The following is a 55,328-nucleotide window of genomic DNA, read 5'->3' on the forward strand; positions in this document are numbered from 1 at the left end:
GTCCCGGCCTCGGCGAGCCCGGCGAGCAGGCCGATCTCCCACGCGATGCCGGTGATGCCCCCGCCGCCGAGGACGAGAGCGGTGCGCTGGTCGCTCATCCGCCCATCCTCACAGACCGACAAGATCTCGACAGGGCGTGTGAGCTGGGCCACGCTGTGTGCCGACGCTTGCCGAGGAGAGGACACGCATGACCGCCACGCAGTCGGAGCCGACGACGGTTGCCAGCTGGCCGCCGGGACTCCCGCGTTCGCTGGACTACCCGGAGCTGCCCGTCGGGTCGATCCTGCGCGCCGCCGTCCGGCGGTGGGGCGACCGCACGGCGTTCCTCGACCACGACGTCGAGCTGACGTTCACGGAGATGGGGCGCCGGGCGCATGCCGTCGCCGGGTGGCTGGCCGACCACGGCATCGGGCGCGGCGACGTCGTCGCCGTCCACATCCCGAACTGCCGCCAGTACCCGCCGCTCTACTACGGGATCATGCTGGCCGGGGCGACGTTCTCCCCTACCAACCCGTTGCTGCCGGCGGCCGACCTCGCCGCCCAGCTCACCGACGCCGGCGCGAAGCTCCTCGTCACCTGGGACCAGGTGCTGCCCTTCGTCCGGAGCGCCCTGGCGCAGACGCCGGTGCAGACCGTCGTGGTCACCGGCGAGGCGCACATCTCCGACTTCGCCGCCCGGCTCGAGCTCGGGGACGGCGACGTCGACCTCGCCGACCTCCTCGCCGGCGATCCCACCGACCGGCACCTCGACGCCGGCATCGACGTCGCGAACGACCTCGCCCACCTGGCCTACACCGGGGGCACCACCGGGGTGAGCAAGGGCGTGGAGCTCCCGCACAGGAACGTCGTCACCAACGTGCTGCAGTCGGCCTGCTGGACGTCGGGGTCGCTGCCGGAGCTCGACGAGCACGGCGACGTGACCCTCCGCCAGGTGCTCGGACCGGAGGAGATGCCGACCCGGCTCGGTGAGGCTCGGCTGATCAACCTCACGCCGTGGTTCCACGCGATGGGGGCCATCGGCTACCTCAACGGCATGGTCATGGGCGGCACGAGGACCGTGATCCACATGCGCTTCGACCCCGTGAAGTACGTCGAGGACATGGTGAAGCACGAGGTCACCGCCATCGGCGGCGCGCCGCCGATCTTCGTGGCGCTGCTCCAGGTTCCGGCGATCCTCGAGGCCGACCTGTCCCACATCCGCGGGGTGAGCAGCGGCGCGGCGCCGCTGCCCGTGACGCTGATCGAGAAGATGAGCGCGCTGATGCCCAACGCCACCATCGGCGAGGGCTACGGCCTGACCGAGGTGACCATGCAGGCCACCGGCGCACCGTCGTTCCGGTCAGGCGTGCGCAAGCCCGGCACCGTCGGCGTCCCGGTCTTCGACACCGAGATCAGCATCCGGCCCCTGGGCGGCGGCGACCCGCTGCCGCCCGGTGAACGCGGCGAGGTCTGCATCCGCGGCCCGCAGGTGATGCGCGGGTACGCCCACCGCCCGGAGGCCACGGCCGAGTCCATCGACGCCGACGGCTGGTTCCACTCCGGCGACGTCGGGATCCTCGACGAGGACGGCTACCTCTCCATCGTCGACCGGACCAAGGACATGCTGCTCTACAAGGGCTACAACGTGTTCCCGCGCGAGCTCGAGGAGATCCTCTTCGGCGTGCCCGGGGTGGCCGGGGCCGCGGTCGTCGGCCGCCCCGACGAGGAGGCCGGCGAGCTGCCGGTCGCGTACGTCGTCCGCAAGGGGGACGACGTGGGCGCCGCACTCACCGCGGAGTCGGTGATGACCGCGGTCAACGGCAAGGTGACGCCCTACAAGCGGCTGCGCGACGTGGTCTTCATCGACGCCATCCCGGTCTCGGCCGCCGGCAAGGTGCTCAAGCGCGAGCTGGCCGCCAAGGAGCGGGAGAAGGTGGGCGGCTGATCGCCGGCGCCTGGGTCGCTGCCGCCGCACCCGGCCGGGTTCCCTGACCCGAACGGGTGCGGCGGCGCGCACCCGGCGGCACCGCTCACTACTGTCCGCGTGGTGGAGAACGAGCGGATCGGGACGGAGACCGAGCACACCGGTGTCCGGATCGCCCACGTCGAGCAGTCGCCGGTCCGGCAGGTCTGGCGCCGGGTTCTCATCGCCGCCGTCGTCCTGGCGGTCGTGGTGCTCGTCGTCTACATCGACCGGGACGGCTACGAGGACAGCAAGGGCGGCCCCATCTCGCTGCTCGACGCGACCTACTACGCCACCGTCACCCTGTCCACGACCGGCTACGGCGACATCACACCGGTCACTCCCGGGGCTCGGCTGGTCAACATCCTGCTGATCACGCCCCTGCGGATCATGTTCCTCATCGTCCTCATCGGGACGACCCTCGAAGCCCTCACCGCGCGCTCGCGGGAGGAGTTCCGCATCCGACGCTGGAGGTCCCGCGTGCGCCAGCACGTCATCGTGTGCGGCTACGGCACCAAGGGCCGCAGCGCCATCCGCTCACTCGTCGCCAGCGGCACGACGCCGGACAGGATCGTCGTCGTCGACCCGGAGCCGCGGGCCATCGACGAGGCGAACTCCGTCGGGCTGACCGGCATCGTCGGTGACGCCGGGCGCACCGAGGTGCTGCGCCGGGCCTCGGTGGAGCGGGCCCGCGCGGTCATCGTCGCCGCCAACCGGGACGACGCCGCCGTGCTCATCACCCTCACCGTGCGCCAGCTCAACCCGAGCGTGCCGATCACGACCAGCGTCCGGGAGGAGGAGAACGCCAACCTGCTCCGCCAGTCCGGCGCCGACACGGTCATCACCACCTCGGCGACCTCCGGCCGGCTGCTCGGTCTCTCCACCGACGCCCCCCGCGTGGTCGCGGTCGTCGAGGACCTCGTCACCGGCGGTCAGGGCCTCGACCTGCACCAGCGGACGGTCAACTCCAGCGAGGTCGGCCTCGGCCCCCGATCGCTGCGCGACATGGTCCTGTCGGTCACCCGTGGCGGCCGGACACTGCGCTTCGACGATCCGCTCATCGGCACCCTGCAGCCCGAGGACGTCCTCGTCGTCGTCCGCAGCCACCACTAGACCCACGCCGGGCCGACCGACCCGGGAACGAGGGCGCCGTACGAGGCTCGAAGGTCTTGACAGCAGCCGGGGTGCACCGGACGCTCCTCCGCAATCAGGGGAACTCCGGCATCACGCGGCCTCCCGCGGCTCCACCGGGCGCAGGACGCTGCCCCACCCTCGCAGTGACGAGGCGGTCCCTGACGATGACCACGTCCGACACCCCCTTGCCCGCCCCGGCCGAACCGCCCGGGCCCCTCCCACCCGGGACCGGCCCGCTGAGCCCCCCGGCTCCGGGGTCGGAGCCGCCCGGTCCCCCCGTCGCTCTGGTGGCCGCCCGCGCCCGAGCGCTGAGGTGGGGCGAGCACCGCCCGCACGCCGGCGACAAGCCCCGCCACATCTGGCGCGAGCAGGTGCTGATCCGTGCCAACGAGCTCACCGGGCTGGCCATCTGGATGGGGACCCGGGAGTCGGCCACCAGCGACCAGACGCTGCTCGCCACGAACTCCGACCGCGACGCGGCCCTCTGGAACGACCTCACGGTCGCCCGGGACGCGGCCCTCGGCAGGTCGAGGTGGCCCTCCGGGGCGAGGGCACGGATGGAGCGCGCCGCCGGGAGCCTGGACGCCGCCGAGGCCGTGCTGCTCAGCCGCAGCCCCGACGACTATCTGCGCGGTCAGCTGCCCGGACTGGTCGCGCACGTGCAGGCCCACCTCCCGCTGGAGCACCCGCTGCGCGCGTGCACGCTCTCGCTGCACGAGAAGTACGCCGCCCCGGCCGACGAGGCCGATGGAAACCGGGTGGCCGGGATGATCACCGGCGAGGACCGCACCGCCCTGGTCGAGGCCGTCCGCGCCGCCGGTTGGGCCGAACGGCGGGAGTACACCCGCCTGCGCAGTTTCTGCACCGCCGTCGCGGTCACCGCCGTCGCGCTGACCCTGCTCGCGCTCGCCATCGCGGCGGTGAGCGCCCTCCGGCCGACGTGGATGCCCCTGTGCTTCGCCCCCCAGGGGATGAACACGGTGGTCTGCCCCACGGCGACGGCGGCCGTGGAGGACGGCGAGCCGGCCAGCGGGACGACGGACGGCGAAGGCTCCGGACCGGCCGGCGGGACGGCTGCAGGCGCCGGCGAGACAGCGGATGGCGAGGGGACCACGGACACGGGCGCGGCGGCCCGGGTCGCGTCGACCATCCGGAGCACCGCACAGGGCACCGACACGGCAGTGGTCATGCTGGTCGGCCTGGCGGGGGCGGCGGTCACCGGCGCCGCTGCCCTGCGACGGTTGCGCGGCAGCTCGACACCGTTCGCCGTGCCGCTGACGCTGCTGCTGCTCAAGCTGCCCGCCGGAGCGCTGACCGCCTTCCTCGGACTCATCCTGCTGCACGGCGAATTCGTCCCGGGGCTCTCCGCGCTCGACACGTCCGGCCAGATCCTCGCCTGGGCGCTCCTGTTCGGGGCAGCCCAGCAGCTGGTCACCGGGCTGGTCGACAAGCAGGGGCAGGAGGTACTGGACTCCGTCGGGTCGACACCGATGAAGGCGGACAAGGAGTAGCGCTACTCCGCGCGCACCCAGGTGGTGGTCGCCTCGCCGCGGCCGCGCAGCTCGACCGCGGCGTCGCGCACCCAGTGCACGCGCTCCTCGGGCCCCGCGGCGAGCACCGTGGCCTCGCTCGCCACGACACGGCCGGACTGCTCCTTGGCCACCTCGGTGAGCCGGGCCGCCTCGTTCACCGGATCGCCGATCACGGTGTACTCCAGCCGGCTGGCCGCGCCGACCTGACCGGCCCAGACCCGCCCGCAGGCGACCCCCACCCCGACGTCCACCTCGCCGGCCTCCCGGACGGCGTCGCAGATGCTGCGGGCCGCCCGCAGCGCGGCACCTGCAGGGTCGGGGTGATCGGTGGGCGCCCCGAAGACGCAGAGCGCGGCGTCGCCCTCGAACTTGTTGACCAGGCCGCCGTCGGCCTCGATCGTCTCGACGACGACCTGGAAGAAGCGGTTGAGCAGTCCGACCATCTCGGCCGGTCCGGTCCGGCGGACCAGTGACGTGGAGCCGGCGATGTCGACGAACAGGGCGGCGACGGTGCGTTCCTCACCGCCCAGGGAGACGCCGGTGTCGAGAGCCCGCTGGGCGACCGTCGTCCCGACGTGGCGGCCGAACAGGTCGCGCAGCCGTTCCCGCTCGGCCAGGCCGGCGGCCATGGTGTTGACGCCCTCCTGGAGGAGCCCGATCTCACCGGCGTCGTCGACGACCACGCGGACGTCGTAGTCGCCGGTGCCGATCCGTCCGACGGCCTCGCGCAGGTCGCGCAGCGGCTGCCCCACCGCCCGGGCGATGAGCAGGGTCGCCAGCGCGCCGACGAGCAGGGCGACCACCACGAGGAAGACGACCGCTCCCTCCCCGGGGCCGCCGGGGTTGCTCGGGTCGAGGAACAGCAGGACGACGCCGAGCATCGGGACGCCGCTGGTGAGCAGCCAGGCGAGCAGCAGGCGCGGGCGGACACCGAGGACGAGCGTGCCCGCCGGCGGGTGGGCCGTCAGGGCGATCGCGGTGACCACGCGCGCGGCCCGGGCGACCAGCAGATAGGTGACGCCGGCGGTGGCCAGCCCGCCGAGGAGGATGGCGACCGCCACCCGCAGTCCGACCCGCGCGTCGGGGAAGGCCCCGGCTGCGACGAGCCCGACGACGACCGCGCCGGCGAGCCACACCGCGCCCGCGATCAGGGCCGTGTCCAGCGGCAGCCGCAGCACGTGGCCGGCCTCGTCGCTGCTCGGGGGGCGACCGGCCATGAGCCAGCGGTTCGTGGCGCGCTGACGACGCAGGCCGACGACGGTGGCCACCGGCAGCGCCACGACCAGGTAGGCGGCGACGGTGAGCAGCACCGGCGTGCGGCCGCTGTCCCCGCTCCCGTCCTCCACGCCGAGCAGCAGCACGGCCACGGTGGCGACGCCGACGAGGTTCGCGCCGAGGACCAGCACCACGATGGCCGGGACGGCGCTGCGACCGCTCGGCGCCCAGTACGTCCAGGGCTGGTCGCGGCGCACGGTCCGCGGGCCGCGACTGTCGCCGAGGGTCACGCGTTCATGATCGCGGAGCGGCGCGGAGAAGCGCCGGGCGGGTGGCAGAGATTCCCTGGTCGGGTGTCGGCTCAGCGTGGCCCTTCGAGGCGGTTCCGGAGCGCGGCGAGGTCCTTCCGGTTGGCCCGCCGCATCGCCGCGGCCATCACCGGGGCGGCGATCCCGGCGAAGCCAAGGGGCCGCCCGCGGTTGCGCAGGGTCATCCGGGTGGCGTCGTCGTCCACGGCCTGCCAGGTGTAGGTGGTCTCCATGGGGAACGGCCCCTGCGCCGTCCGCATGACCAGCCGCTCACCGGGGACGAGCTCGACCACCTCGTAGGTGTAGGCCAGCCGGCGGCCGAGGAAGCTCGCGACGAAGGCCATGCGCGAGCCGACGGCGACCGGCGGCGGCGTCTCCCACTCGACGGAGGCGATGTTGACGTACCACTCGGGCGCGTTCGAGGGGTCGCCGGCGTAGGCGGCCACCTCCGCCACCGGGCGCCCGATCACCGTCTCGGTCAGCACGTCGACCTCGCTCGCCACGGCCATCCCTTCCCGAGACCATCCTCCGCCCGAGTGATCAGTCGGTGCCGAATTCCATCGCGGCGCGGTCGAGCAGCTCGTCCTCGTCGGACACCGTGCCGCGCGAGGCGATCGTCTCGGCACCGCCCTCGGGCATCGCGCCGATCAGCCCGGTCGAGGCCGCCTGCGCGGCACCGATCGCCACCGCCTGCGCCCCACCGACCATGCCGAGTGCGGCGTACTGCTCGAGCTTGGCGCGGGAGTCGGCGATGTCGAGGTTGCGCATGGTCAGCTGACCGATCCGGTCCACCGGCCCGAAGGCGGAGTCCTCGGTGCGCTCCATGGAGAGCTTGTCCGGGTGGTAGCTGAAGGCCGGGCCGGAGGTGTCGAGGACGGAGTAGTCCTCGCCCCGGCGCAGCCGCACGGTGACCTCGCCGGTGACGGCCATGCCGACCCACCGCTGCAGGGACTCCCTCAGCATGAGCGCCTGCGGGTCGAGCCAGCGCCCCTCGTACATGAGCCGGCCGAGGCGTCGTCCCTCGCTGTGGTAGGTGGCGAGGGTGTCCTCGTTGTGGATGGCGTTGACCAGCCGCTCGTACACGATGTGCAGCAGGGCCATCCCCGGCGCCTCGTAGATGCCCCTGCTCTTGGCTTCGATGATCCGGTTCTCGATCTGGTCGGACATGCCCAGGCCGTGCCGGCCACCGATGGCGTTGGCCTCCAGCACCAGGTCGACGGCGGAGTGGAACTCCTTGCCGTTGATGCTGATCGGCCGCCCCTGCGCGAACCCGATCGTCACGTCCTCGGTCGGGATCTCGACGGCGGGATCCCAGAACCGCACGCCCATGATGGGGTCGACGGTCTCGATGCCCGTGTCGAGGTGCTCCAGGGTCTTCGCCTCGTGCGTGGCGCCCCAGATGTTGGCGTCGGTGGAGTAGGCCTTCTCGGTGCTGTCCCGGTAGGGCAGGTCGTGAGCGACCAGCCACTCCGACATCTCCTTGCGGCCCCCGAGCTCGGTGACGAAGTCGGCGTCCAGCCACGGCTTGTAGATACGCAGGGACGGGTTGGCCAGCAGGCCGTAGCGGTAGAACCGCTCGATGTCGTTGCCCTTGAAGGTGGAGCCGTCGCCCCAGATCTGGACGTCGTCCTCGAGCATCGCCCGCACGAGCAGGGTGCCCGTCACCGCCCGGCCGAGCGGGGTGGTGTTGAAGTAGCTGCGCCCACCGGACCGGATGTGGAACGCGCCGCAGGTCAGGGCCGCCAGCCCCTCCTCGACCAGGGCCGCCCGGCAGTCGACCAGGCGGGCGAGCTCCGCGCCGTAGGCGGTGGCCCGGCCGGGGACCGAGGCGATGTCCGGCTCGTCGTACTGGCCGATGTCGGCGGTGTACGTGCACGGCACCGCGCCCTTGTCGCGCATCCAGGCGACCGCCACCGAGGTGTCGAGGCCGCCGGAGAAGGCGATGCCGACGCGTTCGCCGACGGGCAGGGAGGTGAGAACCTTGGACACGAGAACGATTATGCATGCCTATGCATGATCATGCAAAGCCGGGGTGCTGCCCGCGGACCGCGGCGACAGCCCGGTGACCTGACGGCTGTGCCCCCGCATCTCCGTGAGCAGTTGCCCGTCCCCGTCTCGGGTGAGGGCCACGTCGTAGATGCCGCCCCGGCCCACGACGGCCCGTTCGACGGCGGTGGCGGTGACGGCGTCGCCGGCATGAGCGGAAGCCAGGTACTCGATGCTGCACGAGCGCCCGACGGCGGGGTGGCCGTGCGAGTTGCAGGCCATCGCGAACGCGATGTCGGCGACCGCGAACAGAGCCGCGCCATGCGCGCTGCCGTGCCCGTTGAGCATCTCGGGGCGGATGGTCATGTGCGCGGTCACGGCACCGGGCGCCACGGAGCTCACGGTGAGGCCGAGCGCACGGGCCGTGGTGTCACCGGACAGGAATCGGGCCACCGACTCCTCGGCGATCTGCTGCTCGGTCCGGTCGGACATCTGCGCTCCTAGGTCGGGTCATCCGCCGACGAGGCACCAGGAACGACGTCCGGCGCGTGGTCCGATCCGACCACGCGGGTGTCCCGCTCCGGTTGGTCGGTTCGGGCGATGCGGACCGACCGGGCAGATTCCTAGCGTCGGTTCCCGTCAGGAAACCACTCCGGCATCCGAGGAGGCGGCCATGTCCGTCGTGATGATGATCGACAACCCGAACGGCTCGCAGGAGATCTACGAGAAGGTGGCCTCAGGCGTGACGCTGCCGATCGGCGGGCGGGTCCACCTGGCCGGCCCCCGGCCGGGCGGCGGCTGGCGCGTGATCGAGGTGTGGGACACCGAGGAGGAGGCCCGCAGGTTCCTCCGGGAGCGGTTCGGTCCCGCCCTGCGTGCCGCCGGAGCGCCCGGCCCCCCGCCGGAGCCGGAGTTCTGGCCGCTCCACCGCCTTGCGACGACGGAGGTGCCGGCATGACCGCCATCCGGGCCGGGGCCACTGCGCCGGCGGGGACGGGAGACCACGCATCCGCCGTCCGCACCCCGCAGGGCGCCGACGGCTCCTCGCGCGGGCCGGTTCCGTGGGGTCGGGCCCGGCGGATCACCGCCGCGGGCACCGTGGCCACGGCCCCGGTGGTGCTGCTCGCCGGGATCGGCTACCACCCGTTCATCGCCGACCTCCGGGACAAGGAGGCGGTGGCGGCCGCGCTCACCGCCGACGTGACCCGCTGGTCGATCGCGCACCTCGTGGTGGCCGTCGGGGCACCGCTGGTCGCGCTGGCTTTCCTCGCGGTCGCCGCGGCGCTGCGACAGCGCGGCGAGTGGCGGTGGAGCGCCCGCTCCGTGCCGTTCGTGGTGGTGGGCAGCACCCTCTTCGCGCTGCTGCCCGCCATGGAGATCACCGTGCTGGCGGCCACGCTCGCCGGCGCGGACCCGGTCGCGGTACTCCTCGAGCTCGACGCGTGGTTCATGCCGTTGCTGCTCTCCGGAGCCGGGGTCTTCGCCATCGGCGTCGCGTTCGTCGCCCGCTCGGTGGTCTCGGCCGCCGTGCTCCGGCGAGGGACGACGGTGCTGGTCGGAACGGCGTTGCTGGTGGCCGCCGTGTCCCGGTTCCTCCCGTTCACCGCTGCCCTGCTCGTCGGGGCCGGAGCCCTCGCGGTGGTCCTCTGGCCGCTCGTCGGGCTGGTGGCGGCACGGCCGGTTCCGCGCGTCGGCACAGCCGCACGCTGACCCTCCGGGAGGCGCGCGGCCTCGGACCGCGGACCGGAAGGGGGGCGCCCGTCCCCCTGGACCGATCCGCGGTCCGACGTGTTGCATGGTGTCCGGGGAGCAGCAGATGCCGGATACGCAGCAGCTGAGGATCGGGCGGGACGCGATCACCACCCGGGCGTGGACGCAGGCCTACGAGGCCCTGTCCGCAGCCGACGGGGACGGCGAACTGGGCGCCGACGACCTCGACCGCCTGGCGATCGCGGCCTATCTGACCGGGCACGACGACGCCTACGAGCACGCCCTCGATCGCGCCGTCCGTCTCCTCCTGGACGGGGAGGACCTGCGTCGGGCGGCGCGCACCGCGTTCTGGCTGGCGCTGGGCCTGTTCCGGCTCGGCGAGCCGGCCCGCGCCGGAGGATGGCTGTCCCGTGCCCACCGGGCCCTGGCCGAGGACGGCGATCGGCCGTGCGCCGAGCAGGGCCTGCTGCTGGTCCCCGCCGGATTGCAGCGCCTGTTCTCCGGGGACGGGGAGGGGGCGGCCGAGGTCTTCCAGCAGGTGGTCGACGTCGGGGCACGGTTCCGGGACCCGGACGTCACCGCGTTCGGTGTGCTCGGCTCCGGCCAGGCGATGGTCGCCTGCGGCGACCGCGAGCGAGGCCTCGCGCTGCTCGACGAGGCGATGGTCGCCGTCACCGGGAGGGACGTCTCGCCGATCACCGTCGGCATCGTCTACTGCGCGGTGATCGAGAACTGCCACCTGGCGTTCGACCTGCACCGGGCCCGGGAGTGGACCGCCGAGCTCACCCGGTGGTGCGCCGCGCAGCCCGACCTCGTGCCGTACCGGGGGCAGTGCCTGGTCCACCGGGCCCAGGTGCTCGCGCTCGAGGGGCACTGGTCGCAGGCCACGGAAGAGATGCGGCGGGCGCGTGAACGACTGGCGGATCCGCCGGGGCAGCCCGCCGTGGGCATGGCCTGGTACGAGACCGGGGAGTTGCTGCGCCGGCAGGGCCGGCACGGAGAGGCCGAGGACTGCTACCGGCGGGCCAGCCAGCACGGTCATCCGCCGCAGCCGGGAATGCTCCTGCTGCGCCTGGCGCAGGGCCGGGAGGAGGACGCCCGCGCGGCGATCGACGCGGCGCTGTCGACGGCGACCTCCGGCGGTGCCCGCTGGCACCTGCTGGCGGCCGCGAGCGAGGTGTGCTGCGCGTGCGGGGACACCTCCGCGGCCCGCGCGGCCGCCGACGAGCTGGACGAGGTCGCCCGGCAGCAGACCGGGGAGTGGCTACGGGCCATCGCCGCGACGGCCGTCGGGAGCGTGCTCCTGGCCGAGGGCAGCGCGCGGGAAGCGGGCGCGGTGCTGCGCGGGGCCTTCGAGGCGTGGCGCGAGCTGCACGTCCCGTACGAGGCCGCACGCGTGCGGCTCCTGCTCGGTGAGGTCTCCGCCGCGCTGGGCGACACCGACGGCGCGCTCCTCGAGTGGGATGCCGCCCGGTACACCTTCGAGGAACTGGGGGCGCTCGATGAATTGGCCCGCGTCGAGGCCCGCCTCTCCCCGGAGCCACGGTCGCGCCCCAGCGGGCTGACCGAGCGGGAGGTGGAGGTGCTCCGGCTGGTGGCTCGGGGCTGCACCAACCGCGAGATCGCGGACGCGCTCGTGCTCAGCGAGCACACCGTCCGGCGGCACCTGCAGAACGTGTTCGGCCGCCTGGGGGTCTCCTCGCGGGCGGCCGCCGCCACGTTCGCGGTGCGGCACGACCTGATCTGAGCGAGTGCGGCGTGGCCCGTTCGGACCATGCGCCGACCGGACCGATTGGTCGTCCTGGTCGATGCCGCCGGGCGGTCGGGCTCCCTAGCGTCGACGGCATCCGCACCTCAGACGCGACCGAGGAGGCCGCCATGCGCCACAGCAGCGCGCCCGGCGCCACGCAGCCGGACACCACCGCAGTCCAGCCCACCACCACATTCCGCGAGGCGACCATCGATGACCTGCCGGTCGTCGAACGCCGAGACGACCTGGCCGGGATCCCGACCGTCGTGCTGGAGGGCGGGGAGGGCCCGCCGGTCGTCCTGCTGCACGGCCCCGGGGAGTTCGCCGCGCTCTGGGGCCGCGTCGTCCCACAGCTCACCGAGACCCACCGCGTGGTGGTCCCCGACCTGCCCGGGCACGGCGCCACCGGCCGGCCCACCGACGGACCGCTCGACGCCGAGCGCTGGCTCGCCTGGCTGCGCGATCTCGTCGCGCGGACCTGCACCCGGCCCCCGGCGCTCGTCGGTCACCTGGCCGGCGGGGCACTCGCGCTGCGCCACGCCATCGAGGGGGGTCCGGTCGAGCGCATCGTGCTGGTGGACTCCGCCGGTCTGGCGTTCAGCCGGCCGGCGCCGTCCTTCGCGACCCCGCTCGCCGGATTCCTCGCCCACCCGACCGAGCGCAGCCGGGACCGCTTCCTCGGCCGCTGCATGTACGACTTCGACGGCATGCGCACCGAGATGGGCTCCCGCTGGGACCCGTTCGCGGGCTACGTGCTCGACGGCATGCGAGCGCCCGGCACCCGGTCGGCGGTGCTGTCGTTCGTGATGGCCCTCGGCATGCGCCCGATCCGCCGCCGCGACCTGGCCCGCATCCCGGTTCCGGTGTCGATGATCTGGGGGCGGCACGATCTCCAGAACCGGCTGCGGATCGCCGAGTCCGCCGCCGCCCGGTTCGGCTGGCCGCTCGAGGTCATCGAGGACGTGCGGGACGACCCCTGCTGGGAGCGGCCGGAGGCAGCCGTCGCGGCGCTGCGCGGCGCACTGGCCCGCCCCCTGCGCCGTCACCTGCCTGCCTGAGGTGCTCGGCCTTTTTCGGGAGCCCTACGAGGAAGGCTGTCGCTCATTGGCGTAGGCCACGACGACGATCGAGGCGACGACGACGGCGAAGCCGAGGACGTGGATCCACCGGAACGGCTCGCCGAGCAGGACGTAGGAGAGCACGAGGGCGCTGACGGGCATGACGCCGGTGAAGGCCGAGGCGATGAGGCCGGAGGCCGTCTGCATCCCGGAGTACATGAACAGCGTGCCGAGCGCGAGGGTCCCCGCCCCCCACCACAGCAGTGCGACGAGCCCCGACGTCTCCACCTGGGAGGCGTCGAAGCCGCCGACCTGGAACAGCGCCAGGGGCACGAACAGGACGGCGGCGGCCGCGCTGGTCACGCCGGTGATCTGGACCGGGCTCAGCTGCTCACCGGCCGGCTTGCCCGCGAGCGTGTAGAGCGCCTGGCAGCAGACCGCGCCGAAGACCAGCAGCCCGCCGAACACGATCGACGTCCAGTTGCCGATACCGCCCTGGCCGTACTGACTGCCGTTGACCACCGCCACACCGGCGAAGGCGAGCACGAGCGCGGCCACCTTCAGCTTGGTCAGCGCCTCGTGGAAGAACAGCCACGCCCCCACGGCCGTCATCGCCGGAGTCGTCGCCATGATCACGCTGGCCGCAACCCCGGTCGTGAGGCTCAACCCGTACAGCAGGAACAGCGTGAAGCCAACCATCCCGAAGACGGTGATCAGGCCGAGCGAGGCGAGCTCCCGGCGGGAGAGACCACGGAAGGCCTGTCGTTGCCCGATCAGGAGCGGTGCGAGCAGCAGCGCGGCGATCAGCATCCGCCCCAGCGATCCGATGAACGTCGGGAAGCTGCGGCCGATGATCTGGCTGATCGGCGTGGCCGAGCCGAAGACAGCGAAGCCGAGCGCGAGCTGCGTGTGGGTGAGCGCCTCCCCCTTCATGGCGTCAGCCCATCACGGGCGTCGTCCAGCTGCGCGGGACAGTGGAGCCCTGGACGAGCGATCGACCGTCGGCTCGCACGCACGAGAGCCCCGGTCGGTGACCCGACCGGGGCTCTCGCACAGGGGTGGAGGTGGCGGGAATCGAACCCGCGTCCTTCGACGCATCACCAGGGCTTCTCCGAGCGCAGTCTGCGTTGTCTCTGCTCGACCCCGTCGATCATGCAGACAAGTCGACGTGACGGGCCCAGTCGCTGTTGGGTGTCCCGCACGCGCCCGCGGCCGGCACGTGCGGTGAGTCATCTAGCTGATGCCAGGATCCGGGCCGATGACGAACCCGGGCTGACAGAGCCTACGTCCCGCTGTCAGGCAGCGAGGGCGTAGGACTCAGCGCGATCAGAGTCGGCGCTTGTGTTTTTTGCAACGCATGGTTAACGAGCTCATCGTTGCCTTCCTCGGCTCGCTTCCCCTGGTCACCCGACCGAAGTCGAGACCATTCACCCCCTGTGTAGTTGTACGGAGAGCGTAACGGCTGCGAGCGACATCGTGTTCCCACCGCACCCGGACGGGTCGGTGTGCGCGAAAGCACAGCTGGAGGCGCCAGACCTGCGCACCGGCGCACACCGTTCGCCGCTGGCGCCGTCAGATCCAGTCGCGGCGCTTGAAGACGGCGTAGAGCGTGAGGCTCACACCGACCATCAGCAGGAGCGCGAACGGGTAGCCGAGGTGCCAGTCCAGCTCCGGCATCTCGTCGAAGTTCATCCCGTAGACGGTGCCGACCAGGGTGGGGGCGAACAGGATGGCCGCCCACGCCGAGATCTTCTTGACCTCCTCGCCCTGGGCGATCGAGGCCTCGGTCAGCTCGCGGATCTCCTCGTTCTGCCGCTGGGCGACCAGGGTCGCGTTGACGGTGAGGATGTCGCGCAGCTGCAGCCGGAACGCGTCGGCCCGCTCGTTGACCTGGGTGACGTGGTCGGCGACGTCGCGCAGGTAGCTGCGCAGTTCCTCGTCGACGCCGTACTTGTCGAATCCCGCGGTGATCGCGGCGAGGATGCCGGTCAGTGGCACGGCCGCCCGCTGGAACTCGAGCACCTCCTGCGAGAGCTCGTAGATGCGCCGGGACACCCCGGGGTCGCCGCGGAAGACCTCGGTCTCGATCTCGTCGATGTCGGTCGCCAGCCCGTCGACGACCGGGCGGTACCCGTCGACGACGGCGTCCAGCGTCGCGTACAGCACCGCCTCGCTGCCCTTGGCCAGCAGCGCGGGCTCGCTCTCCAGCCGGCGGCGGACCCGCGAGAGGTCCGGCGACTCGCTGTGCCGCACCGTGATCGCGAAGTCGGCTCCCAGGAACAGGTGCAGCTCGCCGAACTCGACCTCCTCGCTCGCGTCCAGGTACCGGGCGGCCTTGAGGACGACGAACAGCGTGCTCCCGTAGCGCTCGAACTTCGGCCGCTGGTGGGCCTTGATCGCGTCCTCGACCGCCAGCTCCGGGAGGTCGTAGAGCTCGGCCAGCTCACCGAGCTCCCCCGGTTCCGGCCGGTAGAGCCCCAGCCACGCGAGGCGGTCCTCGCCCGCGGCCAGCTCCTCGCGGCTCTCCTCGGCGGTCGCGGGCGTCGCCACCCGCCGTCCCTCCGAGTAGACGGCGTTGTCCACGATCCTGGAGCGCGGCTCCGGCGCGGACGTCTGGGGTGCCGGAACCCGCGACTCCACCCGCGGCGGACGGCGGGTCAGCGTGGTGAGGGCGCTCAGCGGCGCGAGACGGCGCTCGGTCATGACGGGGCTCCCGGAAGGCGGGGACGACGAGGGACACCGGGAGGTCCTCGCGCAGCGCCGTCCGACCGCGGAGCGGGCTTCAGGCGGGGAGGGCCTCGGGACCGGTACTGGGAGGTTCGCTGCACATGCGCGTCTCCTCCCTGTCGAGGCCGTCGTCGGTCAGAAGGCCGTCGTCCATGATCCCACGGGTGAGCGCGGACCGGTCACCGGCCGGGCCCGAAGGGGTGATCCCGCCACGATGGCCACGTCGGCGGGAAGGAAACTGTCAGCCGACGGATCCCAGCACCAGGTCGACCAGCACGGGCAGCAGCACCACGATGAGCAGGGCGCCGAGCACGTCGAAGGAGATCCCGGACCGGATCATCTTCGTGATCGGCACGACACCGGAGCCGTACACGATCGCGTTCTGCGGCGTCGACACCGGCAGCATGAAGCCGAACGAGGCCGCGAAGGTCGCCGCCAGTGCCGGGACGAACGGGTTGACCCCCGCGGCCACGGCCACCGGGATGATGATCGGCACGACGACCGCGGCCGACGCGGTGTTCGACGTCGTCTCGCTGATGATGATGGCCAGGATCACCGCGAAGATCGTGATCGCGAACGTGCTGGTCAGACCGAGCGAGTCCGCCGATGCCTGACCGATGGTCTCGGCCAGACCGGTGCTCGCCAGGAGCGAGCCGAAGATGATCCCGGTCCCGAACAGCAGGATCGTGCCCCAGTCGATCGTCGCCGCGTCGCTCCAGCGCAGGGTGAACTCCCGCGACTTCCAGTCCGTCGGCAGCAAGAACAGCAGGGAGGCGCCGAGGACGGCGACGATGCCCTCGTCGAGCCGGTCGCTGATCGTCGCGTAGAGCTCGGACTCGGTGCCGGCGGTCAGCGCGATGACACCCGGGAAGATCCACAGTGCGACGGTGATGCCGAACGCGATGAGGGTGTTGCGTTCGGCGCCGGAGAAGGGACCGATCTCGGCCCGCTCCTTCTGGACGTACTCGTGCACGCCCTCGATCCGCTTGATCTCCGGCTTGTTGATCAGCAGCAGGACGATGGTCAGCGCCACGAACATCAGGGCGCAGATCGGCAGCGCCATCAGCATCCAGTCGAGGAAGCCGATCCGTTCGCCGGTGGCCTCCTCGATCAGCCCGCGGCCGATCAGGTTGGGCGGGCTGCCGACCGGGGTGAGCAGGCCACCGACGCCGGCGCCGTAGGCCAGCATCAGCATCAGCGCGACGCCGACCCGCAGGCGAAGCGGGTCGAAGTCCGACGTCACCAGCTCCTTGTCCTGGAGCAGCTTGGCGATGACCGACAGGATGCCGATCGCCGTCGGCAGCAGCATGGCCACGGTCGCCGTGTTGGACACGAACGCCGACAGCACCGCGGTGATGAAGCCGAAGGCGATGATCACCCGCGCGGTCGAGGCACCCACCCACTTCAGCGACAGGATGAACATCGCGAAGCGCCGGGCCACCCCGTGCTTGAGCATGGCCGCGGCGAGGATGAACGCGCCGATGAAGGTGAAGACGGTCGTCGAGCCGAACGGCGTCAGCGCGTCGTCGGCGGGCACCACCCCGAGCACGACGATCGCCCCGACGCCGATGAGACCGCCGATCGGGATCGGCACGGGCTCGGTGATCCACAGGACGATGACGCCGAGCAGCACCGCGGCGAGCAGGTGCTGGTCGCGCGGCAGGTCGAGCGGCAGCAGCGCGAAGACGATCGTCACCACCGGCGCGAGGAACAACCCGACGGTGCGGCGGCCCTTCTCGAACTTCTCCTCGGCCGGGCTGAGCTGCTGCTCCCCCAGGCTGCGGTAGGTGGCGCTGCCCCGGAAGGCGGCGTCCACGTCGGTCCGAGCCTGAACCTTGCCCTGCTCCCGCTCGGTCGCGGTCATGGCGCCTCCCCCGTGCCCGGTGTGGTGCCGACGATAGGCAGGCAGCCCCCGGGCAGCGACCCGGGACGACGCGGGTGCGCGACGACCGTCAGCGGCCGAAGATGCCCTGCCCGAAGGCGCCGGCCTCGGCCACCGTGCGGGAGAGCCCCTTGCCCAGCTCGACGACCCGTGCCGTCTTCTCGGCGCCCAGGGAGAGCCAGGGGTCGGCGGCGAGCGCGTCGGTCTGCACCTCGATGCGCGCGCGCAGCTCCTGCCCGTCCGCGGTGAGACCGGTGTCGTCGAGGAGTCCGCGCTCGGCGAGTGCGGCGCAGGCGGCGGCCCACTCCTCGTCGCGCCAGCCGCGGGTGGCCTGGGCGGCGGCCTGGGTGAATCCCCGCCCGGTGGCGCAGTGGGTGACCAGCGCCTCCAGGCCGGTGAGCCCGGCGTGCAGCAGGACGGCGACGTGCCCGTCGCCGCGGTGCTCGCGCAGCAGGGTGGCGCCGTGCCACAACGCCGGCAGCGGCTCCTCGGGCCAGGGCAGGTCCGCGTGTCCGGCGTAGAGCGGGCGCCCCTCGGCGGTCAGGCCGTCGCAGGCCTCGCGCATCAGCCCGGCCAGCTCGGCGACCTCGCCGGATCCGGCCGCCTCCCCCAGCAGCCGGGTGAGCGACGCGCGCGCGGCCTCCAGCCGGGCGGCCAGCACCTGCTCCGGCGAGGCGAGCGTCCAGGCGCGCGGGATCATGTGCGCGACCAGCGACGGCGAGAAGTTGTAGAAGGTCGCCGTCACGACCCCCGCCCCGACGGCACCCATGGGCGCCGCGCGACCGGCGAAGTACGACATGCGCCCCGGCCGCAGCCCGGTCGCGCCGAGGTACTCGTCCTGCTCCGGGGCGAAGTACAGCTGCGAGTGCAGCGGATCGATCGCGCGGTGGGCGCGACCGACGAGGGCGGGGTCGAAGTGATCGGCGCTGACCATGCGCCGCACCCTACTGAGGGCGGTCGGCCCCGGCCGGAGGCACTGGCTGCTCCCATGCGGTCGACGTCCGCCGGCGGGTGAATCCGAGCCCCTCGTACAGCGCGAGCGCGCCGGAGACGTTCTCGCTGTCCACCTGGAGGGTCGCGTCGCGGACGCCCCGCTCCGCGGCCGCCCGCAGCACCGCGGCGATGGTGGCCTTGGCGAGGCCGCGTCCCCGCGCCGACGGCAGGACGCCGATCTGGCCGAGGTCGACCGCCTCGTAGCCGTTGGCCGCGGTGTCGGCCTCGAAGACGTAGGCCAGGCAGTAGGCGACGACGGCGCCGTCGGCCACCGCGAGTGCCGACAGCTCGGGGCGGAAGGCGCGCTGGCCGGTGAAGAGCGTCCGCCAGGTGGTCTCGTCGCGCTCGGCGGACCCGTGGTGCTCGGTGAAGGCCGCGTTGTGCGCGCGCCGGACCTCGTCGTTCCGGTCCCAGCTGAAGGGCCCCAGTTCCGCGCCCTCGACCGCCGGGACGGCCGGCAGGTCGGTGAGCGGGCGCTCCATCATGAAGTACCAGCGCGCCTGCACCAGTCCGGCCCGGCGCAGGAGTCCCTCGAGTGACGTCATCGACGTGAATGCCGCCACCGACAGGACCGCCGGCGAGCCCGGGTGACGGTCGGCGTGGATCTCCCGGCCACGCTCCAGCTGCCAGCCCAGCAAGGCACGGCCTATGCCGCGCCCGCGCCAGGCGGGGTGGACCCGCGCCTCCAGGTTGATCCGGAAGGCCTCCCGGAACGTGGGTAGGGCGAGCACGGTGGCCCAGGCGACGAGCTCGTTGCCCGGCGTCCGGACGGCGAGGGTGTCGCGAGCCAGGTCGATGAGGTCGTTGACCCAGTACTCCGTCAGGTCGTCGGGGCTCCAGTGCTCGCCGGTGTCGTCGATGGTCTCCGCGGCGGCCATCAGTGCGGCGGCGTCGGTCACGTCGTCGGCGGTCAACGGGCGGACGGTCAGGCCGTCGGGCAGAGCGGGAAGGTCGGTCACGACGCCGGAGACTAGGCAGCCGCCCGCGCCCGGGCCACTGGTTTCACAGCCACCGACGTCAGCGGCGCACGAACAGGCAGAAGGGGTGCCCGGCAGGGTCGCGGTAGACCCGCACGATCTCCGCGTCGTCCTCGTGCCCGCCCAGGTGCTCCGCCCCGGCGTCCTCCGCGACCGCGCAGGCTGCCGCCAGGTCGTCGACCAGGATGTCGAGGTGCTGCTGCATCTGCTGCGTCCCGGGCTCCGGCGGCCACACCGGCGGCACGTGACCGGGCTCCCGCTGGAACGACAATCCCGTGCTGCCGTCGGCCGGTCGCAGGGTCGCCCACTCGTCGGTGTCGTCCCGCAACGGCCAGTCGAGCAGCCGCTGGTAGAAGCGGGCCAGCCCACGCGGGTCGGGGGTGCCGAGGACGGCGGCGGTGAGGGTGAAGCTCGGCATCAGGCCTCCAGCGCGAACAGGCGGGCGCCGTTCTCCCAGAGCACGGCGCGCAGCCACTCCTCCCCCAGCTCCAGCCGGTGCAGGGCCTGGAGCTGGTGCGCGTAGGCGTACGGGATCGAGGGGAAGTCGCTGCCGAGGAGCACCTTGGCACGCAGCGCCGACAGTCTCGGGCGGTCGGCCGGGTCGAAGGGCATCAGCCGCTCGGTGAAGTCGGTGGCGAACATCGTGGTGTCCAGGTGCACCCGCTCGTACCGCTCGGCCAGGTCGAGGAACTCCCGGTACTCCGGCATGCCCAGGTGGGCGATCACCAGCTGGAGCCGCGGATACCGCTCGAGGAGGCCGGTGACCGGCTCCGGCCCGGTGTGCTCGCCCGCGAGCGGTCCGGAGCCACAGTGGATGACGATCGGTGTTCCGGTCTGCTCCAGTCGCGCCCAGACGTCGTCGAGCAGCGGGTCGCGCGGATCGAAGGAGCCGACCTGCACGTGCACCTTGAACACCCGGGCACCGGCATCGAGTGCCGCGGCCACATAGGCAGGCGCCTCCGGCTCGGGATAGAAGGTCGCCGACCGCAGCACCTGCGGGCGGGCCGCCGCGAACCCGGCCGACCACTCGTTCAGCCAGGCCGCCATCCCCGGCTTGTGCGGGTACGGCAACGTCGGGAAGGCGCGCACCCCGAGCCGGTCCAGGACGGCGAGCCGGTCCTCCTCCGGCAGGACGTAGGCCACCGGCCAGTCGGCGCCGTAGTGGGTCCCGGCGGCCTCGAAGTACTCCCAGACCTTCGCCTGCACGCGCTCGGGCAGGAAGTGCACGTGCACGTCGACCAGTCCCGGGAGCCCCAGCTCCTGCCAGTACCGCGGAACGTCGCCGTCGTCGGCGGGCTCGGCGATGCTCATCGGACGGTGACGACGACCTTGCCGCGCACGTGGCCCTCGGCCACCATCCGGTGCGCCGCGACCAGCTCCTCGAGCGGGAACGCCTTGGCGATCGGCACGCGCAGCTGCCCCGCGTCGGCCATGCGGGCGAGCTCCTCGAGGTCGTGCTGCTCGGGCCGGACGAAGACGTAGCGCCCGCCCATGTCGTTGACGGAGGGGTCGACCACCGAGGCGATGCGGGAGACGTCGCGCACCTGCTTCGGGGCGTCGGCGAGGGTGTCGCCACCGACGAGGTCCAGGACGGCGTCCACCGGCTCGGACAGCTGCTCGCTGATCGGCCCGGCGGAGTAGTCGAGCACCTCGGCGGCACCGGCGTCGCGCAGGAAGCCGTGGTTGCGCGGGCTGGCCGTCCCGATCACGTGCGCGCCCAGCGCGACGGCGATCTGCACGGCGTTGAAGCCGACGCCGCCGGAAGCCCGGTGGACGAGCACCCGGTCGCCCTCGCCGACGTCGAGCGCCTCGGTCAGTGCCTGGTAGGCGGTCAGCCCGGCCAGCGGCAGGGCGCCGGCCTCGGTGAAGGAGAGCGACCGCGGCTTGTGCCAGAGGCAGCGCTGCGGCGCGGGGACGAGTTCTGCCGCCGTCCCCCACTGCACGTCGTCCCGGCGCACGTAGCCGAACACCTCGTCGCCGGGAGCGAAGGTGACGACGGCGGGCCCGACCGCCTCGACGACACCGGCGACGTCCCAGCCGGGGACGATCGGGAAGTGGTGCGGATAGGCGCCCGCGAGGTGGCCGGCGCGGATGGCCATGTCCACCGGGTTCACCCCGGCGGCGTGCACCCGCACCAGCACGGTGTCGGGACCCACCGGCGGGTCGGGCAGGTCGTCGCGCAGCTGGAGGACGTCGTCGTCGCCGAACCGGTCGTAGGCCATTCCTCGCATGCGGATCACCGTAGGCGGACGGCGGTCGGCCGGCTCGTGGGGCCGTCGGTCAGCGCCGGCCCTTCACGTACCGGCCGAAGGCCTTCTGCATCTCCCGGCGCGAGTCGCGCTCGGCGAGGTCCTGCCGCTTGTCGTAGGACTTCTTGCCCTTGGCGAGGGCGAGAGTGGCCTTGACCTTGCCGTCCTTGAAGTACAGGTCCAGCGGGACGAGCGTCAGCCCGCCCTCCTTGATCTTGCCCAGCAGCTTGTCGATCTCGGCGCGGTGCATGAGCACCTTGCGCTTGCGCCGCGGGGCGTGGTTGGTCCAGGTGCCCTGCGCGTACTCGGGGATGTGCACGTGCTGCAGCCACACCTCCCCGTCGTCGATGGAGGCGAACCCGTCGACGAGCGAGGCACGGCCGGCGCGGAGGCTCTTCACCTCGGTGCCGGTCAGCGCGAGGCCGACCTCGTAGGTGTCGAGGATCGAGTAGTCGTGCCGCGCCTTCTTGTTCTGGGCGATGAACTTGCGCCCCTGTTCCCGCGGCATGACCCCAGGCTACTTGGCCCTCTTCCGGCCAGATCGCGGGTTACAGCCGGACGTAGAGCCGCAGCGTGACGTACGCGGCGATGCCGGCCAGGCCGACGCCGGCGGCCGTGATGATCGCACCGGTCACCGCGATCTGATCCCAGTCGATCCCGGTGATGATCCCGGCCTTGATCGGCCCGGCCAGCGTCCGGTCGACGAACATCACCTTGGTGAGGACGAGCCCGCCCACTGCGAGCAGCCCGCCGACGAGCCCGGCGAGCGCGGCCTCGAGGATGAAGGGCAGCTGGGTGTACCAGCGCGAGGCGCCGACCAGCCGCATGATGTTCGTTTCGTTGCGCCGGTTGAACGCGGCCAACTGGATCGTGTTCGAGATCAGGAGCAGCGCCGCCAGCGCCTGGACCACCGCCACGGCGATCGTCGCGTTGCGGGCACCGTTGAGCAGACCGAAGAGCCGGTCGAGGAAGTCGCCCTCGTCGGCCACCTTGTCCACGCCGTTCTGACCGTTCGGGAACTCGGCGGCGATGACCGCGTAGCGCTCAGGGTTGACCAACTCGACGCGGAAACTCTCCGGGAGCGCGTCGGCCGGGGTGTTCTCGACCAGCTCGGGCTGCTGGCTGAACTGCTGCCGGAAGCGCTCGTAGGCTTCCTCCTTCGACTCGTACAGGAAGCTCTGCACCTCCGGCGAGGACTCCAGCTGCGACTCGATGGCCGAGCGCTGCTCGTCGGTGACGTCGTCGGCCAGGAAGATGGAGACCTGCACCTTGTCGTAGTAGATCTCCTTCATCTCGTTGATCATCGAGGCGATCAGCAGGCCGGTGCCCATCAGCCCGAGCGAGATGGCCGTCGTCAGGATCATCGCGACCGTCATGGTCAGGTTGCGACGCAGCCCGGTGGCCACCTCGGAGAGGACGAAGTTGACGCGCATGGATCCCCTGTCGTGGAGTTCAGCTGTGGGTCGGCTCGGGGGTCAGCAGCCGCTGGTCTAGCGGCCGACCCCGTACACGCCACGCGACTGGTCGCGGGTGAGAACTCCCCCGTTGAGCTCGATGACGCGGCGGCGCATGGAGTCCACGATGTGGTAGTCGTGCGTCGCCATGATCACCGTGGTGCCGGTGCGGTTGATCCGCTCGAGCAGCAGCATGATGCCCTCGCTCGTCTCCGGATCGAGGTTTCCCGTCGGTTCGTCGGCGAGCAGGACCAGCGGCCGGTTGACGAACGCGCGGGCGATGGCCACCCGCTGCTGCTCACCCCCGGACAGCTCGCTGGGCAGCCGGTGCGCCTTGCCCTCGAGACCGACCATCTCGAGCACCTCGGGCACGACCCGCTTGATCGTCCGCGACGGCTTGTTGATGACCTCGAGTGCGAAGGCGACGTTCTGGGCGACGGTGCGGTCGCGGAGAAGGCGGAAGTCCTGGAAGACGCAGCCCATGGTCCGGCGCAGCTTGGGCACCTGCCACTTGCTCATCGTGTTCAACGTCTTGCCGTTGACGATCACGTTGCCGGAGGTCGGGGTGTCCTCCTTCAGCAGCAGCCGGAGGAACGTCGACTTCCCCGAGCCGGAGGACCCGATGAGGAAGACGAACTCGCCCTTGTCGATCTCGGTGGACACGTCGTCGAGGGCCGGCCGGCCGCTGGCCGGGTAGAGCTTGGTGACGTGTTGCAATTCGATCACGAGGCGCCACGGTACCTGCCCAGGCCATGACAATCCTGCCTCCGCCACGGAACTCGCGGGACTCGTTCCCGCGCTGCACCACCGGCCCCCGGAAACCCCCCGGTCACCGCTCGCGGACGGTCCCGTCCGGCTCTGAGGAGGCCCGGAATGTGAGCTCCACGACGTCAGGGGGCGTCGACGGTCTCCTGCTGGCGACGCCACCGGATGCCCGACTCGATGAAGGCGTCGATCTCGCCGTCCAGCACGGCGGCGGTGTTGCCGGTCTCCTGCTCGGTCCGCAGGTCCTTGACCATCTGGTACGGGTGGAGGACGTAGGAGCGCATCTGGTTGCCCCAGCTGCTGCCCTCCCCCTTCAGCGCGTCCATCTCCGCCTTCTGCTCCTGCTGGCGGACGACGAGCAGCCGGGCCTGCAGCACGCGCAGCGCGGCAGCGCGGTTCTGGATCTGGCTCTTCTCGTTCTGGCAGGACACCACGATGCCGGTCGGGATGTGGGTCATGCGGACGGCGGAGTCGGTGGTGTTGACGCTCTGCCCGCCCGGACCCGACGACCGGAAGACGTCGACCCGGATCTCGTTCTCGGGGATGTCGACGTGGTCGGTCTGCTCGACGACGGGCAGCACCTCCACCCCGGCGAAGGAGGTCTGCCGGCGGCCCTGGTTGTCGAACGGCGAGATGCGCACCAGCCGGTGGGTGCCCTGCTCGACCGAGAGGGTGCCGTAGGCGTAGGGCACCTTGACGGCGAAGGTGGCCGACTTGATGCCGGCCTCCTCGGCGTAGCTGACGTCGTAGACCTCGGTCGGGTACTTGTGGCGCTCGGCCCACCGCAGGTACATGCGCATCAGCATCTCGGCGAAGTCGGCCGCGTCGACGCCGCCGGCCTCCGACCGGATCGTCACCAGGGCCTCGCGGGAGTCGTACTCGCCGTTGAGCAGGGTGCGGACCTCGAGCTCGTCGATGACGGTGCGGATGCTGGCGAGCTCGCGCTCGGTCTCGGCGGTGGTGGCCTCGTCGCCCTCCTCCTCCGCCATCTCGTGCATCAGGGCGACGTCGTCGAGGCGGCTGCGCAGCTCCTCCACCCGGCGCAGATCTCCCTGCAGGTAGGAGAGGCGCGAGGTGAGCGCCTGGGCGGCCTCGACGTCGTTCCAGAGATCCGGCGCGGCGGCCTGCTGCTCGAGGTCGGCGATCTCGTTGCGCATGTCGTCGATGCGCAGGACGGCCTCGATCGACTTCAGGGTCGTGTTGAGCTCGTCGAGTACGACGGAGAAGTCGGCAGCCACGTCTAGCCAGGGTAGTGCGCCCCTCGCCGGGGTAGGCATCCGTGGCATGACCGATCCACAAAAGCCCCGCTCGCAGCCTGAATACGAACGCGGGCTACCCGACTACCACGACCCCACGGCGGGGTTCGCCGGCGCGCGACCGGCCCAGTCGGCGCTCACGCTCCGGCTGGTGCTGGCCGTCTTCGGCCTCGTGGTCTGCATCGCCGGCGGTCTCGCCTGGCTGGCCACCGACCTCCCGACGTGGCCGGGCGTCGTGCTCCTCGTGCTGGGGGCGGTCGCCGCCGTCGACATCGTGGTGATCGTGCGACGCAAGGCCCGCGGCGAACCCGGCTGACGTCCGATCAGCGCCGCGGTGCCGCCGCCGTGGCGCTGCCCAGTGCGGCCCTGCCGGCGCGGGCGGAGCGGCGGGTCGCCAGCCAGCTCGTCAGCTGCTCGGCCGGCATCGGGCTGGCGATGTGGAATCCCTGCGCGTACGTGCAGCCCAGTTCCGTGGCGAGCGCGAGCTGCTCCGCGGTCTCGACGCCCTCGGCGAGGCTGCGCATGCCGCAGGCCCTGGCCAGCCCCACGACGGCCGCGATCGCCGCCGTCGACTGGCTCGGGCGGTCCGGGGCTCCGACCACCAGGCTGCGGTCGATCTTCAGCACGCCGGCCGGGATGTTCACCAGCTGGCCGAGCGAGGAGTAGCCGGTACCGAAGTCGTCGATCGCGACCTCCACCCCCGACCGGCGCAGGGCGGCGAGCTGGGCCGCGGCCCGTTCGGCGTCCTCGGCCACGCAGCTCTCCGTCAGCTCGACGATCAGGTGCTCGGGCGCCAGCCCCGAGGCGGCGAGCGCCTCCGCGACGTCGCGCACGAGGGTGCCGGCAGCCAGCGCCGCGGGACTGATGTTGACGCCCCACAGGAGAGGAAAGCCCCGCCGTACCCATTCCGCGGCCTGGCGGGTCGCCTCGCCCAGCACCCAGCGGGTCAACGGACCGATCAGCTCGGACTGCTCGGCCACCGGGATGAACTCGCAGGGCCCGACCAGGCCGCGCTCGGGGTGCTGCCAGCGAACCAGCGCCTCCGCTCCCGCGACCTCGCCGCTCGGCAGGTCGAGGACGGGCTGGTAGTGGAGGACGAGCTGGTTGCCGTCGATGGCATCGCGCAACTCGCCGGCGAGCTGGACCTTCCGCTGCACGGCGGTGCGCAGGTCGGCGCTGAACACGTGGATCCGGTTCCGGCCGGCCGCCTTGGCGGCGTACATCGCCAGGTCTGCGTCGCGCACGAGATCGGTCGAGCGCACCATGGCCGGTCGCGGACTGCCGGCACCGGCGATGCCGATGCTCGCGCTGAGCCGCACGCTGCGGCCGGCGAGCTCGAAGGGTTGCTCGAAGATGGCCTGGCAGCGCTGGGCCAAGATCTCCGCGCCGTCCGCGTCGCAATCCCGGCAGAGGACGACGAACTCGTCACCACCGAGCCGGCCCACGGTGTCCTGGCCACGGGTCCCGGCGATGAGCCGGTCGGCCAGCTGCCGGAGCAACTGGTCGCCCAGCTCGTGACCGAGGGAGTCGTTGACGTCCTTGAACCCGTCCACGTCGAGGAAGAGCACCGCCACCGGCGTCAGGTCGGGGTTGCGCAGCTCGGCGTCGATCAGCTCGTGCAGGTGCGCCCGGTTGGGGAGCTCGGTGAGGTGGTCGTGGCGGGCCCGCCAGGTCGCGGCTTGCTCGGCCTGCACGCGGGAGGTGATGTCGGTGTGCGTGACGACGACGTGCCCCGCCTGGTCGACGCGGGAGCCGTGCACGTGGAACCAGCGTGTTCCTCCGAGGGGGTGGGGGAACGAGTAGTCGAGCGAGACCTCGTCGCGTTCGCCTCGCGCCAGTTCCTGGAGGGAGGCGACCATGGCCCGGGAGACCGCGTCGTCGCGCAGGCTGAGCGCCATGTCGTAGTAGTTGGCTCCGATGCCGACCTGGAAGCGGAGGTCCGCGTAGGTCCTGGACCGCGTGGTCCAGGCCTGGTTCCCCAGCAGCATCCGTCCTTCGGGGTCGAGGAGGCACGTCGGCGACGGCACGGCGTCCAGCACCGCCTCCACGAGGACGGCGTCGCGATCGGAGGCACCCGCGTGACGGTGCACGTCCAGGGGCAGCTCGGGCTTGCCCGGTCCGTCTCGTCGCACGTCTCCCCCGGTGATCGCGGACGCGTCCGACGGCGTCCTACTGGTTCCATCGGCAGGAGTGACCGCGGGCACAGCCTGCTGAGGCGGCCCTACCCGAAAAGGAGGAGCCGGCATCCTCGGCGTCTCATGGTGACCGCGTCTCCTCGGTGATCCACCGGAGGTACGCCGGGTTGCCGGCCAGGAGTGGCATCGCGATGACGCACGGGACCTCGTACGGGTGCAGCTCGACGGCACGGGCGGTGATCGCCGGCACCAGCGACAGCCGGGTGTGCAGCGCCACCCTGGCCTCGGGCTCGTCCTCGACCTTCCCCTGCCAGCGGTAGACCGACCGGATCGCGTCCAGCAGGTGACCGCAGGCGGCCAGGCGCTCCTCCACGAGCGTGCGGGTGAAGCCGGCCAGCCAGGCGGCATCCGCGGCCGTGACGACGACCTCGCAGCACTCCTCGTCCACGCCGTCATCCTCACCGGAGGAGATCCGGGCGTGGAACCTCGGCCCGCACGGGTAGGTGCCGGGCATGACCGACGACATGACGATCCAGATCGACAGCGAGCAGTACGTCATCCGGCAGGACGGCGAGGGCATGCAGGTGGGGCGGCGCAACGGCGACGACGTCGTCTGGCTGGAGACCGTGGACCTCGACCTGCTCCCCGGGCCGGCCCGGGCGGCGCTCGAGCGCGGCGACACCTCCGACCAGGCGCTGCTGACCGCCCTGCGCGGGGTCACGCAGGCCGAGACCGAGCGCGGCGCCTGAGCTCAGTCGTCTCCGCGCCCGTTCCCCCGGCCCTTCCCCCGACCGTTGCCCCGGTCCTCGTCCCGGTCCTCGTCCCGGTCGTCCGCCTCGTCTTCCCGTTCCTGCCTCTCGCGCTCGGCGGCGGCACGCAACCACTCCTCGACCTCGGCCCATCCGTCGTCCACCGGCTGCTGCACGACAGGCGGGGCCGGTAGGGGGGCGGCCACCGGCGGCTGGGCGGGAACAGGCGTCGCGGGAACAGGCGTCGCGGGAACAGGCGTCGCGGGGACGGTAGCTGCGAGGGCCGGCGCAGGGGTCCGTGCCGGCGCAGGCGCCCGGGCGGGCCCGGGCGCCTGCGGGGGCTCGGGAGCCGGAGGCGGCGGCGGCGGGGGCGGGATCGGGATCGGAAGCTGCGCCAGGCGCAACTCCCGGCCGTCGAGCACTCGACCGTCGGCGGCCGCGGTCGCATGCCAGGCAGCCCACTGCAGCGGGTCGGACAGCGACGCGCGGACCTCGCTCGCCGTCCCGCGTGGCAGGTGCAGGAAGACGGCCCGTCCGATGGCGGCCGACGCGGCGACGTCGCAGGCGGCCGTGCGGAGGAAGTTCTTGCCGGCGGCGCAGTCCACCCGCTCGTCCACCGCCCGGGAGACCGCCTCGACGACGTCGGCGAACGCCGCGATCGACGCCTCGGCCTGCGGGGCGTCGCCGTCCGGCAGGAAACGGGCCAGGGTTTCCACCACCGCGGGTGCCGCCGCGGCCGCCAGCGGCTCGACCGCGAGCTCCGCCGCTGCCGCACCCAACGGCCAGCGGACGACGTCGCCAGGCATGAGCAGGGTGCCGGTGCTGACCATCCGGGAGAGCACGCCCGCGACGGTGGAGTCGTCCCGGTGGACGACGAGAGGGAACCCGAGGTTGCCGCCGGCTCGCACCACCACAGGGACGTCGAGGGAGTTGCGCACGCTGAGCGAGGTCGGGTCGGCGCACGCGTCGAGGACGAACGTGGCCGGGACGCCGCCTCGGGAGGTGTCGAGGGTGCAGAGTTCGAGTGCCGGCCCCGCGGTCGCCGGAGCCGGGGCCCAGGTCTGCAGGACGCCCACCGCGACCACGCCCGCCAGGACGACCGGGAGACGCCTCACGTCGGGAACCCGCACGCCGGCTGGACGAGTGTGCCCAGCTCGTCGAGGCCGGCGCTGATGTCGTCGCGGACCGCCTCGGTCAGTCCCTGGTCACGAGCCGCGGTCAGGGCCGCCACCAGCTCGCCCACCGCATCGTCGAGTGCGGGCCGGACGTCGTCGAGCACTGCCCGGAGCTCGTCGATGGCGGCGGTGAGGTCGACCTCCGCCTCGACGTTCCCCGGGTCACCGGCCAGCAGCCCGACGGCCGTGGGGATGCCCGGGAGAGCCGTCGACCCGGCGAGACGGGCACAGTAGGGCGGGGCGCCCGCGACGCCGGCGTACGACGGCACCGCCACGTCGCCGCGGTGCGACACGGGCATCTCGGCGACCGACTGCGTGCACCCTGCGGACGCGGCCGCCAGAAGAATGGTCAGGCGGAGCCACGTGGGCCTGCGGGTGACCATGAGCGCAACGTAAGGGCGCGACCGCGCGGACCCAACGCGCGTCACCCGGCCGGGCTAATGGACGGTGCCCGGCATAACGGGGCGTCAGCGAGTGGTCGCCGTTCCGGACCCGGATCATGGCGAGCCGGCTCAGCGGTCGTGCGGAACCCGCTCCGGCCGGACGTAGTCGCCCAGGGCGTGCACCCGCCAGCCACCGAGGCGGGGGCGGCGCACGAGGGTCGCGATGAGGATGTCGCCGACGAGGACCGTGTCCGAGGGGACGCGATGCATCTCCCCCGCGTCGCGCAGGTACCGGACGTAGACGACGTCCGGGTCGTCCACGGAGGGCGTCGCCTCGTGCGCCATGCCGTACCCGGGCAGCAGGGCGGCGGCCCTGGTGAAGTCGCCCCACCCGGGCCAGCTCTCCGGGGTGACGACGACGCTGAGGATGGTCAGGTCAGGGCCGTCCGGTTCGGTCACCGCCGTCCAGAAGACCGCACCGACGGTCACCGGGTTGTCGGGACCGGGCGGGCCCGCCGCCACGAGCGCCTCGACCTCGGACGTCGGGTGCGGTGGGGGCGGCAGGTCCTCGGGCGGCAGCTGGGCCATTTCGCCAGGATCCCCCCGGGTCGCCGTGGCGGAACGCGTGGCCGTCCGCGGCGCGACGTTCAGCCGTCGACGTAGCGGTCCCGCTCGACGACGAACTGGCCGGTCGCGGTGTTGGCGTCGACGAACTCCGGCAGCAGTGGGATCCGCACGGTCACCGTGACGCAGACGGAGAACTCCTCCCCCGGCGTCAGCGTCGGCGAGTAGCCGCCCGCCGCGTCGCAGTCGGCGCCCGCCGGCGCGTAAGCCAGCCGCAGGTCGGTGACGTCGACCGACTGGTCCTCGACGGCGAGTTCCGCCGCCCGCAGTGCCCGCTCCTGACCGGTTCCCGGGTCCGGCGCGGTCGCTATCGCCCGGCCGGCCTCCCGGGCCGCCGCGGTGGACGCGAAGACGCCGCGCTGCACCGCCGAGAACCCGGCGACGATGTAGATCAGCGGCACGAAGACGACCAGCGCGATGAAGACGAACTCGACGAGCGCTGACCCGTCCTCACCGGCCAGCCGGCGGCGCAGCCACGTCACGCCGCCTCCTTGACCGCGCGGCCGGTGACTTCCAGCGGCAGCAGGTTGCCCAGCACCGCCAGCAGCGACGGCACCGCACCGGTGCAGCGGACCACCACCAGGGTCAGCCCGCTCGGGTCCACCTCCTCGGCCGACGTGCAGGCGAGCCCCTCGGCCGTCTGCACCGACGTCGCCCGCGCGACCACCTCGACCGTCCGCGGCGCCCCGGCAGAGGAGTCGACGTCGGCGTTGGCGGCATAGCGGGCGCCGTCCTGCGCGCTCGCCGTCACCACGTTGCGCACGTGCACGTAGACCGCCACCTGCAGCACCGCGAGCAGCAGGGCCACGATCAGCATCGAGACCATGACGAAGTCGACGACGGCGCTGCCCCGCTCGCCGTCGTCCCCGTCCGTGTGGTGATGGAACGGCCTCGCTGCAGGGAACCGCCGCGAGCGTGCGAGCGGTGGGGGGCAGTGAGGTCCTTCGTCAGCCACCGGTCGTGACGGAGGTGAGCGCGTTGGTCACCGCGTCCACGATCGCCTCGCGGAACGGGATGAGGATGGCGAGCACGAGCGCCGCCGTCATCACCGTGATCATGACCCAGCCCGGGACGTCGCCCCGCTCGGGATCCTCGCCCTTCACCCGTGCCGCGAGCGCGGTCAGTGCGGAGGTGAGGTACCTGTGGGCGCGCATTCGGCGTCCTTCCTGTCGGTCCCGCGGGCTCATCGGGCCAGCGAGACGATGCTGATCAGCCCCGGGAACAGGGCGAAGAGAACGGTGACCGGCAGGACCAGGAAGACGACCGGCACCGCAATTGCCAGGCTTCCCCCGTGCCCCACACCAAGCGACTTCCCCGCGGTCTCTGTGCCGTGTGCCGCACCGTCCGGCCGGTGAAGACCGACGGCACGCTGCGGACGCACGCTGACCCGGCGAACACCGTGCGCCGCTGCATGGGCTCCGGGTGGGCGCCGATCGACCCGAACACGGGGCGCGCCATCGACCCGGCGAACCCGCCCACCCCACAGACTCCGTCTCCGCCGACCGGCTGAGGCGAGGCACACCCCTCGCCGGTGAGCGATCACCGGGCAGAGGGACGTACGGTACGAAGGCGTCGCGGTACAGGCCGTGACGAAGGCGGCCCCGGCTGGCGCGTGAACGCCAGACCGAGGCCTTGATCCCTCACCATCCTCAGAAAGGCGAGAGACCCATGATCAACACTATCGAGCGCCCGTGCCACCAGTACCGCATCTTCGGTGTGGACATCATCGAACTGCCGAGCGGGCTCCACGGCCGCGACTGGACGATCTTCCGGGAAGCGAACATCATCGGGATTCGCGTTGGCATGTCCGAGCAGGAGCGCAGGCGCGCACTGGCCGAAGCGCTGACCGAGATGGTCAAGCCCACGAGCTGACCCGGCGGCACACGGACAGGACCCCCACCCGAGGCCCCGGGCTGGGGGTCCTGTCGCGTCAGGCGGCCATGGGACGAGCGAGTGCGAGGCGTTGCGCCCGGTCCAGCCCGCCCCAGATGCCGTCCCGCTCGTCGGCGGCCAGGGCGAAGGCCAGGCACTCGACGCGGGCCGGGCAATCTGCGCAGCAGCGCACCGCGAGCGCGACGTCGTCCGGGTCGTCGCCGTGGGCCGGCCACCACGCGGCCGGGTCGCCTTCCTCGCATGGTGCGGGACCATCCACCGCCAGCACCGCGGCCAGCGCAGACCACGCCGCCTGCGTCGCCGAGGGGATGCCGCAGACCTGCCCGAGCCGGGCTTCACACTGAGCCACATCGCGATTACGTCACGGGAGGAAGCCGGGGCGGTAGAGGCGCGCCGGAGGTGGCCCCTTCCGGTACGGTGCCGTCCACCTACGAGAACGAGGTGCTCATGCGGAAGCTCCTGGCCCTGTGCGCCGCACTGGCGGCCCTCACGGCTTGCGGCGGAGGAGAGGCCGCGGAAACGCAGGCGGATGCCTCTTCGGAAACCACCGCCGCGTCGGCCACTCGGACGACGCCGCCGAAGGCCACTCGGACGACGCCCACGCCGGCCCCCTCCACGTTCACCATGTCGCCGGAGGACGAGGCGGGCTTCGTCGCGACGGTCACAGCGCAGACCATCGCGGAGAGTGGCGATGCGCTATCGGCGCAGCTCGTCAAGTCGAACATGCTGGTCGAGGCGCAGACAGACTTCCGATTCGATCAGCCGGCCCGGACCCTGGTACTCGCAGTGACGTCCACCTACAGCACCGACAGGTACGTGCCTGAGCTGGCCTACGACCTGGCGACCAGCTTCGCGCCGGTCTTCTGGGGTCCGGAGGTGCCGGACTCGATCCGGCCCGAGTCGCTGGTCCTCTTCTCGGTCACGGTGGACGATGCGTCGTTCCTCTGCAATGGGCCCGACGATGGCCGCGCTGTCCGACCGCGAGCTGAGCGAGGAGATGTTCGTCCAGCAGTGCGTCGCCTAGGCCTGGAGACGACAGAACGGCCCCCGTCCGCCCGGAGTAGCCGGTACGGGTGGGGCCCCTGAGCGGTGAGTCACGACCTTGGGCCACGACCGGGTGAACCCCGTCCTCTGATCAGGCGACGCATCGGCGCGATGATCACCGAGGGTGAGGGCAAGTCTGCAAGATCCTTCCCGTGACGCTCGCCCGAAAGCTGCTCGCCTCGCTGACCACCATCGCCGCTGCGGCCGGCCTGATGGCGTTCGGCACGTTGGGCGCCTTCGAGGACACGCAGGACTACTTCCCGGCCTCGGGTCGTCGCAGATCGCTGACACGGATCGTTCAGCTTCCCGACGGCGGTCGAGGTTCCTCGAGCTTGCGTCGCATGCGGGAGCCGGGTTCCTCGGCCTCGAACACCATCCGGGCGCGGGACTCGTAGAAGGCGAGCCGGGCAACCTGGTCGGGTTCGGCCTTCCTCTTCAGCGCGACTGCGAGCTTCGCCGAGGTGAAGATCCAGTCGGCGAGGGCCACCTGCTCGCCGTTCGTGGCCAGGCAGCGTTCGTGTAGCTCCGCCTGCATCAGGGCGCAGGCGTGTTGGTCGGCCGGTTCGAGCTCCTCGGCGGCCGCGGTCTGCTGGGCCTTCAGTGCCTTGCCGAGGGCCAGCCACTCATCTCGGGCCTCGACGTTGATGAGCAGGCGGGCCGCGGCCTCGCCTTCACCCAGGTCCATGTGACGGAGGAGCTGGTAAGCCCGGCGGCTGGCGGCGAGGGTCAGCGCTGCCGCCTGCCCTGGTGTCAAGTTCACTGCCATGGCCGAACCGTAGCGGCGGCCGCCGACAACTCGAACTGGCCCTCGGTGAGGGGCTCGGTCACGCCCCCACCCCCGTGTATCGGCCGCCGTTGTCCAACACCCGGAGTCGGTGCCACAGCTCGCTGATGGCCTCGTGCGCCACCCGCCTATCCGACGGCGGGAAGGTGACGTTGCCGCCGATGAGGCTGCGCGGACCGAGAGCGTCGGCCAACTTCTTGTAGTCGATGACCGCCGTCACCGGCCCGCCGCCCGCCGCCCCGTAGCCGGGCATGGATGCGGGGGCGAGCATGGTGGCGGTGCGGTCGGCCGGGATGACGGTGCCGGGGCCGGTCATGTGCACGATCTCCGGGCCGCCCTCGCCGACTAGGACGTTCTGGCCTGCCCACACCGGCCCTCCGTGTTCGCGGGCGGCGTGCACATGGTTGGTGTGGCCGCGGTTTACGGCCGCCGAGTACCGGTGCGGCCGGCCCATGCGCAGGTCCGGGCGGTCATCCCCGATGCCCGTGTAGATGAGCTCGGCAAGGTTCCGACCCATACCGTCGTGTAGCACCCGGTTGATCAGCGCCAGCCCCGCTGAGCCAGCCCCGCCCGGGCCCGACCCGTAGCCGAAGTCGACCGCGAGCCCCCGCCCGTGCCGTCCCGGGTCGCCTGCGCGGTACGTGGAGTTGATGCGGGCCAGCGGCACGCGGGCCTTCACGTAGTTCCAGATCGGCTGCCAGCCGGAGCCGGCGATCGGGTCCGACCCGGCCGTGCCCGCAGTGAGGGACTCGCGGATCGCGTTCAGGAAGCCGCTGGATCCGGCGTGGTCGAGCGAGATGGGGACGGTGTAGGAGTCGTAGACCCCACCGAAAGCGTTGTAGACGGTCGCCGGGGCCAGCTCGTAGCCCATGCGGGCGGCCGTCTCCGCAAGGACCTTCTCCGAGCGCGCCGACTTGTTGATCGGGATGAACGCCTCATCCCCGACGGGCCGATCGCCGACGACGCGCCAGGTGTTCGGCGGGACGACGGTCGCCACGTCGGCGGCCATCGGGCGGAGCCCACCGTCACGGTAGAACTGCACCAGGTTGCCGTCGGCGTTGTTGAGCCGCGTGCCGCCCTGGAGGCCGAAGCCGGAGACGGCGACGGTCGTGTTGCCGCTCCGCATGATCTTCCCGGTGAACTCCGCGATGGCGCGCTCGGCCGGGCCCGTGTCGGCCAGGATCCGCGTCTCGCGCTCCGCCGGGATGCCGAGGATCTGATTCGCCAGGTCCAGTGCCGCCATCTCGCTGGCGCCCATCTTCACGGCGGTATCGATGAACGACTGCCGCAGCCGGGCGTCGGCGGCGCGGACCTCGTCCTCGGTGGCGCCCTGCTGGATCAGGGTGGAAATGAGCTGGTTGCCGCTGTTGCGGATGTCCAGCAGCACGTCGCTGGCTGCCCGCCCGGACTCCGAGTAGGCGTTGAGGCTGCCGTCGGCGTTGAGCACGGCGCCGTGCTTGTTCTCCAGCGCGCCGGTCGCGGACGCGATGGCCGCCCCGAGCTGCATCTCCGCCTCGTGCATGGTGACCGTGGTGCCGGTCAGCGCGTCCAGCCCGGCCTTGAGCGCGTCCACGGCACTGTTGGCCTCCGACGCCTCGGCGCCGAAGTCCCGCACCGCAGTGGTCGACTCTCCCATCGCCGCGCCGGACTCGGCGGTGGCCTCGGCGAGCTGCGCGTTCTTGGTCTGCGCGTCGCCGAGGACCGGCACCAGTTGGCCGATGGCGTCCTTCGCCTTGTTGTTGGCCTCCGTCCAACCGGCGATCGTGCCCGCGTCCTCGCCGCGGGCGATCGCCGCCAGCGAATGCGCCTCGACGTAGGCGTCCAACTGCTCGGCCACGGCCGCCGCCGCGGCCTTGTTGCCCAACAGTGCGTCGGTGACCAGGTTCAGTTCCACCCCGGCGCGGGACGCGTAGTCCAGCAGGCTCGTGTCCGAGGAGATCTCGACCTCGGCGGCCTGCTTCGCCGCCAGCGCCCGCACGTTCTCATCGATCGCACCGGTGGACTGCTGCAGCGCGGTGGCGAGCTGCTCCTGGTAGCCGGCCGTGTCGACGGTGGCCTCACCCATGGTGACCAGGCCCTTGATCATGTAGCCGATGGAGACGGTTGACGCCCCGATCGCGATGCCCACCGGGCCGCCCAGCGCACCGACCAGCCCGGCCCCGGCCCCCTTCAAGCCGGCCAGGGAGGTGACGGCGCCGCTGGCCCGTGCAGCCAAGCCGGAGAGTGCGTCCCCGGTCCTCGCCAGCGCGCCCGCCGCCGGGCCGTTGGCGATCAGCAGCACTGCGATCGCCGCCGCCGCGGCCTGCAGCGGGCCGGGCAGGGACTGGACGAATCCGACGACGTCGCCGCCGGTCTCCACCACCCACGTCAGGGCCTGCGTCAGGTCCCGCAGCGGACCCTGCACCCCGCCACCGATCGTCGTCATCACCGAGTCGAAGGCGCCACCCAGCTTCTCCAGGTCGCCGCGCAGGTTGTCCTGGTTGATCGCCGCCTGCCGGGCCGCGTAGCCGGCGTCGTCCACGTTGCGGGCCCACTGCTGCACCCCGGCCGCACCGCCGGTGTACAGGGCCTGCGCGGCGGCCAGCCCCTCGTTGCCGAAGATCTGCGCCAGCGCCTGGTTACGGGTCTCCACCGTCAGCCCGCCCAGGCGGGACTGCAGCTGCCCGGCGACGCCGTCCATGCCGATGAACTCGCCGCGGGTGTCGAAGAACGACAGGTTCAGCTCGTCCATCAGCTCGCGGGTCTTCGCCGCCGGGTTGGCCATCGACACCAGCACCCCGCGGAACGCGGTGCCGGCCTTCTCTCCGACCAAGCCCTGGGAGGCGAACAGGCCGATCGCGCCGGTGGTCTCCTCGATCGACAGCCCCAAACCCTTGGCCGGAAGCCCGGCGTAGTTGAGGGCCAGCGCCATGTCCATGACCGACCCCTGCGCCTTCCCGGCCCCGGCGGCCAGCAGGTCGGCGACGTGGTTCACCTGGTCGCCGCGCAACCCGAACACGGTCAGTTGGGTCGCGGCGATCTCCGCCGCGGTACCGACGTCGAGTTCACCGGCCGCCGCCAGGTTCAGGGCGCCGGCCAAGCCGCCGCCCATGATGTCGGCGGTGGAGACGCCGGCCTTCGCCATCTCGGTGATGCCTTGGGCGGCCTCCTCGGAGGAGTACTTGGTCTTCGCGCCCTGCTCGATCGCCGCATCGCGCAGACGATCCATGTCGCCGGCGGTGGCCATGGTCGCGGCCTGCACCTGCGACATGGCCGAGTCGAACTCCATGCCGCGAAACCCTGCGTAGCCCAGGGCGAGGCCGACCGCGCCAAGCCCCTTTTGGAGTGGTGAGAGGGACGCGCCAAGCATCCCGTTGGACGCGGCGAGTGCGTTGTTGGCTGACTGCTGCACGCGGGCGTTGAGAGTGGCGGACTGTGCGGCGGTGGTGTGAGCACGGGCCTGCGTGACCGCCGACGAGCTCGCCGACGTGGCGGCCCGGGCGTTCGAGGACGCCACACGGGCCGACGCGGCGTCCTGCGTCACCGCCCCCGACGATGCAGCCGCAGCGGCCTTCGCCTGCGACCCGGCCACCGTGCTGTTGAAAGCCGTGACATCGCGGCCCGCCTGAGCCAGGACGGGGCTGAGCATGTTCCGACCGACCAAGACCGTCTCGAGCACTCTCGCGGGCATCAGATCACCGCCAGGCCGGACGGCAGCCGGCGCGGTCGCGTCACGCCGGCCTGCCGCCCGGAGTCAGTCACCGGTCACCATCCCGGTGGAGGTCGGCGCGGGCCGGCGCAGCAGCAGCACGTGCTCCTCGGTCCGCCGCCCTCCGCCGACCTGCTCGGTCAGCTCACGCGGGCCGACGACTTCCCAGCCGTCCGCGCCGAGCGCGTTCAGCTCGCCCAGTGGCGTGGCCGCCGGTGTGTGCCGGTACTCCCAGCGGGTCATGTCGGCTCCTCGCCGTCGAAGTGGGTGCCGGTGGCGCAGGTGGCCGCCCCAAGGAGGGCAGGGGCTGTTGGTGGCCACCTTGGATCCCGCGAGCGCGAATGCCCGGCCGCTGCGGGTGACGTTGACGCCACCGGCACCAAGATCACCGCTGGCCCTGTGCAGCCAGGTCCCGCGAACGGATCTCACAACCGCGCTGGCAGGCGATGGCCAGCACCGCGCCGTCCGTCCTCTTCGACGTCGGACTGGGGGCTCGCTTCGTGACTGGCGCGAGCTGCCGACAGCCCGGGCAGCGGGTGGCGTCGACCCACCAGCGGGCCACGCCGTCGTTCATCAAGGTGCCGGGGCGGTGCTCCTCGGCCAGCACCTGGCCGTTGCAGCGGATCACCGCGCTGCCACCACCGGCCTGCAGCTTCACGCGCCGGGCCCAGGTACGCCGACCCTGGGCGTCGGGCAGCGTCACGACCTCGTTGCCAGCGGCACCCAGGAACACTTCGAAGGTCGCCGACCCGGTGCCGTTGCTCACCGAGCAGCTCACCTGACTCATGCCGTCGATGTCGTCCCACTTCGGCACGCTGATCGAGGCCGACGGCACCACCGGCGCCTCGCGCTCGGCCCGGTCCCGCCGCTCCTCGACCACTGGCCGCTCCATCTGCTCGGCCTCGGCCAGCAGGGCCGAGGCCTCGTCCCGCAGAACATCGGAGCGTGGCCGCGTGGGGTAGGTGTAACGGCCGTCGCGGGCCATGACGTCCAGACGATCTTCGTAGTCGAGCGCTGGCTCTGGCACGTACGTGGCGCCGTCCAGCTCGGTCAGCTGCCGCAACAGCTCGTCGACCTTGCCCTGCAGCTCGTCGGCCTCCGCAGTGAGCTTCGCGGCCTCCTGGCGCTTCTCTGCAGCCTGCGCCAGGGCCAGCTCCTCGCGGGCGTCCCGCAGCTGCAGGCGGCTCGTCTCCGCCGCCGCACGGGCCCCGTCGATCAGGAACCGCAACTCCATGGCCTTGCCCGCCGCTTCACGGGCGGCGGCACGCGGGTCCTCGGCGTGCACCACCGCGCTGGCCGAGGCCTCCAGCGCTGCGAGCTCGGTCGTGGTGCGCTCGGCGTCGTCCTCCCACGAGGCGACCAGCCGCTCGAGGCGGGCGACCTCACTCGCGGCGCTCTTCCGGGATCGGATCGCCGCCGCCACCGTCTTCACGATCCCCATCGCGGGCGCTCCGACTCCAGCACCCGGAACGAGCCGCCACGGCCGGCGCGCGTGACGAAGTCGACCGACTCCGCCGCCATCAGCCGAGTGATCTTCCGGACGCGGTGGCCGTCGACGTCGGCCATCTCCACGTCGCCCTGGGCGCGGATCGACATGCCCGCGATGCCCTCCAGGGCCGCGATCAGCGCGGCGTGCGTCGGCAGCACCTCCGCCTCGGCGACGAGCGCGGCGCCCGTCCAACGGGCATCGGTAGTGAGCCGGCCAGCCAGGTCCCGCACCGACCGCTCCGGCCGGTCTCGCTGCTCCTGCGACGTCGGGTGGTCCAGAAAGAGAGCGAGCCCCCTCGGGAAGACCTTGTCGCGTGCGGCGGCCTCGAGCACGTCCGCCGTGTACAGCCCCGAGCTCCCCATGCCCGGGCTGATGATCGTGACCTCGATCTTCCGGCCCGTCAGCGGCTTCGGGCGCACCGTCGTCGTCTCCTGCAGCCGCACCCGCAGGCCGGCGTCCAGCAGTGCCGACCCGGCGGACTCCCGCAGCTCCGCGCCGGTCGACCCGGGCAGCCGCGACCGCACCGACTCCGCGACCTTCGCCACCTCGCCGGTCGTGTTCGAACGCACCCAGTCCCAGCCGTGATCCGCGGCGAGACGCAACAGCCGCTGCTCCTCGGCGATCTGACGATCGGTCTCCTCGACGGCCGCTCGCCGACGCTGGGCCTCCTGCCACTGCACGTGGGTGTGCATGAGGGGCAACGAGGCGCCGAAGCGCGCCGTGAACTCGGACTCCGTCATCACCCCCGGCGGCCCGGTGCGCCACCCGCCGGAGCTGGATTCCTGGCTCTTGGTCTGCCCTGTGGTACGGCCGAAGGCGTAGGCCACGGCGTTGTCCAGGCCGAGGTCGCCGTTCATGCCGCACCCCGCCCGTACAGCTCCACCGAGGACCGGTCCACCAGCCACGACCAGCCGGGCTTGCGCGCCTCCAGCTCGCCCGACTCACACATCTGCCGCACCCGCCGGTCACTCACGCCGAGCACCCCGGCCGCATCACGCACGCTGATCTCATGCGGCAACCCTGCCGCCACTTCCGAGTCGACCACTACCGAGCTACCGAGGTCGGAAGCCCGCCACGCCTTGTAGTCCTCCGCGGTCTGCTCGAGGTCCATGAGCGCCTCCATCAGCTGCTCCCGCTCCACCGCAGTCAGGTTCGGCATCACCCCGGGCAGCCACTCCGTCAAGCCCTGCTTGCGGAGGAACACCGTCAGCACCCAGGCCGCCGGGCCGGTCACCGGCGCAGGCCGCGGACGACGACGCCCGGGAGAGGACAGCGGCGCCCGACCCGCGGTGTCCATCAGCGAGCTCCTGTCAGAGGCCACCGGTAGCGTCCGGCTGCGTGACCGCTCAGGTGTGGGCCGCCCTCCTCGGCGGTGCTGCCGTGGGCGCTCTGGTAACCCTCGTCGGAACCTTTCTCAACGGCTGGCTCACCCGCCGCCACGAGAACCGCAGCTGGCTGCTCGACAAGCGCCTCGACATCTACACCGCCTTCCTCCAGGGCTGGGACGAACTCATGAGCGGGGACCCCAGTGACGACATCGACGAGCGGTTGAGACAAATCGGTCTCGTTCCCACCACCCAGTGTGTGCTGGTAGCCAGCCCGGAAGTACGTCAGCGCGTCGACACCCTCGACGAGTCGTTGCGCAAGTACGTCGAGGAAGGCGAACTTCCCGCGGTCTTCGTTCGGAGCATCGCCGCCGTGCACATCGCGATGCGCCAAGACCTTCTGCAGACTGAATCGCGACGGCGAGACTCGCGTCCGAAGTGGCGACAACGCCTCGGCGGCAACCGCAGAGCGCGAAAGGTGCAGCGCCAGTACCAGCCCTAGGCGGTTCACCCCGCCTCCCCGTACACCGTCGGCCGGCACCCGGCGCAGCACCGGCCGGTGACCAGCAGCGTCCCCACGTTGAAGCCGAACCGCTCGAGCTCGGCCACTGAACGACGACACAGATCGCAGCGGCCCTCATCCAGCGAGCCCGCCAACGCTCTCGCCGTCCGAATCGAACAGGCGCGGCACTCCATCCGTCCTCGGTGCGCGGCCACGTAGACCACCTCCGAGCCCTCACGCGGCCAGTGCGCGCACCGCATCCGGCGGGCACGCCGAACCAGACGCAACACCCACGGCGACGGGCCACGGGAGTAGTCCACGCCGCGGGCACCGGCCATGCGGGCGAACAGCTCGCACGCCTCCTCGTGGGCACCCGCCGCCTGGTCGGCGAGGAACACGCGGCGTAGGAGATCGAGGCCGGCGTTCACCAGCCGCCCCCGATGCGCATCTCGTCGTCGACCTCGAGCCAGTCGTCCTCGTCCCACGCCGCGGCCGGCGGCAGAGGGAGCTCGTTACGGCCCAGCTGCAACACCGCCAGACACAACGCCATCGCCAGGTCGTCATGCCCCACCCGGTCCGGCACAGCGATCCGCATCAACCCCGACTCGGTGCGCTCGAACTCCAGCGCCGACAGCTGGCGCAACAGCCCCGGATGCGGCGGCAACTCCAGGCGGTCCTGCTGCATCAGCAGCTGCACCAGGCCGAACCCGTCCTGCTTCAGCTTCGCTGTCGTCTGCACCGGCACCACGACGTGGTGACCACGCTGCGCGAGCAACTGCGACAGCTGCAGCGTCGGGTAGTCCCCGACGCCGTTCGTCTCCGCCGCCAACGCCCCGAACGGGTACATGCCGGCCACCTCGACCAGCCGGTCGATCCACACGTCGTACGACATCCGGTGGTGTTCCTCCAGCCACAGCACCCGATACCGCAGCCGGCCACGCTCGTCGTAGGGCGGCGACGACGAGCCCAGCACCACCAGAGTGTTCGCGTCGTTCCGCGACCCCCAGTCCACGCCGCCCACCACCTGCACCACGCCGTGCGCCACTGCCTCCTCCGGCGGCAACAGCCCGTAGTCCTTCGTCGCGTTCTCCAGCTCCACCGACGTGAAGAACGCGCCGACGTCGTCCGTCCACTCAGCCAGGTACTCCCGGGCGAAGTAGTGCGGCGCCTCCCGCTCCCGGATCTGCTCGAGTAGCACGTCATCCACCATCGGACTGACCGAGCTCGGCCAGTGCCAGGCCGCCACCTGCCCATCCGGCGACCGCATCCCGCGGTGCCACAGCAGCCTGAAGAAGTGCTCCGTGCTGCCCCACGGCGTGCTCGCGAGGATCACCCGCGACCCCGGCCGGGCGATGATCGCCGGCTCCGCCGCCCGCCACACCTCCGTGTCGATGAACCCCGCCTCGTCCACGATCAGCAAATCCACCGGCCACCCGCGGATCTGCTGCTGCGACGGCGGAACCGACCGGATCACCGACCCGTTCGACAGCGTCAGCGACCCCTTCGACTCGTCCAGCACCGACCCCGCCAGCAGCGGAGACGACGTCGCCAACGTCGCGCACTCCGCCAGCAGCCGCCGCGACGCCACCTCACCCGCCGACACCAGCAGCACGCTGTAGTTCCGGCGCGTCGCCGCGGCGTGCAGCGCGATGATCGCCAAGCCCCGCGACTTGCCGACCTGACGGCCAGCGCACACCACCCGGTAGCGGGCGTCCGAACGGGCGAACGCCAGCTGATGCGGCCACAGGGCTTGCCCCACCAGCTGCTCGGCGAACGCCCCGATCTCCAGGAACTGCGACACGTCCACAGTCACGACGGCTCACCGCCCCGGCCCGCCGCGTCCTGTACGTCCCGCGCATCCGACAGCAGCCGGGCCATGTCCACCTGGGTAGCCGCCACATCCCTGCCGAGCCGCGCCCGGGACAGCGGATCCAGGCCCAGCCGCGCCCGCCCCGACAGCGCCCGCGCCTCCGCCCGGTGCAGCAACAGGTACGCGGACTTCACGGCGTCGTTGTCCAAGTCGCCGACCCCGTCCGCCGCCGCCTCCCCGGCCCGCTCGAGGTACTCCGTCAGCAGCTGCACCTGAGCCTCCGCACGGGCCCACGCCCACAGCGCCGGCCGGTCCGCCGCGGTCAGCCACGCCACTGCCGGGTCGGCGTCGACCAGGGCCACGAGCTCGGTTGCCAGCGGGTCCACCCGCCGCGGCGAGTACGCGCCGTGCCTCGTCGACAGATCGTGGCCGGGTTGGAACGGCGGACGCTGCCCGGGGAACGCCGGAGTCCACTCCTGCTCGCTCACGGCCACACCACCGCCCCCAGCGACACGCGATGCGCGGCAGGCACGACCACGGGTGGATGACCCAGGTGATCCAGGCCCATCGCCGCCAGTACCAGCGCATCCGCCTGGTCGTTGCCGGTCACCTCCACGTCGGGGAAGCGGCGCACCACCGCGGCGAGCACCGCGTCCTTCGCCGCGTTGCCCTTGCCCGTCGCGTACTTCGCCCGGGCGGTCGGCGGCACCTGCGCCCACGGCACCACGCCGTCCAGGCGCTCCACGACCAGGTGCCACAGCCCGGCCCGCTCGGCGGCCTTCCCCGTGGTGCGGGAGTACGCCAGGCCCTCGACCACGACCAGGGCCGTCTCGTCGCCCACGTTGTCCTGCACGGCGTCACGGATCCAGCGCAGCCGAGGCAGCCCATCCACACCGCGAGGTGGAACCAGACGGTCAGCCCATCCAGCCCCGGCGATGCCCGTCGACGTGAGCGACAGGTCCAGGCCGAGGACGGCGGGGCGGGTCACCGCCGCACCGCCGGCAGGCCGACGAACATCCACAGGATGCGAACCACCTGCTCGGGCGCCGACGTCTCGCCGCGCTCAATGCGGGCCAGCCGCCCGCGGGCCACGGTCTGCGCCTGGTCCCAGAGCTTCCGCTGCACGTCTGCCTGCCTCACGCTGCACCGCCCCGACGCTCCGGGCACAGCCGGTCACCGTCGTCGACCTGACCGAGGCCACCGCAGGTGACGCAGCCCGGGCCACATGCCAGCCCCCACGCCACAGCCTTGGCGATCGTGGCCCGCCAGATCTCCACCTGCCGCGCCGACGCACGCAGCTCCCCGGCATCGACCGCGACCAGCGACGCCCGGGCGTGCACCACAGCCGCCGACCACACCGCGGCCAGGGTCGGGTCCTGCATGGCGCTCATGCGAGCACCGCCGAGACGGCGCCGGTCAGGCCTAGGTCAGAGGCGAGCGACGATCCGTGCCAACGACTGAGGGTGCCAGCGGTCCGACCGCTTGGGCCGGTGCCCCTCCGTGGTGAGGGTGGCAGCCATCGCCCGCAGGCTGGCCCCTTCTTCGTGCAGCTCCCGAATCCGGGACAGTGCCGCAGCCTCCCGCTCGTCATCGACGAGGACGCCGGCCTCGGCCCGCTGCCCGTAGGACGGGGAACCGAACGCGAACCCGCCGAGCTCGGCCTTCCTGCGCCGACCATCGCGGAGCCGCTTGACGACCATGCGCCGCTCCAGCTCGGAGAACACGCCGACCATCTGCCGCATCGCGGTGCGCATCGGGTCGTCGGGATCGTCGGGCAGCACCTCGCCGGAGTCGACGGTGAAGAGCCGCCCGCCCATGCGCCACACCGCCGCGAGGGTCGCTTCCTGCACGGTGAGGGCACGGGCCAGACGGTCGAGGCGAGCGACGACCAGCGCGTCGACCTGGCCGTCACGCACCGCCTCGAGCACGAGGGGTAGCCCGATGCGGTCCTCGACGCCGTTACTGCCGGAGACGCCGGCGTCGGCATGGATGGCCACGAGGCGATGCCCGTTGGCCTTGGCCCACTTCCGGATCGACCGTTCCTGCACGTCCAGCCCGAGACCGTGCTCGGCCTGCTCACGGGTGCTGACACGGACGTATCCGACGACTCGCATAGGGACAGCGTCACGCCTCTGACCTGCGGTGTCAACTCTACTTCAGTAGACGTGACACACGACCCCGATGAGGCCTCGGCTCGCGCGGGCGCGGCATTCCAGCACATCGACGGATGGAGACGGGCGCTGCGGTCGGCACTCCCGGGAGTGGGGTGCAGTGGGGGTCGCGCGCGTGGGGTGCGCACGCACTGCTCCGACTGCGCTGACTGCACCGATTGGCCCAGTGAGAGCAGTGAGTGCAGTGGGAGCGCTCTCCCCTGACTGTGCTCCGACTGGGTGCTCCGACTGTGGGTCACGGGGTTTCTCCTGTCTGGGTGTCCGGCAGCGACCAGTAGGTGCGCCGGGGGAAGCCGCTGCTGGTGGACTCGATGCGGTGGCGGACTCGGGCCCGCTTGAGTGCGTCGTAGCTGTGGCCGTTCTTGTGGCCGTCGGCCTTGACGTCGGCGGAGGGTGCGGTGCCGCCGTTGTCGGCGAGGTAGCCGAGGAGCCATTGCCCGGCGTCGGTCGTTGCGGTGCGGTTGTCGCTGGTGTCGTGGCTGTCTTCGAGGACGGCGGTGAGGCTGCGTGGGTCTTCGCCGGCCCAGGTGAGGCGTCCGGTCCAGATCTCGCCTTCGTCGGTGTCGGTGACGTGGTGACTGCCGATGCGGAACCGGAGGGTGGGGAGGTCGCTGCGTCCCAGGTTGTTCTTGGCCAGACCGAGCAGTCGGAGGCCGGGGTCGTCCTGGTCGGCGATGACGTAGAGGACGGATCGGGCGACGGCGGCGAACGCGCGTGACCCCATGAGCGAGGTCAGTGGGTCGCTGGTGCGCCCCTTGTTGACGTGGATGAGGCCGAGGACGGTGGCGCCGCTGCGGTCGGCGAGGGCGGTCAGGGGTTCGAGTGCCTGGCGCACCTCGCTGTCCTTGTGCGTGTCCAGGGCGGCGTCCAGGCGGCTCATCAGCGGGTCGAGGAGAAGGAGAACGGCGCCGACGGTGCGCATCTGCTGTTCCAGGCCGAGGAGGTCGGCGGGGAGGGACAGCCCGCCGTCGATGCCCTCGCTGGTCTTGACGTCGACGCGGTACACCCGGTCGAGGTCGGCGCCGGCGGCGAGCAGCCGGGGGGCGATGGTGTGTCCCCAGGAGTCCTCGGTGGCGCAGACAACGATTGCCCGCGGGGTGCCCTTGTGGTGCCCGTCGAGCTGGCCGCGGGTGATGTCGGCGGCGAGGGTGTAGGCGGCGGTCGACTTCCCGATCCCTTCGCGCCCACCCAGGAGGGTGAGCGACCCGAGGGGCAGGCGCCCGTCCCATAGCCACCGGACGGCGCGAAGCCTGACGGTGGAGGCGGGAGTGAGGACGACGGATCGACTCGACGTCGGGGGGTGCGGCTGCGGGTCGGGTGGCAGGGGAACCCACTCGTCCGGGGCGACGAGCCGGGCCACGGTCACCGGACCACCGCCGTCAGCTGCACGGCGCGGCGGTCCGCGTACTCAATCCGGGCGAGCAGATCGGCAACGCGGTCCACCGTGATGCACCAGTGGTCCGAGCAGGCCGTGTGCGGGATGTGGAGCTCCTGGAGGGTGCGTTCGAGCCCGTAGCCGCGGAGCCGGGCCGTGTGGGGACCGACTTCGACGGTGACGGCGGCTCGGGTGGAGGGTTCGTCGAAGAGGGCGGAGGTGTCGGTCACGCCGCCCCCTGGTGCCGCTGGAGCGGGAACGCCTCGTCGAGGGCAGCCTGCTGGGCCTGTGCCCGTTCGGCCGCGGCTTCGTCGCCGCGGCGGCGGGCCAGCTCGAGCTGCGATGGTCCGGGCTTGGCGTAGCTGGCGCGCTGCCTCCGGGTGAGCGTGGGCGTCCAGCCGTCGAGGTCGTGCTCGAGGCGGTCGAGTTCGCGGGCCTCGTCGAGTTCGATGCGCAGGCGTAGGGCGATCTCGGCGGGGTTTGTGTAGGTGCGCCATGCCGCGGCGGCGTGGACGCAGGCGGCGACGCGGATGGCGGAGTTCTCGGGCAGGGCGTGCCACTCCCGGGACCCGTAGTCAGGGATCGGCTGATCGCCTGCCGCAGCGATCAGCCGATCCTCCCAGGGAAGCAACCCCGGGAGTGGCAGAGGCCGGGTCACGGGACCACCTGCAGGTGCCGACGCCGGCCAAAACGCTGGCGGGCGGCGAGTGCCGCGACGACCTCGCTCGGTGCGATGCCGGGGAACCCGGTGGCGGCCAGGTGATCCAGCGTGACCTGCCAGGCGGCGAGCTCCCACTCGTCGAGCGGAGCGGCAGCAGCAATTCTGTCGGAGGTGTCGTTAGACTGCCGCTTGAGGACGGGCAGCTTGGTGGCGGCGCGATCTTCTGGAAGGCCAGGGTTCCCGCAGGCCCGCGGGGCACCTGGCCTTTCGCTTGTCCGTTTCACGCAGCTGCACCACCCGAAGTGGCCGGCGTGAACAGCGATGCCAAGCGTTCTCGCTGCTCGTCGGTGAGTGGTGGCGCTGTGGCGAGGGTTCGGGAGATGTACTCCTCGAGCCGGACAGCGCGAAGATCGCGTCTCGCCTGGAGGGTGTCGGGTGAGTCGGGGCCGCGGTGGCGGCTGAGGCCCGCGACGCGGGCTCGAGCGGTGTGGACCGCTGACATGGTGTCGCTCCGGGGGGCGTGGCTGACTGCCCCACCGGATGAGCGGGTTGACCGCCGCGGATGATCTTTACGCTAGCCGCGGCCCTTGCGAGGTGGCTCGAGCACCCGTAACTGGATGTGCCCGAGCGCCTTCTTTCTGTGCTTAGAACGGTAGCAACGACACGTCCAGCTCCGTCTTCGACACGCCGCCGGCAGCAAGAGCACGCAGCGCAGGCCACCAGCGATCCGGCTTCACGTACGTGTGCTTTCGGCACCGGGGGCAGCGGAAGGTCAGGGACTCCCGGGAGAGCCCACTGCCCGGGTCGGCATCCGGGGTGGGCGGCCACCAGTGCCGCCCCTGATGCGACATCATCCCCGAGTCACCGGCGAGCTCAACGCCGGCGAGGCGGGCCAGCGGGTGCCGACCTTTGTCGGTGCAGACCACGTCGACCCAGGCGAAGCCCTCATGGTCGTACTCCGGCTGCGGCACCCACCTGGCGGGCCTCATGCCTGCACCCAGTCGATCTGCACGCTGTCCGGAGTGAACGGGCGCCCCTTACCGACCGGGAGGATCGTCACCGTCAGCAGGAGGGACAGCGCCCGCTTCCGGTCCCGTAGCGGCATGGCATCCCATGCGGCAGCCACGTCCTCGGCGCTCGCCAGGGATGCGGCCGGGGACTCCCCCAGCGCTGCGGTGATGCGGCCTTCGAGTTCTCGGAGCTGGTCGGTGAGCTTCTGCGACCGCTCCCGCACCGCCGTCGCGGACAGCAGCCCGTCGGCCAGGAGCGCGGCCAGGTCGTCGCGGCGCTGCCGAAGTTCCCCGGCTTCCTCCCGAAGTGCGGAGACGTCCTCGGTGCGGGACAGCACGTTCACCGCGTCCGGCATCGACAGGCGGGCGAGCACCACGGCGGTGACCACCTCGTCCACGAGATCCTGTCGGCGGGCGATGTAGCAGCCCAGGCAGCGGTACGCCATCCACCGCTTGCCCTTGGCCCCCATCGGGGACGCGAACATGACCTGTCCGCACCGGCCGCACAGCGCCAGCCCGGACAGCAGGAACTTGGGGTCGGTGCCCTGCTGCACACGTCGGCCGACGTCCCGCAGCACCTCGGTCAGCTGGTCCTGCGTGTCGGCGTCGAGGATCACCGGCCACTGGCCGGCCGTGACGTCGACGCCGTTGTAGGTGACCCGGCCGGCATACCGGGGGTTGAGGAGGGCGCGGCGCAGGCTGGTCACGTTCCACGGCTTCCTCGCAGTCGTGGTCAGGCCCCGGTCGTCCAGCTGGCGGGCTGCGGCGGCCAGAGTGGAGCCGTCGAGCACCGCGGCGGCGGCGTCCTTGAGCCCGGCTGCTTCCTTTGCCACGACGATGACCTGCCCGGCATCGTCTCGGTCGTAGCCGAACGGTCGGCGGGTCCACCCCATGCGGCCAGCCTGCGCCCGCTGCGCGTTCGCTGACCGCTGTCGGGCCCCCTTGCGTTCCACCTCGCCACGGGCCACAGACGCCAGGATGCGCGCCAGCATCCGGCCGGTGTCGGTGGACAGGTCCAGGTCCCCGGTGACGGTGGCCAGCCGAACCCCGGTCCTCTCGCAGAGCGCGATGACCTCCTCGAGGTCAACCAGGCGGCGGGTGAGCCGGTCGACGTGCCACACCACCACAACGTCGAGAGAGCCGGCGCGCATGGCCTCCAGCAGTCGCTGGTATCCCGGGCGGACCTTGCCGGTGCTGGCCGACAGGTCGTTGTCGGTGATCGTGTCGGTGACCGTCCAGCCGCGCCGCTCGGCCATGTGACGACAATCGGCGGTCTGGCGGTCGACGGCCGCGCCCTCGCCGGATCGGTCGAGGGACTGGCGGGCGTAGATGACGGCGCGGGTGGTCACCGCCTCTCCACCTCGGCCAATAAGCCACAGATGCGTGCCACCCGCTCACCAAGAAGCGTTCGGTCCGCATAGTCGGGAACAGCCGCGCACATGGATACTTCCGTCTCCACCTGCCGCAGCAGCGTTCGCAGGTTAGATGCCGGGTAGAGCCCTCCGCGGGCCGACCGGATCAGGTCGTCCAGCTCGGCGTAGTCGTAGGACACGCTGAAACGTTAGCAGTTGACAACCGCGACCATCATGGCGATCTCCTTCCGGCCACCGGCCTCGAGCAGCCGGCGCTTGCCGGCCTCGCGGACGTCGGCCGCCTGCGCGCGGAGCACCTCCGCCAGCGGCGTCCCGCGCTCGATGGCGACGAGGAGCCCGTCGATGAACCGGGCCAACGGGTCCAGGGACGTGTGGTCGGCGACCTCCTGGAGCGCGTCGACCAGCGGTACGCCGGACCGTGCCCGGCCGAGCGCGGCGCCCAGCTCGCGGGCCAGCTCACCGCCGGAGAGCCGGGTGACGCGGGCGATCGCCGCGGCCGGGCTCTCCCCCGCCGTCACCGCGAGCGCGAGCAGCTCCGCGACCACCGGGAACTCGGCCAGCAGCAGCTCCTCGCGCCGCTGCACCTGCTGGGTCAGCCACCAGTCCCGGCCCAGGACCCCGCCGAGGAGTCCGGCCACGCAGAGCAACCCGGCCGAGAGCACGTTGAGCCCGCCGGCCGCGACGGAGCCGACGGCGGCCACGACCGCCGCGGCGAGCAGGCCGAGGCCACCCCAGACCACCTGCTCCACCCGGAAGTCTTCGACGCCTGCGTCGCCGGCCAGCGCGTCCAGCCGGCGGCGGACGGCGGTCCGTCCGCCCAGCATCCGGTCGACCAGCCGCGCCCCGTCGCCGATCGCGGGACCGAAGACCCGGCGGACGGCGGTCAGCAGGCCTGGCTCGGTCGCGGTGCCGAGCAGCCGCGACGGCGGCGGGGTGTCGTGCACGTAGGGCGCCAGCCGGTCCACCAGCCGCACCGACCGGAACGGCGGCGCGTAGCTGACGGCCAGCACCAGCCCGACCGCCGCCACGAGCCCGAGGAGCATCCCCGTCAGTCCGGCGCTCACGAGCTCTCCTCGCTGGCGCGCGTCGACCGCGTTCGCGAGGCTGCTGTGCCCATCGGTGAACTCGCAAGCTCGTTCACTGGAGCACCCGGACGTCCTGGGGCAGCTGCCCGATCCGCAGCATCAGCCGGTAGGCGACCACGCAGACCGCACCACCGATCAGCAGGATCGCCGTGCCGAGCGGCGAATCGTAGGCGGCCAGCGTGGTGGACTGCGTCGCCAGCAGGAGCAGCACGGCCCAGGGTGCGGCCACCGCGAGCCGCGCGGCGGAGACCACCCAGCCCTGCCGGGTCTCCAGCTCGGCCCGCGCGCGGGCGTCCTCGCGGAGGAAGGTGGCCAGGGTCCGGAGCACGCGGCCGAGGTCGGTGCCACCGACCTCGCGGGCCACGCGCAGCGTCTCGACGATGCGGTCGCCGACCGGGTCGGCGAGGTCGTCCTTGAGCCGGTCGAGACAGGCGCTGAACCGGCCGGTCGAGCGGTACTCCGCGGCGAAGCGGACGAACGGTGGACGCAGCACCTCCGGCCCGCGCGTCGACAGCGCCGAGAGAGCCTCGGGTAGCGACATCCCGGCCCGGACGGCCGACGCGAGGTTGTCGACCACCTCCGGCCAGACCTCCCGCAGGTCGGCCGTGCGGCGGCCGGCCAGCCGCCGCACCTGCGCGTACGGGAGGGCGAAGCCGAAGAGGCCGAACACCAGGCTGACGGTCACGGTCGCGGTGGTCAGCAGGACGACGACGAGCACGAGCAGCCCGAGCCCCACCTGGAGGGCCAGCAGCTGCGCGGCGTTGATGCCGGTCAGCCCGGCCTCGGCCAGGAGCAGTTGCCGCCGGCCCGGGCGACGAGGACCGGTGCGCGGCTGAGGGGCGCGGGGGCCGCTGCGCCAGATCAGGAGCAGCCCGACACCGAGGAGCAGTCCGAGCAGGGCACCGGACTCCGTCATGGGGCCTCCTCGCTGGCGCTCGTCGGTCCCGTGCCGGGCCGTGCTGTGCCTCCGCGCGGCCTCGCAAGCTCGGTCACGTCCGGTCCCCGAGCAGGGCGGGGAGGTCGAAACCGGCGGCGGCGAACCGGTCGGCGTGCGGCGGGTAGCCGTCGGCCCGCACGAGCCGGCCGTCGCGGCTGGTGAAGACGTCGGCGGTCTCGATGACGTTGTTCTCGGCCCGCCCGGGCAGGGCGACGATCTCGCGCACCCGCCGCTGCCCGGAGGCGTCGGTGCCCACGTGCACGACGAGATCGACGCTCGAGGCCACGGTGGGGACGACGAACGCCGTCCCGATGTTCTCGCCGGCCAGCAGCGGCAGCGTGCACATCTTGACCACGGCCTCCCGCGCGCTGTTGGCGTGCAGCGTGCACATGCCGGGCAGGCCGGAGTTCAACGCGATGAGCAGGTCGAGGCACTCCTCCTGGCGCACCTCCCCCACGACGATGCGGGAGGGCCGCATGCGCAGCGCCTCCTTCACCAGGCGGCGCAGCGGGATCTCACCGGCGCCCTCGAGGTTGGCCTGCCGCGTCTGCATCGACACGACGTCGGGCAGCGGCACCCGCAGCTCGAAGACCTCCTCGCAGGTGATGACCCGCTCGCGCGCGGGGATGGCGGCGCAGAGGCAGTTGAGCAGCGTCGTCTTCCCGGCCTGCGTGCCGCCGGACACCAGCACGTTGAGCCCGGCGGCCACCGCGGCCTCCAGGAAACGGGCGGCCTGAGAGGTGATGGTGCCCAGGGCCACGAGCTCGTCGAGGCTGTGCGCCTGCAGCACGAACTTGCGGATGTTGACCGCCATGTGGCGGCGGGTGATGTCGGGGATGACGCGCTCGCAGCCTGTTTGCGCAGGTCAGCGCTGGTATGCGACCCCCTCAGTCCGCACGGAGTCCGCAGATGGCGCGAATGCCGCGTCGACAGCCGCACGGGTTCGGGTGTCCGCGTCGGGCCATAGGTGCGAGTAGGTCCGCAGGGTCTCTGTCTCGTCCGCGTGGCCGAGGATGTGCGCCACGGTCTTCACCGACTCCCCGTAGCGGATCAGCGCCGAGGCAGTGAAGTGCCGCAGGTCGTGGAACCGCGCGGTCGGGAGGCCGGCGCGCTTGCGGAGCGGCTGCCACACCGAGTTGTTGAAGGTGTTGGCCCAGATCGGGCCGCCGGTGCGTGACCGAAAGACGAGGTCGTCCGGTCCGGCCGGGAACCCCGCCAGGTGCTCGGCAAGCGCCGAGGCAACCACGTCGGCCAGCGGCACCGTGCGGATACTGCCGCGGGTCTTCGGCGGTGCGAGCTTTGGCGGCGCTCCCGGCACGAGCGTCAGCTGCTCGACGACGTCCAGCTCCCGCTCGAGGAATCGGACCCTGTTCACCTTGAGGCCCAGTGCCTCGCCGAGCCGGAGGCCACAGCCGGCACCCAGGACGACGAGGGCGCGGTACCGGTCGGGCGCCGCGTCGACCAAGGCCGCGACCTGCTCGACCATCAAGGGGACGACCTTCTCCCGGTGCGGCCGAGGGGGAACGGTGTCCCGGCACGGTGACTTGGCGAGGAACCCGTCTTCAACGGCGTCGGCGAAGATGCCGGCTAGCAGCGCCATCATCTGCCGGCTGGTGGTCGGCGACAGCTTCGCCTCGAGCCCGCGACGGAACGCGAGCACCTGAGTTCTCGTGACTGCCGACAGCCGCTTGTCGCCGAACGCAGGCAGCAGGTGATTTCGCAAATAGGAGTCGTAGGCCCGGCGGGACGAGTCCCGTAGCGGCTGCGCGGGCAGCCAAGTCTCGACATAGGCACGGAAGGTGCTCCGGCCCCTCTTCGGGTCGACCCAGTCGCCGCGCACCAACGCCGCGGTCTGCTCATCGAGCCACCGCTGAGCGTCGACCTTGCGTTTGAAGTGGCGGGCGTGCTCCTTGCCATTCTCATCCCGATACCGCGGCCGGTATGTGCCATCTGGCCGCCTCGCGATCGACGCCACCGCTCATCGCCTCCCTGGTCGTGCATCTGGCCATGGCCAGCGCAGTCTCGCCTGGTCTGCTGACCCGAACGCTGACACCGCACATGGGACTTGTCTTCTGGCTCCTGTCTCCCTGGGGATTCACCGAGACATCCCCAGGCCCGCGTCGCGATGTAGTGCGAGCCGTCGGACGTCCTCGGGCCGCGGCGGCCGGACGCCCAGCTGCGGTGGCGCCGACGGGGAGGCGGGTGGCCGGGTGGTGGTGAGCTCGGGGTCGCGGAGGGCCCGCCAGTGGTTGCGCTCACTGGCTAGTTGGTCGGCCGGCTGGGCGAGGAGAGCCGGCTCGGCCATCAGGCACGCGATGCGATCTCGGACGGCGGCCAGTTCGGTGTGATCGGCGGCGATGTCCCGGTCGGTGTCGGCCAGCCGCTCCGCCGGGTCGAGGGTCCAGGCGAGGGCTCCGAAGCGGGCGAGCCGCTCGTCGTGCTGGCGGCGGGCGTCGGCCACCGCGGCTCCGGCGTGCCGGTGGGCCTCCTGGGCGGTGGCTGCGGTCCCGCGCAACTGAGCGTGCTCGGGGTGGGCGTGTTCGGCGTGGTGGCGGGCGTAGGTTCGAAGGCGGTCCACAGCCGCGGTCGGTCGTCGGACCGGTCAGCCAGGCGCGCGATCTGCTGCGGGTCGGTGGGCATGGCCGGCAGGTAGGGCCGCCAGGTCTCCGCCCAGTCGACCAGCTGCTCGCCGGCCCGGTTCACCGCCGCCCGCCGGAGTCGGAGCCGGCCGGGACCGTCGAGCACGACCTGCGCGGCGTCGCGGGCGGCGTGACGCCCGGTGTCCCAACTGCCGAGCAGCGTGTCGCGGATCCGGTCGGTCTCGGCGGTGAGGACCGCGCCGCTGGCGTCGGCCCGCGCCGTGGCGCGGTGGGCGTCAATCCCCGTTTGCTCGTACCTGGCTTCCAACGCAGTGAGCTGGTTGGCGTGGGCGGACTCGAGCGCGACGATCTCGCGCAGCGCGTCCCGGCGCGGCAGGTCGGAGGCGAGCCGATCCAGGCAGCCCTGCTCGGCCGTCCACGCAGAGTGCAGGTCGGCGAGCGCCTGCTCCAGCGGTCGGGGCGTGGCGTAACGGGCGGTCTCGGCGGCGGCCAGCCGGGCGGCGTGGGCGGGGCCGAGATCGGCGCGGTCGCGGGCGAAGACGGCGACCCACTGCTCCCGCGCCTGCGCGGGGTCGGTGGCGACGAGGTGGGCGGTGTTGGTTTCCCTCCCGCGGGTCATCCCGACGTAGGCCCCGGCTGCGCCGGTGTCCTCGCCGACCACCAGGTGCGCGGCGGTCACCGTGTCGCCTTGGGTGCCGTGCGCGGTCGTCGCATAGGCCAGTTCCACGTGCGCGGTGACGTAGTCGGCGGGCAGCACCCGCGACCCTGTCCCGGCCGGGGTGACGGCGGAGGTGACAGCGGCAAGCGCGCCGCCGGCGGGGGTGACATGCGGTGTGCCGTCGGGGGTGACGAGCAGCCCGCCGTCCCGGCCGACGGCGGTGACCGTCCACACGTCGCGGTTGGCGACTGCGAGGTCGCGGTCGTTGCGGCGGGTGGCGATCCGGTCGCCGACGCCGATCCGCTCCCCCGCCCCGGTAACGACCACGCGCCGGTCGTCCACCCGACCGTCGGCGAGCCGGTCCCGGATGGCGGCATTGAGGGCGGCGGCCTGCTCGCGAGTGGCGACCACCACGGCCACCCGCTCCCCCGCGGTGTAGCCGTGGGCCGCGACGGCGGCGAGCGTCTCCCGCAGCGCCTGCGGGTCGGGGTGCAGCCGGATCTGCCCGCGGGCCAGCAGCGCGTCGAACACCGTTCCGGGGTCCGTGCCGGCGCGCATCGCCAGGGTCAGGTCGGCGTAGTCGGTATCCGGTGTGGTGTGGCCGGTGGCGTCGGTACGGGTGAACCGGTGCACCCCGACCAGGGTCAGGTGCTCGGCAGGGTCGACCTGGGCCGCGGCGAGGTCGAGGACGCCACCGCGACCGACCGCCGCGAGCTGATGCCGGTCACCGAGCAGGGCGACGCGCACCTGACACTCGTCCGCGATCGTCAGCAGGGCCCCGGCGGTGTCCTGATCCAGCATGCCCGCCTCGTCCACGACGAGCAGGTCACCGGCCCGCAGCCGCGCGCGCTCGGCCGGTCCGGCGTACGCGCGGCCGGTGACCGGGTCGGCGTGTCCGACGGCGAGGCGGGTCCACGCA

At 72.2% G+C, this 55,328-nt stretch carries 62 protein-coding genes, 1 other RNA gene and 1 pseudogene (2 of these 64 running past the window's edge); 13 read left to right on the plus strand and 51 right to left on the minus strand.

All coding sequences use genetic code 11. The features are described 5' to 3' along the window. On the minus strand, positions 1 to 98 hold the 5' portion of the coding sequence (locus tag FHU33_RS19025) for a patatin-like phospholipase family protein (RefSeq protein WP_142026781.1). 754 nt of this gene lie to the left of the window's left edge; only the first 98 of its 852 coding nucleotides appear in the window; its start codon is at positions 96 to 98; its stop codon lies off the left edge, out of view. An 89-nt stretch (positions 99 to 187) separates the two neighbouring features. Between FHU33_RS19025 and FHU33_RS19030 the strand changes: the two genes are divergently transcribed. The 3 genes from FHU33_RS19030 (at position 188) to FHU33_RS19040 (ending at position 4,587) form a co-directional block, all read left to right on the plus strand. Continuing rightward, positions 188 to 1,924: a class I adenylate-forming enzyme family protein gene (locus tag FHU33_RS19030; protein ID WP_142026782.1), complete on the plus strand. Its 1,737-nt coding sequence runs from the start codon at positions 188 to 190 to the stop codon at positions 1,922 to 1,924. 102 nt (positions 1,925 to 2,026) lie between these two features. After that, positions 2,027 to 3,055 carry a potassium channel family protein gene (locus FHU33_RS19035; RefSeq protein WP_142026783.1) on the plus strand — a complete coding sequence of 343 codons (1,029 nt, stop codon included), beginning with the start codon at positions 2,027 to 2,029 and terminating at the stop codon, positions 3,053 to 3,055. A gap of 308 nt (positions 3,056 to 3,363) precedes the next feature. Then, the gene (locus FHU33_RS19040) at positions 3,364 to 4,587 is read left to right on the plus strand and encodes a hypothetical protein (protein ID WP_142026784.1); all 1,224 of its coding nucleotides are present in this window, start codon (positions 3,364 to 3,366) and stop codon (positions 4,585 to 4,587) included. 2 nt (positions 4,588 to 4,589) lie between these two features. Here FHU33_RS19040 and FHU33_RS19045 read toward each other — a convergent pair whose 3' ends face one another. From FHU33_RS19045 to paaI, 4 genes are all read right to left on the minus strand, one after another. Next, entirely contained in the window at positions 4,590 to 6,113 is a 1,524-nt protein-coding gene (locus FHU33_RS19045) for an adenylate/guanylate cyclase domain-containing protein (RefSeq protein ID WP_211355191.1), read from the minus strand. Between the two features lie 71 nt (positions 6,114 to 6,184). Then, on the minus strand, positions 6,185 to 6,640 hold the full coding sequence (locus FHU33_RS19050) for an SRPBCC family protein (protein WP_142026785.1): 456 nt from the start codon (positions 6,638 to 6,640) through the stop codon (positions 6,185 to 6,187). 31 nt (positions 6,641 to 6,671) lie between these two features. After that, on the minus strand, positions 6,672 to 8,120 hold the full coding sequence (gene argG, locus FHU33_RS19055) for an argininosuccinate synthase (protein ID WP_142026786.1): 1,449 nt from the start codon (positions 8,118 to 8,120) through the stop codon (positions 6,672 to 6,674). Between the two features lie 18 nt (positions 8,121 to 8,138). Further along, positions 8,139 to 8,609 carry a hydroxyphenylacetyl-CoA thioesterase PaaI gene (gene paaI, locus FHU33_RS19060; protein WP_142026787.1) on the minus strand — a complete coding sequence of 157 codons (471 nt, stop codon included), beginning with the start codon at positions 8,607 to 8,609 and terminating at the stop codon, positions 8,139 to 8,141. Between the two features lie 181 nt (positions 8,610 to 8,790). Here paaI and FHU33_RS19065 point away from each other — a divergent pair, with 181 nt between their 5' ends. From FHU33_RS19065 to FHU33_RS19080, 4 genes are all read left to right on the plus strand, one after another. Next, positions 8,791 to 9,075: a hypothetical protein gene (locus FHU33_RS19065; RefSeq protein ID WP_142026788.1), complete on the plus strand. Its 285-nt coding sequence runs from the start codon at positions 8,791 to 8,793 to the stop codon at positions 9,073 to 9,075. Further along, entirely contained in the window at positions 9,072 to 9,827 is a 756-nt protein-coding gene (locus FHU33_RS19070; protein ID WP_142026789.1) for a hypothetical protein, read from the plus strand. Before FHU33_RS19065 ends, FHU33_RS19070 begins: the two co-directional genes overlap by 4 nt. Positions 9,828 to 9,933: 106 nt before the next feature. Beyond that, complete coding sequence (locus FHU33_RS19075) at positions 9,934 to 11,574, plus strand: helix-turn-helix transcriptional regulator (RefSeq protein ID WP_142026790.1); 1,641 nt, start codon at positions 9,934 to 9,936, stop codon at positions 11,572 to 11,574. A 131-nt stretch (positions 11,575 to 11,705) separates the two neighbouring features. Next, positions 11,706 to 12,635, plus strand: coding sequence for an alpha/beta fold hydrolase (locus tag FHU33_RS19080; protein WP_142026791.1), 930 nt, complete (start codon positions 11,706 to 11,708; stop codon positions 12,633 to 12,635). A gap of 24 nt (positions 12,636 to 12,659) precedes the next feature. Here the strand turns inward: FHU33_RS19080 and FHU33_RS19085 are convergent, their stop codons facing one another. The 13 genes from FHU33_RS19085 to prfB form a co-directional block, all read right to left on the minus strand. Next, a complete protein-coding gene (locus FHU33_RS19085; protein ID WP_142026792.1) occupies positions 12,660 to 13,568 on the minus strand; it encodes a DMT family transporter in 909 nt (302 codons plus the stop codon). Positions 13,569 to 13,691: 123 nt separating this feature from the next. Next, positions 13,692 to 14,070: a transfer-messenger RNA gene (gene ssrA, locus FHU33_RS19090) on the minus strand. Positions 14,071 to 14,207: 137 nt separating this feature from the next. Continuing rightward, a complete protein-coding gene (locus FHU33_RS19095; RefSeq protein WP_142026793.1) occupies positions 14,208 to 15,338 on the minus strand; it encodes a magnesium and cobalt transport protein CorA in 1,131 nt (376 codons plus the stop codon). Between the two features lie 265 nt (positions 15,339 to 15,603). Next, complete coding sequence (locus FHU33_RS19100) at positions 15,604 to 17,226, minus strand: SLC13 family permease (RefSeq protein ID WP_142026794.1); 1,623 nt, start codon at positions 17,224 to 17,226, stop codon at positions 15,604 to 15,606. A gap of 88 nt (positions 17,227 to 17,314) precedes the next feature. Next, positions 17,315 to 18,178: an SCO6745 family protein gene (locus FHU33_RS19105; RefSeq protein WP_142026795.1), complete on the minus strand. Its 864-nt coding sequence runs from the start codon at positions 18,176 to 18,178 to the stop codon at positions 17,315 to 17,317. Between the two features lie 10 nt (positions 18,179 to 18,188). Next, positions 18,189 to 19,196: a GNAT family N-acetyltransferase gene (locus tag FHU33_RS19110; protein WP_246063858.1), complete on the minus strand. Its 1,008-nt coding sequence runs from the start codon at positions 19,194 to 19,196 to the stop codon at positions 18,189 to 18,191. Positions 19,197 to 19,254: 58 nt separating this feature from the next. Continuing rightward, positions 19,255 to 19,632 (minus strand): VOC family protein, encoded by a 378-nt coding sequence (locus tag FHU33_RS19115; RefSeq protein ID WP_142026796.1) that lies wholly within the window; start codon positions 19,630 to 19,632, stop codon positions 19,255 to 19,257. After that, positions 19,632 to 20,525, minus strand: coding sequence for an amidohydrolase family protein (locus tag FHU33_RS19120; RefSeq protein WP_142026797.1), 894 nt, complete (start codon positions 20,523 to 20,525; stop codon positions 19,632 to 19,634). Before FHU33_RS19120 ends, FHU33_RS19115 begins: the two co-directional genes overlap by 1 nt. Further along, positions 20,522 to 21,445, minus strand: a complete 924-nt coding sequence (locus FHU33_RS19125) for an NADP-dependent oxidoreductase (protein ID WP_142026798.1) — start codon at positions 21,443 to 21,445, stop codon at positions 20,522 to 20,524. Before FHU33_RS19125 ends, FHU33_RS19120 begins: the two co-directional genes overlap by 4 nt. A gap of 49 nt (positions 21,446 to 21,494) precedes the next feature. Then, on the minus strand, positions 21,495 to 21,971 hold the full coding sequence (smpB, locus tag FHU33_RS19130; protein ID WP_142026799.1) for an SsrA-binding protein SmpB: 477 nt from the start codon (positions 21,969 to 21,971) through the stop codon (positions 21,495 to 21,497). A gap of 40 nt (positions 21,972 to 22,011) precedes the next feature. Next, positions 22,012 to 22,896: a permease-like cell division protein FtsX gene (gene ftsX / locus FHU33_RS19135; RefSeq protein WP_142026800.1), complete on the minus strand. Its 885-nt coding sequence runs from the start codon at positions 22,894 to 22,896 to the stop codon at positions 22,012 to 22,014. A 57-nt stretch (positions 22,897 to 22,953) separates the two neighbouring features. Then, a complete protein-coding gene (gene ftsE / locus FHU33_RS19140; protein ID WP_142026801.1) occupies positions 22,954 to 23,643 on the minus strand; it encodes a cell division ATP-binding protein FtsE in 690 nt (229 codons plus the stop codon). Positions 23,644 to 23,807: 164 nt separating this feature from the next. Then, entirely contained in the window at positions 23,808 to 24,920 is a 1,113-nt protein-coding gene (gene prfB, locus FHU33_RS19145) for a peptide chain release factor 2 (protein ID WP_142026802.1), read from the minus strand. Positions 24,921 to 24,966: 46 nt separating this feature from the next. Here prfB and FHU33_RS19150 point away from each other — a divergent pair, with 46 nt between their 5' ends. Next, a complete protein-coding gene (locus FHU33_RS19150; protein WP_142026803.1) occupies positions 24,967 to 25,254 on the plus strand; it encodes a DUF6343 family protein in 288 nt (95 codons plus the stop codon). A 7-nt stretch (positions 25,255 to 25,261) separates the two neighbouring features. Here the strand turns inward: FHU33_RS19150 and FHU33_RS19155 are convergent, their stop codons facing one another. Further along, positions 25,262 to 27,070 carry a putative bifunctional diguanylate cyclase/phosphodiesterase gene (locus FHU33_RS19155; RefSeq protein ID WP_246063859.1) on the minus strand — a complete coding sequence of 603 codons (1,809 nt, stop codon included), beginning with the start codon at positions 27,068 to 27,070 and terminating at the stop codon, positions 25,262 to 25,264. Positions 27,071 to 27,194: 124 nt separating this feature from the next. Further along, a complete protein-coding gene (gene cutA / locus FHU33_RS19160; RefSeq protein ID WP_211355192.1) occupies positions 27,195 to 27,521 on the minus strand; it encodes a divalent-cation tolerance protein CutA in 327 nt (108 codons plus the stop codon). A gap of 64 nt (positions 27,522 to 27,585) precedes the next feature. Between cutA and FHU33_RS19165 the strand changes: the two genes are divergently transcribed. After that, entirely contained in the window at positions 27,586 to 27,822 is a 237-nt protein-coding gene (locus tag FHU33_RS19165) for a hypothetical protein (protein WP_142026806.1), read from the plus strand. Between the two features lie 2 nt (positions 27,823 to 27,824). Here FHU33_RS19165 and FHU33_RS19170 read toward each other — a convergent pair whose 3' ends face one another. The 6 genes from FHU33_RS19170 to FHU33_RS19195 form a co-directional block, all read right to left on the minus strand. Next, a complete protein-coding gene (locus tag FHU33_RS19170) occupies positions 27,825 to 28,937 on the minus strand; it encodes a hypothetical protein (RefSeq protein WP_142026807.1) in 1,113 nt (370 codons plus the stop codon). Next, complete coding sequence (locus tag FHU33_RS19175) at positions 28,934 to 29,380, minus strand: conjugal transfer protein TraF (protein WP_142026808.1); 447 nt, start codon at positions 29,378 to 29,380, stop codon at positions 28,934 to 28,936. Before FHU33_RS19175 ends, FHU33_RS19170 begins: the two co-directional genes overlap by 4 nt. Before the next feature lie 129 nt (positions 29,381 to 29,509). Next, complete coding sequence (locus tag FHU33_RS19180; RefSeq protein ID WP_142026809.1) at positions 29,510 to 29,968, minus strand: hypothetical protein; 459 nt, start codon at positions 29,966 to 29,968, stop codon at positions 29,510 to 29,512. A gap of 59 nt (positions 29,969 to 30,027) precedes the next feature. Then, on the minus strand, positions 30,028 to 30,486 hold the full coding sequence (locus FHU33_RS19185; protein WP_142026810.1) for a TadE/TadG family type IV pilus assembly protein: 459 nt from the start codon (positions 30,484 to 30,486) through the stop codon (positions 30,028 to 30,030). Then, positions 30,483 to 30,959 (minus strand): TadE/TadG family type IV pilus assembly protein, encoded by a 477-nt coding sequence (locus tag FHU33_RS19190; RefSeq protein WP_142026811.1) that lies wholly within the window; start codon positions 30,957 to 30,959, stop codon positions 30,483 to 30,485. The genes FHU33_RS19185 and FHU33_RS19190 overlap by 4 nt, the downstream gene beginning before the upstream one ends. Beyond that, positions 30,952 to 31,158: a hypothetical protein gene (locus tag FHU33_RS19195; RefSeq protein WP_142026812.1), complete on the minus strand. Its 207-nt coding sequence runs from the start codon at positions 31,156 to 31,158 to the stop codon at positions 30,952 to 30,954. Before FHU33_RS19195 ends, FHU33_RS19190 begins: the two co-directional genes overlap by 8 nt. Positions 31,159 to 31,672: 514 nt before the next feature. Between FHU33_RS19195 and FHU33_RS19205 the strand changes: the two genes are divergently transcribed. Beyond that, entirely contained in the window at positions 31,673 to 31,876 is a 204-nt protein-coding gene (locus FHU33_RS19205; protein ID WP_142026813.1) for a hypothetical protein, read from the plus strand. A gap of 58 nt (positions 31,877 to 31,934) precedes the next feature. On the opposite strand, the gene FHU33_RS19210 is transcribed toward FHU33_RS19205, so the two are convergent. Next, a complete protein-coding gene (locus tag FHU33_RS19210; RefSeq protein ID WP_142026814.1) occupies positions 31,935 to 32,246 on the minus strand; it encodes a WhiB family transcriptional regulator in 312 nt (103 codons plus the stop codon). A 98-nt stretch (positions 32,247 to 32,344) separates the two neighbouring features. Here FHU33_RS19210 and FHU33_RS19215 point away from each other — a divergent pair, with 98 nt between their 5' ends. Further along, positions 32,345 to 32,983: a hypothetical protein gene (locus FHU33_RS19215; protein WP_142026815.1), complete on the plus strand. Its 639-nt coding sequence runs from the start codon at positions 32,345 to 32,347 to the stop codon at positions 32,981 to 32,983. Positions 32,984 to 33,239: 256 nt separating this feature from the next. Here FHU33_RS19215 and FHU33_RS19220 read toward each other — a convergent pair whose 3' ends face one another. Then, entirely contained in the window at positions 33,240 to 33,707 is a 468-nt protein-coding gene (locus FHU33_RS19220) for a hypothetical protein (protein ID WP_142026816.1), read from the minus strand. A 58-nt stretch (positions 33,708 to 33,765) separates the two neighbouring features. Beyond that, on the minus strand, positions 33,766 to 37,074 hold the full coding sequence (locus tag FHU33_RS19225) for a phage tail tape measure protein (RefSeq protein ID WP_281281680.1): 3,309 nt from the start codon (positions 37,072 to 37,074) through the stop codon (positions 33,766 to 33,768). A 94-nt stretch (positions 37,075 to 37,168) separates the two neighbouring features. Here FHU33_RS19225 and FHU33_RS25130 point away from each other — a divergent pair, with 94 nt between their 5' ends. Continuing rightward, the gene (locus FHU33_RS25130) at positions 37,169 to 37,333 is read left to right on the plus strand and encodes a hypothetical protein (RefSeq protein ID WP_170182528.1); all 165 of its coding nucleotides are present in this window, start codon (positions 37,169 to 37,171) and stop codon (positions 37,331 to 37,333) included. Between the two features lie 125 nt (positions 37,334 to 37,458). Here the strand turns inward: FHU33_RS25130 and FHU33_RS19230 are convergent, their stop codons facing one another. The 4 genes from FHU33_RS19230 to FHU33_RS19245 form a co-directional block, all read right to left on the minus strand. Further along, on the minus strand, positions 37,459 to 37,656 hold the full coding sequence (locus FHU33_RS19230; RefSeq protein WP_142026818.1) for a DUF4177 domain-containing protein: 198 nt from the start codon (positions 37,654 to 37,656) through the stop codon (positions 37,459 to 37,461). Positions 37,657 to 37,798: 142 nt separating this feature from the next. Next, a complete protein-coding gene (locus tag FHU33_RS19235) occupies positions 37,799 to 38,854 on the minus strand; it encodes a hypothetical protein (protein WP_142026819.1) in 1,056 nt (351 codons plus the stop codon). Next, positions 38,842 to 39,759, minus strand: coding sequence for a hypothetical protein (locus tag FHU33_RS19240; RefSeq protein WP_142026820.1), 918 nt, complete (start codon positions 39,757 to 39,759; stop codon positions 38,842 to 38,844). Before FHU33_RS19240 ends, FHU33_RS19235 begins: the two co-directional genes overlap by 13 nt. Next, on the minus strand, positions 39,756 to 40,136 hold the full coding sequence (locus FHU33_RS19245; RefSeq protein WP_142026821.1) for a helix-turn-helix domain-containing protein: 381 nt from the start codon (positions 40,134 to 40,136) through the stop codon (positions 39,756 to 39,758). Before FHU33_RS19245 ends, FHU33_RS19240 begins: the two co-directional genes overlap by 4 nt. A 104-nt stretch (positions 40,137 to 40,240) precedes the next feature. Here FHU33_RS19245 and FHU33_RS19250 point away from each other — a divergent pair, with 104 nt between their 5' ends. Further along, on the plus strand, positions 40,241 to 40,729 hold the full coding sequence (locus tag FHU33_RS19250) for a hypothetical protein (RefSeq protein ID WP_142026822.1): 489 nt from the start codon (positions 40,241 to 40,243) through the stop codon (positions 40,727 to 40,729). A 5-nt stretch (positions 40,730 to 40,734) separates the two neighbouring features. Here the strand turns inward: FHU33_RS19250 and FHU33_RS19255 are convergent, their stop codons facing one another. The 18 genes and pseudogenes from FHU33_RS19255 to mobF all read right to left on the minus strand — a co-directional run. Continuing rightward, positions 40,735 to 41,127, minus strand: coding sequence for a hypothetical protein (locus FHU33_RS19255; RefSeq protein WP_142026823.1), 393 nt, complete (start codon positions 41,125 to 41,127; stop codon positions 40,735 to 40,737). Between the two features lie 26 nt (positions 41,128 to 41,153). Next, positions 41,154 to 42,542, minus strand: a complete 1,389-nt coding sequence (locus FHU33_RS19260; RefSeq protein ID WP_142026824.1) for a terminase large subunit domain-containing protein — start codon at positions 42,540 to 42,542, stop codon at positions 41,154 to 41,156. Then, positions 42,539 to 43,027 (minus strand): P27 family phage terminase small subunit, encoded by a 489-nt coding sequence (locus FHU33_RS19265; protein ID WP_142026825.1) that lies wholly within the window; start codon positions 43,025 to 43,027, stop codon positions 42,539 to 42,541. Before FHU33_RS19265 ends, FHU33_RS19260 begins: the two co-directional genes overlap by 4 nt. Continuing rightward, a complete protein-coding gene (locus tag FHU33_RS19270; RefSeq protein ID WP_211355193.1) occupies positions 43,024 to 43,431 on the minus strand; it encodes a hypothetical protein in 408 nt (135 codons plus the stop codon). The genes FHU33_RS19265 and FHU33_RS19270 overlap by 4 nt, the downstream gene beginning before the upstream one ends. A gap of 92 nt (positions 43,432 to 43,523) precedes the next feature. Continuing rightward, positions 43,524 to 43,679: a hypothetical protein gene (locus FHU33_RS25135; RefSeq protein WP_170182529.1), complete on the minus strand. Its 156-nt coding sequence runs from the start codon at positions 43,677 to 43,679 to the stop codon at positions 43,524 to 43,526. Further along, complete coding sequence (locus FHU33_RS19275; protein WP_142026827.1) at positions 43,676 to 43,930, minus strand: hypothetical protein; 255 nt, start codon at positions 43,928 to 43,930, stop codon at positions 43,676 to 43,678. The genes FHU33_RS25135 and FHU33_RS19275 overlap by 4 nt, the downstream gene beginning before the upstream one ends. 36 nt (positions 43,931 to 43,966) lie before the next feature. Further along, positions 43,967 to 44,653, minus strand: coding sequence for a recombinase family protein (locus FHU33_RS19280; RefSeq protein WP_142026828.1), 687 nt, complete (start codon positions 44,651 to 44,653; stop codon positions 43,967 to 43,969). 292 nt (positions 44,654 to 44,945) lie between these two features. Continuing rightward, entirely contained in the window at positions 44,946 to 46,076 is a 1,131-nt protein-coding gene (locus tag FHU33_RS19285; protein ID WP_142026829.1) for an AAA family ATPase, read from the minus strand. Further along, positions 46,073 to 46,315: a hypothetical protein gene (locus FHU33_RS19290; protein WP_142026830.1), complete on the minus strand. Its 243-nt coding sequence runs from the start codon at positions 46,313 to 46,315 to the stop codon at positions 46,073 to 46,075. Before FHU33_RS19290 ends, FHU33_RS19285 begins: the two co-directional genes overlap by 4 nt. After that, positions 46,312 to 46,743 (minus strand): hypothetical protein, encoded by a 432-nt coding sequence (locus FHU33_RS19295; protein WP_142026831.1) that lies wholly within the window; start codon positions 46,741 to 46,743, stop codon positions 46,312 to 46,314. Before FHU33_RS19295 ends, FHU33_RS19290 begins: the two co-directional genes overlap by 4 nt. Next, positions 46,740 to 47,030: a hypothetical protein gene (locus FHU33_RS19300; protein WP_142026832.1), complete on the minus strand. Its 291-nt coding sequence runs from the start codon at positions 47,028 to 47,030 to the stop codon at positions 46,740 to 46,742. The genes FHU33_RS19295 and FHU33_RS19300 overlap by 4 nt, the downstream gene beginning before the upstream one ends. A gap of 701 nt (positions 47,031 to 47,731) precedes the next feature. Beyond that, positions 47,732 to 49,105, minus strand: coding sequence for a recombinase family protein (locus tag FHU33_RS19310; RefSeq protein ID WP_142026834.1), 1,374 nt, complete (start codon positions 49,103 to 49,105; stop codon positions 47,732 to 47,734). After that, positions 49,102 to 49,308, minus strand: coding sequence for a hypothetical protein (locus FHU33_RS19315; RefSeq protein ID WP_142026835.1), 207 nt, complete (start codon positions 49,306 to 49,308; stop codon positions 49,102 to 49,104). Before FHU33_RS19315 ends, FHU33_RS19310 begins: the two co-directional genes overlap by 4 nt. A 9-nt stretch (positions 49,309 to 49,317) precedes the next feature. Further along, on the minus strand, positions 49,318 to 50,193 hold the full coding sequence (locus tag FHU33_RS19320; protein WP_142026836.1) for a type II secretion system F family protein: 876 nt from the start codon (positions 50,191 to 50,193) through the stop codon (positions 49,318 to 49,320). 73 nt (positions 50,194 to 50,266) lie between these two features. Beyond that, positions 50,267 to 51,130, minus strand: coding sequence for a type II secretion system F family protein (locus FHU33_RS19325; RefSeq protein WP_142026837.1), 864 nt, complete (start codon positions 51,128 to 51,130; stop codon positions 50,267 to 50,269). Between the two features lie 73 nt (positions 51,131 to 51,203). After that, positions 51,204 to 51,965 (minus strand): TadA family conjugal transfer-associated ATPase, encoded by a 762-nt coding sequence (locus FHU33_RS19330; RefSeq protein WP_246063862.1) that lies wholly within the window; start codon positions 51,963 to 51,965, stop codon positions 51,204 to 51,206. Between the two features lie 51 nt (positions 51,966 to 52,016). Beyond that, positions 52,017 to 53,126, minus strand: a complete 1,110-nt coding sequence (locus tag FHU33_RS19335; RefSeq protein WP_142026838.1) for a tyrosine-type recombinase/integrase — start codon at positions 53,124 to 53,126, stop codon at positions 52,017 to 52,019. Between the two features lie 120 nt (positions 53,127 to 53,246). Next, positions 53,247 to 55,328, minus strand: a pseudogene (mobF, locus tag FHU33_RS19340) (MobF family relaxase); it runs 1,586 nt beyond the window's last position.

The organism is Blastococcus colisei (assembly GCF_006717095.1).
Classification (GTDB): Bacteria; Actinomycetota; Actinomycetes; order Mycobacteriales; family Geodermatophilaceae; genus Blastococcus_B; species Blastococcus_B colisei.

What these genes read in the sequence shown, in the direction of transcription:
- FHU33_RS19030 (WP_142026782.1), top strand. Translation starts at nt 188, where the DNA reads ATGACCGCCACGCAGTCGGAGCCGACGACGGTTGCCAGCTGGCCGCCG.
- FHU33_RS19050 (WP_142026785.1), bottom strand. Translation starts at nt 6,640, where the DNA reads ATGGCCGTGGCGAGCGAGGTCGACGTGCTGACCGAGACGGTGATCGGG.
- paaI (WP_142026787.1), bottom strand. Translation starts at nt 8,609, where the DNA reads ATGTCCGACCGGACCGAGCAGCAGATCGCCGAGGAGTCGGTGGCCCGA.
- FHU33_RS19065 (WP_142026788.1), top strand. Translation starts at nt 8,791, where the DNA reads ATGTCCGTCGTGATGATGATCGACAACCCGAACGGCTCGCAGGAGATC.
- FHU33_RS19070 (WP_142026789.1), top strand. Translation starts at nt 9,072, where the DNA reads ATGACCGCCATCCGGGCCGGGGCCACTGCGCCGGCGGGGACGGGAGAC.
- FHU33_RS19075 (WP_142026790.1), top strand. Translation starts at nt 9,934, where the DNA reads ATGCCGGATACGCAGCAGCTGAGGATCGGGCGGGACGCGATCACCACC.
- FHU33_RS19080 (WP_142026791.1), top strand. Translation starts at nt 11,706, where the DNA reads ATGCGCCACAGCAGCGCGCCCGGCGCCACGCAGCCGGACACCACCGCA.
- FHU33_RS19085 (WP_142026792.1), bottom strand. Translation starts at nt 13,568, where the DNA reads ATGAAGGGGGAGGCGCTCACCCACACGCAGCTCGCGCTCGGCTTCGCT.
- FHU33_RS19095 (WP_142026793.1), bottom strand. Translation starts at nt 15,338, where the DNA reads ATGACCGAGCGCCGTCTCGCGCCGCTGAGCGCCCTCACCACGCTGACC.
- FHU33_RS19100 (WP_142026794.1), bottom strand. Translation starts at nt 17,226, where the DNA reads ATGACCGCGACCGAGCGGGAGCAGGGCAAGGTTCAGGCTCGGACCGAC.
- FHU33_RS19105 (WP_142026795.1), bottom strand. Translation starts at nt 18,178, where the DNA reads ATGGTCAGCGCCGATCACTTCGACCCCGCCCTCGTCGGTCGCGCCCAC.
- FHU33_RS19115 (WP_142026796.1), bottom strand. Translation starts at nt 19,632, where the DNA reads ATGCCGAGCTTCACCCTCACCGCCGCCGTCCTCGGCACCCCCGACCCG.
- FHU33_RS19120 (WP_142026797.1), bottom strand. Translation starts at nt 20,525, where the DNA reads ATGAGCATCGCCGAGCCCGCCGACGACGGCGACGTTCCGCGGTACTGG.
- FHU33_RS19125 (WP_142026798.1), bottom strand. Translation starts at nt 21,445, where the DNA reads ATGCGAGGAATGGCCTACGACCGGTTCGGCGACGACGACGTCCTCCAG.
- smpB (WP_142026799.1), bottom strand. Translation starts at nt 21,971, where the DNA reads ATGCCGCGGGAACAGGGGCGCAAGTTCATCGCCCAGAACAAGAAGGCG.
- ftsX (WP_142026800.1), bottom strand. Translation starts at nt 22,896, where the DNA reads ATGCGCGTCAACTTCGTCCTCTCCGAGGTGGCCACCGGGCTGCGTCGC.
- FHU33_RS19150 (WP_142026803.1), top strand. Translation starts at nt 24,967, where the DNA reads ATGACCGATCCACAAAAGCCCCGCTCGCAGCCTGAATACGAACGCGGG.
- FHU33_RS19165 (WP_142026806.1), top strand. Translation starts at nt 27,586, where the DNA reads ATGACCGACGACATGACGATCCAGATCGACAGCGAGCAGTACGTCATC.
- FHU33_RS19175 (WP_142026808.1), bottom strand. Translation starts at nt 29,380, where the DNA reads ATGGTCACCCGCAGGCCCACGTGGCTCCGCCTGACCATTCTTCTGGCG.
- FHU33_RS19180 (WP_142026809.1), bottom strand. Translation starts at nt 29,968, where the DNA reads ATGGCCCAGCTGCCGCCCGAGGACCTGCCGCCCCCACCGCACCCGACG.
- FHU33_RS19195 (WP_142026812.1), bottom strand. Translation starts at nt 31,158, where the DNA reads ATGCGCGCCCACAGGTACCTCACCTCCGCACTGACCGCGCTCGCGGCA.
- FHU33_RS19205 (WP_142026813.1), top strand. Translation starts at nt 31,673, where the DNA reads ATGATCAACACTATCGAGCGCCCGTGCCACCAGTACCGCATCTTCGGT.
- FHU33_RS19215 (WP_142026815.1), top strand. Translation starts at nt 32,345, where the DNA reads ATGCGGAAGCTCCTGGCCCTGTGCGCCGCACTGGCGGCCCTCACGGCT.
- FHU33_RS19220 (WP_142026816.1), bottom strand. Translation starts at nt 33,707, where the DNA reads ATGGCAGTGAACTTGACACCAGGGCAGGCGGCAGCGCTGACCCTCGCC.
- FHU33_RS19225 (WP_281281680.1), bottom strand. Translation starts at nt 37,074, where the DNA reads ATGCTTGGCGCGTCCCTCTCACCACTCCAAAAGGGGCTTGGCGCGGTC.
- FHU33_RS19230 (WP_142026818.1), bottom strand. Translation starts at nt 37,656, where the DNA reads ATGACCCGCTGGGAGTACCGGCACACACCGGCGGCCACGCCACTGGGC.
- FHU33_RS19235 (WP_142026819.1), bottom strand. Translation starts at nt 38,854, where the DNA reads ATGGGGATCGTGAAGACGGTGGCGGCGGCGATCCGATCCCGGAAGAGC.
- FHU33_RS19240 (WP_142026820.1), bottom strand. Translation starts at nt 39,759, where the DNA reads ATGAACGGCGACCTCGGCCTGGACAACGCCGTGGCCTACGCCTTCGGC.
- FHU33_RS19275 (WP_142026827.1), bottom strand. Translation starts at nt 43,930, where the DNA reads ATGAGCGCCATGCAGGACCCGACCCTGGCCGCGGTGTGGTCGGCGGCT.
- FHU33_RS19280 (WP_142026828.1), bottom strand. Translation starts at nt 44,653, where the DNA reads ATGCGAGTCGTCGGATACGTCCGTGTCAGCACCCGTGAGCAGGCCGAG.
- FHU33_RS19325 (WP_142026837.1), bottom strand. Translation starts at nt 51,130, where the DNA reads ATGACGGAGTCCGGTGCCCTGCTCGGACTGCTCCTCGGTGTCGGGCTG.
- FHU33_RS19330 (WP_246063862.1), bottom strand. Translation starts at nt 51,965, where the DNA reads ATGGCGGTCAACATCCGCAAGTTCGTGCTGCAGGCGCACAGCCTCGAC.